Source organism: Gryllotalpicola sp. (assembly GCF_027352875.1).
GTDB lineage: Bacteria > Actinomycetota > Actinomycetes > Actinomycetales > Microbacteriaceae > Gryllotalpicola.
Genome location: NZ_DAIEII010000078.1, coordinates 1 through 57671, shown reverse-complemented (window position 1 = coordinate 57671; position 57671 = coordinate 1). Strand labels below are relative to the sequence as shown.

Genomic DNA, 57671 nt, shown 5'->3' with positions numbered 1-57671 from the left:
CTTCATCATGGGCGTGGCCACCGGCATCGTGCAGGAGTTCCAGTTCGGCCTCGCCTGGAGCGAGTACTCGCGCTTCGTCGGCGACGTGTTCGGCGCGCCGCTCGCGATGGAGGCCCTGCTCGCGTTCTTCCTCGAGTCGACGTTCCTCGGCCTGTGGATCTTCGGCTGGGGCCGCCTGCCCAAGGGGCTGCACCTCACGACGCTCATCCTCGCGATCTTCGGCTCGGTCATCTCGGCCTACTTCATCATCGTGGCGAACTCGTGGATGCAGCATCCCGTCGGCGTCGAGCTCGTGAACGGTCGCCCGATCATGAACGACATCTGGGCGGTGCTCGGCAACAACACCGCGATCTGGGCGTTCCTCCACACCCTTGTCGGCTCCTTCGCCGTCTCGGGTGCCTTCCTCCTCGGGATCTCGTGGTACCAGCTCTGGCGGCGGCGGCGCGACGGCATCGACACGATCGGCCCCGACAACAAGGTCATCGTCGGCGAGAACCCCGCCATCCCCGGCCGCGACAAGGCCGACCACGCGCTGTGGCTGCACTCGCTGCGTCTCGGCGCCGTCATCGCCGTCGTCGCGTTCGGCCTGCTCACCATCACGGGCGACCAGCAGGGCAAGCTCATGTTCCAGCAGCAGCCCATGAAGATGGCAGCCGCCGAGGCGGCGTGCGACACGACGACCGACATCTCGCTGCTCTCGTTCGGGGCGTGGAACACCAAGGACTGCCACACCGTCACGGGCGTCATCGAGGTGCCGGGTGTGCTGTCCTTCCTCGCCAATGGAAACTTCAGCACCCCCGTCCAGGGCCTCAACCAGCTCGTACCCGAGTACCAGCAGAAGTACGGCACGACGGTCCCGAACGACCCGTCGACGTATGGTGCGGCGGCCGGTAAGACCATCAGCTACGTGCCGATCATGCCGGTCACCTACTGGGGGTTCCGCCTGATGATCACCTTCGGTGCGCTCTCGGCGATCGCCTCGCTCGTGGCACTGTGGCTGACGCGCCGGGGCACCGTGCCGCAGGCCAAGTGGCTCATGGTGCTCGCGGTCGTCGGAATCCTCGCGCCCTTCGCCGGCGATTCCGCCGGCTGGGTGTTCACCGAGATGGGCCGCCAGCCGTTCATCGTCGCCCCCAACCCGACCGGCGTCGACGGGGTGTTCATGTTCACCGCGGCCGCGGTCTCGCCGGGGGTGAGCGCGGGCATGCTGCTCTTCTCGCTCATCGCGCTCGGCAGCGTGTACCTCGCCCTGCTCGTCGTCGAGCTGGTACTGCTGTTCCGCTACGTGCGCGGCGGCGTGGCGAGCGCCATCCCCGAGCTCAAGAACCCGCCGGGGCCGGATTCCTCCGGCAAGGCGCCCGACGATGTGTTGGCGTTCGCGTACTGAGAGCCCAGGAGACGGTCATGGCTGAAGCGCTTCCCACCATCTGGTTCGTCCTCATCGCGATCCTCTGGACCGGGTATCTGGTCCTCGAGGGATTCGACCTCGGCGTCGGCATGCACATGCTCGTCAGCGCGCGCAGCGAGCAGGACCGCCGGGTGATGCTCAACACCATCGGCCCGGTCTGGGACGGCAACGAGGTCTGGCTGCTCACCGCGGGCGGCGCGACGTTCGCCGCGTTCCCGTTCTGGTACGCCTCGCTGTTCTCGGGGCTGTACATCCCGCTCGTGCTCGTGCTGCTCGGCCTCATCTTCCGGGCCGTAGCGATCGAGTACCGCGGCAAGGGCCGGACGCCGCGCTGGGCAGCGTTCTGGACGTGGGCGATCGGCCTCGGCTCGTTCGTGTCGGCGTTCGGAATCGGCGCAGCACTCGCGCTGACCACGACCGGGCTGCCGCTCGACGCGAACGGAGACATCGTCGGTGGCGGCTTCGCGTGGTTCACCGGCTACGCCGTCCTCGGCGGGCTCGCCGTCGTGGGCTTCGCGCTGCTCCATGGCGCGAACTTCCTCGCGCTGAAGACCGACGGGCCGGTGCGCAAGCGGATGGCGGGTCTCGCCTGGCCGTGGGGCTGGGTCGCCCTGCTTCCGCTCGCGGTATGGGCGATCCTCGTCGTCGTCCTCGCCGGTCGCTGGTGGACATATCTCACCCTGGTCATCGCGGTCGTCTGCGCACTCGCGTGGCTGCTCGCCTCGCGCGCGAAGCGCGAGGGCTGGGCGTTCGCCTCGCTCGCGGCCTTCCTCGTCTTCGGCTCGGGGTCGATCTTCGCCTCGGTCTACCCGCTCGTGCTGCCCTCGACGCTCGATCACGCCTGGGATCTCACCGTCTCGAACGCCTCGTCGTCGTCCTATACGCTGGGGGTGATATCGGTGGTGGCGTGCGTCGGCCTGCCACTCGTGCTCGCTTACCAGGCGTGGACGTACTGGATCTTCCGCAAGCGGGTCGCGCCGTCGCACATCCCGCCGCACGACGTCGTCGAGCCGGCGGTGGCTCCGACCCGATGAGGCCGGTCCTCGCCGACATCGGCAAGGGCAGGCTGTACCTGCTGGGGCTGCTCGGCGCCCTCAAAGCCCTCGGCCTCATCCTCGTCGCCGGCGCTCTGGCCGGCGCGCTCAGTGCGCTGCTCGCCGGGGCGGATTCCTGGCAGGGCAGCGCCCTCCTCGGGGTTCTCGGCGTACTGGTGCGGGCGGTCGCGACGTGGTTGCTCCAGGGGGCCGCCGCAGGCACCGCGGCGGGGGCGACCGCACGACTGCGTGAGCAGGTGCTGCGCCGCGCCGTCCGCTCGCGCGCCTCGACGGGTCAGACGGCCGTCCTCGCCACGACGGCGCTCGACGAGCTGGACCGCTACTACACGGTCTTCCTGCCGTCGCTGGTGCAGGCGGCGACCGTGCCGCTGCTCGTGGGTGCGCGCATCCTCGTGGCCGACTGGGTGAGCGCGCTCATCATCGTGCTCACCGTGCCGCTCATCCCGGTGTTCATGATCCTCATCGGGGTGCGCACCCGCGAGTCGGTCGCCGCGGCCATGACGACGCTGGGGCGCCTCTCCGACCACCTCGTCGAACTGGCCCGCGGCCTGCCGGTGCTCGTCGGCCTCGGCCGTGCGCGGGCGCAGGAGGCAGCGCTGCGCGAGATCTCCGAGGAGCACCGCCGCACGAGCATGGCGGCGCTGCGCGTCGCCTTCCTCTCGGCGCTCGCTCTCGAGCTCATCGCGACGATCTCCGTCGCCCTGGTCGCGGTGTTCGTCGGCGTGCGCCTGGTGAGCGGGACCATGACGCTCGACGCCGGCCTCATCGCGCTCATCCTCGCCCCCGAGTGCTATGCCCCGCTGCGCGAGATCGGCACGGCGTTCCACGCCTCGCAGAACGGCGTCGAGGCGCGCCGACGCGTCCAGGCCCTGCTCGACGAGCTCGAGCCCGAGGCCGGGATCGTCTGGCGCGAGACGGACGGCGACCTCCGGGTCGACGCCCTCACGGTGCAGCATGCCGACCGGCCCTCGGCGGTCGTCTCCGGCCTGTCGTTCGAAGCCCCGGGGGGCTCGATCGTCAGCATCGAAGGCGCGAGCGGCACCGGCAAGACGACCGTGCTCGAGGTGCTCGCAGGCCGCGGAGCGCTGCTCGCCACGGGAGCGGCGGTCACGGGCACCGTCCGGCGCCCCGCCGGGATCGCCTGGCTGCCACAGCATCCGCACACCTCAGCACCGACCGTGGCCGAGGAGGTCGAGCGCTTCGGAGCGCCCGACCCGGCCGCACCGCTTGCCGCCGTCGGCCTCGCGCACCTCGCCGCCGCCGACCCGGCCCGGCTGTCCCCGGGGGAGCTGCGCCGCCTCGCGATGGCCCGCGTGCTCGCGCGCGTCTCGGCAGGAGCCCGGCTCGCGCTGCTCGACGAGCCGACCGCGCATCTCGACGGGGAATCCGCCGCGCTCGTGCGCGAGGCGATCGCGGGACTGCGCGCGCACACCACCGTCGTGCTCGCCTCGCACGACCCGGCGGTGCGCGCCCTCGCCGACATCAGGGTGCCGGTCGCCGGGGCGTCACCGACTCCCGCAGATCTGTCGCCGGCGGAGCGCTCCGCCGCGATTCCCCGCCGGACTCGACCGGATCTGCCGACATTGCCGACGCCCGCGGGTCTGCCCTGGCGTGCGCTTCGCGAGTATCTGCGGCCGGCCGTCGCCCGCTTCGCGGCAGCGGCGGCCGTCGGCGCGCTCGCGGCGCTCTTCGCCGCAGCGCTGACCGCGGTCTCGGGCTGGCTCATCCTGCGCGCGGCCGAGCATCCGCACATCCTCTACCTCATGGTGGCGATCGTCGGCGTGCGGTTCTTCGGCATCGGGCGCGCCGCCCTGCGTTACAGCGAGCGGCTGCTCACGCACGACGCGGTCTTCCGCGCGCTCACTGCACTGCGGCTGCGGCTCTGGGGCGGGCTCGCCGCGCAGGGGCCGTCGGGGCGGCAGGCCCTCACCGCCGCGAACACCCTCGACCGGCTCGTGGGCGACGCCGACGCCGTGCGCGACCTGGCTCCGCGCGTCCTGCTGCCGCCCGCGACCGCCGTCATCACCATCGCGGCCGCCGGCGTAGCGCTCGGGCTGCTCCTTCCGGCGGCGGGCTGGCTCATCGCCGCGGCCGCCCTGCTCGCCCTGGTGGGCGGCGGGGCTGCGGCGATCGCGGCCGACCGCCGCGCATCGCGGCTGCGCGACCTCGACAGATCCGCGGTGGTGCGCGAGTCGACGGGATTGCTCGCCGCGCGCGATGACCTCGACGGCAACGGCGTCGCCGACGCGGTGATCGACCGCATCGTCGCCCTCGACGCCTCGGCGACCGCGCGCGCGAGACGCGCCGCGTGGTCGCTCGGCGCCGGCGCAGCCGTCGCCGTAGCGGTGCTCGGGCTCGCGGCGTTCGCACTCGTCGCCGTCGGCGCAGGCCCGGTGCTCGCGGGCGGCATCCCCGCCCCGGTCGCCGGAGTCCTGGCGCTGACCGCGCTCGCCCTCATCGATCCGGTGCTCGAGGCCATCCAGGCGGCGCAGCGTTGGGGCGAGCTGCGCCAGGTGCTCGGCCGGGTCGACGCCGTCACCGCGGCGACGAGGCCGGATGCCGGCGGTGCCGAGCTCACCGCCGCCGACCGGCTCGAACTCGCCGAGGTCGCGTACCGCTACCCCGGAGCTGCACGCGACGCCTTCGCCGACGTCTCGGCCGCGGTGGAGCGCGGCGAGTGGCTCGCTGTGACCGGCCCGTCGGGATCGGGCAAGTCGACACTGCTCGGCGTGCTGCTGCGCTACCTGGAACCGACCGCGGGGGAGTACCGCATCGACGGCGAGCCCGCCGCCGGCATCGACGGCGACGCGGTGCGCCGCCGGATCAGCTGGTGCCCGCAGGAGGGCCACCTCTTCACGTCGACCCTGCGCGGCAATCTCGCCCTCGCCCGGGCGCGCGCGGACACCCCCGACGACGCCGAGCTCGCCGCGGCGCTGCGCGAGGTGGGCCTCGCCGGACTGATCGCCGAGCTGCCGCTCGGCCTCGACACGCCGATCGGAGCCGAGGGCTCGTTCCTCTCCGGCGGCCAGCGGCAGCGGGTCGCCGTCGCCCGCACCCTGCTCGCACGGGCCGACGCCGTGCTGCTCGACGAGCCGACGGCGCATCTCGACGAAGAATCCGCCATCGCCCTCATGGCCGATATGCGCGCCGCGCTGTGCGAGAAGACCGTGGTGCTCGTCACGCACGACCGCTCGGTCGTCGGCACCCACGCAGTGCGCCTTTCCGAGAGCCATATCCCCGGTTAGGCGCTTCCCCTGCCGCCCGCGCCCCAGAACGCCGAGGCCGCGCGGAGCGCCGTCGGGTCATTCAGGCGACAGCCTCGGGACCTGCAGTAGTCTGACGCCCGATGCCCGCTCAGCTCCGTCGGTTCGCCGTCCCGGTCGACTGGTCGGCGGCCGCTCTCGCGGTGCTGCTGGGCCTGTTCATCGTCATCGGCGCGTCGTTCGACGCGACGGATTCCCCGGCCTGGTTCGCCTCGTCGGCCGGGGCCGCGCTCGGCAGCGCCCTCGTCGTACTCGGGCTCGGGCTCGTGTTCTACGTCGCGATCAAGCTCGTCTTCGACTGGCTCGCTCGACGCAGCGACGCCCGGCCGGCCGCGAAGATCACCTCGATGCGCACGGCGCTGCGCCGCTCGCTGCTGCCGACCTCCGGCGTGCTCTTCGCCGGATGGATGCCGTGGCTGCTCATCCACTTCCCGGGGAATGTCGACAGCGACACGATCACGCAGCTGTTCCAGTGGCTCGGACTCGCCGTGCGCAGTGACCACCACCCGTGGTTCGACACCATGGTCTTCGGGTGGTTCTGGAACCTCGGCCACGCGTTCGGCGACTACAACATCGGCCTGTTCGTGTTCCTCGTGCTGCAGGAGGCGGCGACCGCGCTCGGCATGGGCCTCGCGCTCGTCTACCTCGGCAGGCTCGGACTGCCGAGGCGCTGGCGCTGGACCCTCACGGTGCTCGCCGCCGTCTTCCCGGTCTTCGCGATCGCCGTGTCGGTGATGAGCAAGGACTCCTTCGCGGGCGTCTTCTGGATGCCGTTCCTCGTGCTCTTCGTCGAGGCGATCCGCACTCGCGGGCAGGTTCTGATGCGACCTTGGATCGGCGCGAGCGCGCTCGCCATCGTCATCCCGCTCGTGCTTGCGAAGCGCACCAACATCTACCTCGTCGTGGTGTGCCTCATCGTCCTGCTGGTGCTCGCAGCCCGGCCCGCCCGGCTGCGCATCCTCGGCGGCGGTGTCGTCGCCGTCCTGGTGACGAGCGTGCTCTGGCCGCTCGCGATCCTTCCCGCGGCGGGGGTGCAGGCCGCCACGAACACCGACATCCTCTCGATCCCGCTCCAGCAGACGGCGCGGACGGTCCTCGAGCACGGCAGCAGCCTGCCCGCCACCGAGAAGCAGGCGATCGATGCGGTGCTGCGCTATGACGGCCTCGCCCAGGCGTATGTGCCACGGCGGTCCGACAGCGTCAAGAGCCGCTGGAACAGCCACGCCACCACGAGCCAGAGACTCGCCTATGCGGTTGTCTGGCTCGACGAGCTGGTGCGCTACCCGAGCACCTACTTCGCCGCCACCGCGGACAATACCTTCCCCTACTTCGCGCCCGTCACGCCGATCGCGTTCCAGGAGAGCCTCACCCTCAACCGGTACATCGACGTCTGGCTCTCGTGGAGCATCCCCGGCACAACGCGCGAGCAGATCGCGCAGGTCGCGCTCTCGCTCCACCAGCCGGCAGCGCTCGCGCCGCTGCGCACCGCGGTCGACCGCGCCGCCGCGGTGTTCAACAAGAACCCGTTCTCGAGCGCCGCCTGGTACTGCTCCTGGATCCCGCTGCTCGCGCTCGCCTACGCGATCCGGCGGCGCAGCGGCCTCCTCGCACTTGCCACGATCCCGCTCTTCCTCAACCTGGGGTTCCTCGTCGCGGGGCCGATCGCGCTGTCGCGCTACATGATCCCGTCGATCTACGGGAGCGTGCTCATCGTGGGGCTGATGACGTTGCGGATTCCGCTGTCGCGGCGCCCGGGCGGAACAGCCAGTGGTAGCCGAGGTAGTTCGTGATCATGCCGACGGCGGTCGCGCACACCTTGGCGCCGGTCGTGAGCACCCCGTGGGGGAATCCCGGCGCTGCGAGCCCGACGACGGCGATGACGGCCCAGATCACCGCGGACTGGACGACGAAGGCCGAGGTGAGCGTCACGGCGACGAACTGCACGATGGTGTGCTGCACCGTGCGGTCGGAGCGGAACACGAACCGCCGGTTGAGCAGATAGCTCACGCAGATCGTGATCGAGGTGGAGCACAGGTTCGCGAGCAGCGGCGGCCAGCCGAGCACGACGGCGAAGACCGTGAACAGCGCGATGTCGAGCAGCGTGTTGATGCCGCCGACGATGAGGTAGCGCAGGAAGGCGCCCCGCATCGAGAGCACCCAGCGCCGCACCCGGCCCCGCTGCGGCTGCTCCGTCGCGGTCACCGCAGGCCTTCGGCCGGTGCCGGCGGCGCCCAGTGCAGGTATTCGAGGCGAGCGACTTCCTTCCGCACGCGCAGGATGCCGTTGAGGATCAGGCCGAGGGTGAGGCTCGCGAAGGCGAGGACGATGAGGGTGGCCGCCAGGAACGCCGTCGGGAAGCGCGCCACGAGGCCGGTGGCGAAGAACTCCACGATGACCGGGATGCCGAGGATGAGGCCGATGACGGCGAAGACGGCCGCGATGACGCCGTAGAAGGCGACCGGCCGCTCGTGCTGCCAGAGCTGCACGATGAGGCGGAGGATGCGGAATCCGTCGCTGTAGGTGTTGAGCTTGCTCTCGCTGCCCTCGGGCCGGTCGCGGAAGCCGACCGGGATCTCGCGCTGCGGCACGCGGAGGTTGGCGGCATGGACGGTGAGCTCGGTCTCGATCTCGAACTCGCGGGCGAGCGCCGGGAACGACTTCACGAAGCGGCGCGAGAACACCCGGTAGCCGGTGAGCATGTCCGTGACCCGCTCGCCGAAGAGGAGGCCGACGAGCCGGTTGAAGAGCCGGTTGCCGGCCTCGTGGCCCGGGCGGTACGCCGAGGCGCCGACGGCCTGGGTGCGCACGCCGACGACTTGGTCGAGCGGACCCTCGCGCAGCGCCGCGATGAGCGTCGGGGCATCCGCCGCCTCGTAGGTGTCGTCGCCGTCGATGAGGAGGTACACCTCGGCGTCGATGTCGGCGAAGGCGCGGCGCACCACGTTGCCCTTGCCCTTGCGGTACTCGGTGCGCACGATCGCCCCGGCCGCTGCAGCGGCACGCGCGGTGCCGTCCGTGCTGTTGTTGTCGTACACGAAGACGGTGATGCCGGGCACGGCCGCCATGAGGTCGCGGACGACCTTGCCGACGGTGGCTTCCTCGTTGTAGCACGGCACGATCGCGACGACATCGGCGGTGTTGGCCACGGCGGCTCCTTCCTCCAGAGAGCGTAGCGATGGTCAGGGCCGCTGCGCCTGAGCATGGGCCGCGGGGCGCATCCTTCCCGGCCGAAGTGTCGTACCCCTTACCTAGACTCGAGAGCATGGAGGCCACGAGGTCGATCCGCCCGTTCGAGGTGGTGAGCGAGTACACGCCTAGCGGCGACCAGCCGCAGGCGATCGAGCAGCTCGCCGCGCGCATCAACGCGGGCGAGACCGACGTCGTGCTGCTCGGCGCGACGGGCACCGGCAAATCGGCGACGACGGCCTGGCTCATCGAGGCGGTGCAGCGCCCGACGCTCGTGCTCGCCCACAACAAGACGCTCGCTGCGCAGCTCGTCAACGAGTTCCGCGAACTGCTGCCCAACAACGCCATCGAGTACTTCGTCTCCTACTACGACTACTACCAGCCCGAGGCGTATGTGCCGCAGACCGACACCTTCATCGAGAAGGACAGCTCGATCAACGCCGAGGTCGAGCGCCTGCGCCACTCGACGACGAACTCGCTGCTGTCCCGCCGCGACGTCATCGTCGTCTCGACCGTGTCGTGCATCTACGGCCTGGGCGCCCCCGACGAGTACTGGTCGGCGATGATCGCACTGCAGGTCGGCGATCAGATCGGCCGCGACCGGCTCATCCGCTCCTTCGTCGACATGCAGTACGACCGCAACGACCTCGTGCTCGAGCGCGGCTCGTTCCGAGTGCGCGGCGACACGATCGAGATCATCCCCGTGTACGAAGAGAACGCGATCCGCATCGAGCTCTTCGGCGACGAGATCGAGGCGATCACCTATTTCAACCCGCTCACCGGCGACGCGATCCAGCGCAAGGACTCGATCTCGGTCGCCCCGGCGACGCAGTACGCCGCCAGCCAGGCGTCAGTGCACCGCGCCATCGGCCGCATCAAGGACGAGCTCGCCGAGCGCCTCGCCGAGTTCGAGAGGCAGGGCAAGCTGCTCGAGGCGCAGCGACTGCGCATGCGCACCACCTTCGACCTCGAGATGCTCGAGCAGATCGGCTTCTGCTCCGGCATCGAGAATTACTCCCGCCACATGGACGGCCGCTCGGCCGGCGAGCCGCCCGCCTGCCTGCTCGACTACTTCCCCGACGACTTCCTCGTCGTCATCGACGAGTCGCACGCCACCATCCCGCAGCTCGGGGCCATGTACGAGGGGGACGCCTCGCGCAAGCGCACCCTTGTCGAGCACGGTTTCCGGTTGCCGAGCGCGCTCGACAACCGCCCGCTGCGCTTCGACGAGTTCAAAGCGCGCGTCGGCCAGACGGTGTACCTGTCCGCGACGCCGGGGTCGTACGAGCTCGGCATCGCCGACGGCATCGTCGAGCAGATCATCCGACCTACCGGCCTCGTCGACCCGCAGATCGTCGTCAAGCCGACGAAGGGCCAGATCGACGACCTGCTGGAAGAGATCCGGGTGCGCGCGGCCAGGAACGAGCGCGTGCTCGTCACCACCCTCACCAAGAAAATGGCGGAAGAGCTCACCGACTTCCTCGGCGAGGCGGGCGTGAGGGTGCGTTACCTGCACTCCGACGTCGACACGCTGCGCCGCGTCGAACTGCTCACCGAGCTCCGCGCCGGCGTTTACGACGTGCTCGTCGGCATCAACCTGCTGCGTGAGGGCCTCGACCTGCCCGAGGTGTCGCTCGTCGCGATCCTCGACGCCGACAAGGAGGGCTTCCTGCGCTCGAGCACGTCGCTCATCCAGACCATCGGCCGCGCCGCCCGCAACGTCTCCGGCGAAGTGCACATGTACGCCGACAACCTCACCGACTCGATGAGGCACGCGATCGACGAGACCGACCGGCGGCGCGACAAGCAGCTGGCGTACAACGCCGAGCACGGCATCGATCCGACGCCGTTGCGCAAGCGCATCGCCGACATCACCGACATCCTCGCCCGCGAGGAAGCCGACACCGCCGAGCTGATGGCGAAGCGCTCCCGCCGCGTCAAAGACGGGGGAGGGCCGCGCGGTCAGCTTCCGAAGCGGCCCGGTATCGCATCGGCCGGCGCCGCCGAGCTCGAGGGGCTCATCGCCGACCTCAACGGCCAGATGCTCGAGGCCGCGGCAGAGCTCAAATTCGAGCTCGCGGCCCGGCTGCGCGACGAGCTCGGCGATCTCAAGCGCGACCTGCGGCAGATGGACAGAGCCGGCCACCTCTGACTAGCGGAGCGCCTCGACCGCGGCCCTCGCCGCCTTCTGCAGCGCCGCGCGGTAGCGCGCCTGCTGGTCGGAGACGCTCACGGCGTCCCCGTCGAGGGCGCGCAGCGCCGGAGCCGAATTCCCCCACGCATGCGCCATTCCGAGGATGAGGAGCAGCACGTCGATGGGCGCATGGCCGGCGGCGGGGGCGATCTGGGCGAGCTTGCGGCGGTAGTGCTCGACCTCCTCCGGGGTGGCGTCGGCACGCTCGAGCCGCTTCCACATCGTCAGCCGCTCGTATTCCGGGTGCGCGCAGAGGTAGTCGAAGAGCGCGACGGCGTAGCCCGGCAGGTCGTACGAGGTGATGGGGATCGTCGCGGTGAGATGCGCGAGGCTGAGATCGAGGACGGCATCGAAGAGCGCCTCCTTCGAACCGAAGTAGGCGTAGATCGCCTGCTTGTTGACCCCGGCCGCCACGGCGATGCGGTCGACACGGGCACCCGAGAGGCCGTGCTCCGTGAACTCCGCGGATGCCGCATCAAGAAGCTTCTCGCGGGTCTTTCCCGAGTCGTACGCCATGGGTCTACTATAAATCCAACCAGTTGGTTGAGAAGGAGCACTCCCATGGCGATCGCCACCGTCAATCCCGCCACCGGCGAGACCATCAAGGAATTCACCCCCGACGACAGCGCGGTCGTCGAGCAGAAGCTCGCCGAGGCGCAGGCCGCGTTCCAGGCCCTCAAGAAGACCACCTTCGCCCAACGCGCCGAGTGGATGCGCGCGGCGGCCGACCTGCTCGATGCCGACGCCGAGGAGCTCGGCCGCATCATCACCATCGAGATGGGCAAGCCGATCGCGCAGTCCGTCGCCGAGGTGCACAAGAGCGCCAAGGGCGCGCGCTACTACGCCGAGAACGCCGCGCGCTTCCTGGCCGACGAGCCCCTCGACGACCCGTCGCTCGTCAACGCCTCGCAGGCCTACGCGCGCTACCAGCCGCTCGGCGTCATCCTGGCCGTCATGCCGTGGAACTACCCGCTGTGGCAGGTGCTGCGCTTCGCCGCACCCGCGCTCATGGCCGGCAACACCGGCGTGCTCAAGCACGCCTCGAACGTGCCGCAGTCGGCGCTCTACCTCGACACGCTCTTCGAGCGGGCGGGCTTCCCGACGGGCGCCTTCCACACCTTGCTCATCGGCTCCGGCGCGGTGGACGCCGTCATCCGCGACCCGCGCATCAAGGCCGTCACCCTCACCGGCTCCGAGCCGGCCGGCCGCTCGGTGGCCTCGATCGCCGCGCGCGAGATCAAGAAGTCGGTGCTTGAGCTCGGCGGCTCCGACCCGTTCATCGTGCTGCCCAGTGCCGACCTCGAGAAGGCCGCGACGACCGGGGTCGCCGCGCGCACGATCAACAACGGCCAGTCCTGCATCGCCGGCAAGCGCTTCATCGTCCACCAGGACGTCTACGACGAGTTCGCCGGCCTCTTCGCTGCGAAGATCAAGGCGCTCACCGTCGGCGACCCGCTCGACGCGTCGGTGCAGGTCGGGCCGATAGCCACTGCGGGCGGCCTCAACGACCTCCAGGAACTCGTCGACGACGCCGTCGCGAAGGGCGCCCAGGTGCTCGCGGGCGGCCACGCGCTCGACCGGCCGGGCTATTTCTTCGAGCCGACGATCCTCGCCGGGCTCACCGACGACATGCGCCTCGTCATGGAGGAGGCCTTCGGCCCGGTCGCCTCGCTCTACCCGGCGAAGGACGACGACGACGCCATCCGCATCGCGAACCAGACGACCTTCGGCCTGTCCTCGTCGGTGTGGACGAGCGATCCCGCTGAAGAGGCGTACTTCGTCGAGAACCTCGACGCGGGCGCCGTCTTCGTCAACGGTATGACGGTGTCGTACCCGGAGCTGCCGTTCGGCGGCATCAAGGCGTCCGGCTTCGGCCGCGAGCTCGCCGCCGCCGGAATCAAGGAGTTCGTCAACCTCAAGACCGTCTGGCGCGGCTGACGCTGCGTAGGGATTGGCGCGCTTCGCAGGGTCCCGGGTCTCCTCCTGGCGTCGCTTCACGTCGAAGCCCGCTGCGCATCCGCCATCACAGGCTCTTCGGCCGTCGGCGGAGGCCCTTCCATGTCGCACCCCGTTCGTAGACTTCTGAGGTGACGCACGTGCATCCGGTCGACTCCCACTCGAAGCTCAGCGTCAAGGGAGCACGCGTCCACAACCTGCGCAACGTCGACCTCGAGATCCCGCGCGATTCGCTGGTGGTCTTCACGGGGCTTTCGGGTTCGGGCAAGTCATCCCTCGCCTTCGACACGATCTTCGCCGAGGGCCAGCGCCGCTATGTCGAGTCGTTGAGCGCGTACGCACGCCAGTTTCTCGGCCAGGTCGACCGGCCCGACGTCGACTTCATCGAGGGCCTCAGTCCCGCGGTCTCCATCGATCAGAAGTCCACCAACCGCAACCCGCGCTCGACGGTCGGCACGATCACCGAGATCTACGACTACCTGCGCCTGCTCTGGGCGCGCATCGGAGTGCCGCACTGCCCCGAGTGCGGCGAGCCGATCCAGCGTCAGACGGTGCAGCAGATCGCCGACCAGCTCATGGCGCTGCCCGAGAAGACCCGCTACCAGGTCATGGCGCCCGTCGTGAAACAGAAGAAGGGCGAGTTCGTCGACCTCTTCAAGGAGCTCGCGGCCAAAGGCTTCGCGCGCGTCCTCGTCGACGGCGAGCAGCATCAGCTCGCCGAGCCGCCGACCCTCCGGAAGTCGTACAAGCACGACATCTCCGTCATCGTCGATCGCCTCGTCGCCTCGCCCGAGATCCTCACGCGGCTCACCGACTCCATCGAGACGGCGATCGGCCTCACCGACGGCCTGGTGGCGGTGCAGTTCGTCGACGAGCCCGCAGATTCCCCCGACGCCGTCCGCACCTTCAGCGAGAAGCTGAGCTGCCCCAACGGCCACCCCATCCAGCTCTCCGAGATCGAGCCGCGCACCTTCTCATTCAACGCCCCGTTCGGCGCCTGCCCCGAGTGCACCGGGCTCGGCACGCGGATGTCGGTCGACGAGGACCTGCTGCTCGGCGATCCGGCGTCGAGCCTCGCCGACGGCGTCATCCTGCCGTGGGCGACGCAGGGCAAGGGACTGTTCCAGTACTACGAGCGCCTGCTGGAAGGCCTCGCCCGCGACCTCGATTTCAGCCTGAAGACGCCGTGGCAGAAACTTCCCGACACCATCCAGCAGGCCATCCTCTACGGCGACAACTACCAGGTGCAGGTGAAGTGGCGCAACCGTTTCGGCCGTGAGATCAGCTACTCGAGCGGCTTCGAGGGCGTCGTGCCGTACATCGAGCGGCAGTACGCGCAGGCCGAGACCGACGCGCAGCGCCAGCGCTGGGCCGAGTACCTCCGCGAGGTGCCCTGCCCGGTCTGCGACGGCAGGCGCCTCAAGCCCGAGGTGCTCGCCGTGCATGTCAACGGGCACTCCATCGCGGATGTCGCGGGGCTCAGCCTCACCGACTCGCGCGCCTTCTTGGGCACCCTCGAGCTCACCGGCCGCGAGGCGCTCATCGCCGCCCAGGTGCTGCGCGAGATCACGCTGCGCCTCGACTTCCTCATCCAGGTCGGTCTCGGCTACCTCGACATGGCGCGCGCGGCCGGCACGCTCTCCGGTGGCGAGGCGCAGCGCATCCGCCTCGCCACCCAGATCGGGTCGGGCCTCACGGGCGTGCTCTACGTGCTCGACGAGCCCAGCATCGGGCTGCACCAGCGTGACAACCGGCGCCTCATCGAGACGCTGCTGGCGCTGCGCGATCTCGGCAACACCCTCATCGTCGTCGAGCATGACGAGGACACCATCCGCACCGCCGACTGGATCGTCGACATCGGCCCCGGCGCCGGCGCCAACGGCGGCACCGTGGTGCACTCCGGCAGCTACGACGAGCTGCTCGCCAACCGCGACTCGCTCACCGGCGACTACCTCTCCGGCCGCAAGTCGATCGACATCCCGGCCACGCGCCGCACGATCGACCGGCAACGCCAGCTCACCGTCGTCGGCGCCTCGGCGAACAACCTCAAGAACATCGACGTCGACTTCCCGCTCGGGGTCTTCATCGCCGTCACCGGGGTCTCGGGCTCCGGGAAGTCGACCCTCGTCAACGACATCCTCTACCGCGTGCTCGCGCAGCGCCTCAACGGCGCCCGCAGCCTCCCCGCCAAGCACACCAGGGTCACCGGCACCGAGCACCTCGACAAGGTCGTCCATGTCGACCAGGGGCCGATCGGCCGCACCCCGCGCTCGAACCCGGCGACGTACACGGGCGTCTTCGACAAGATCCGCACCCTCTTCAGCGAGACCCCCGAGGCCAAGACCCGGGGCTACCAGCCGGGCCGGTTCAGCTTCAACGTCAAGGGCGGGCGCTGCGAGAACTGCCAGGGCGACGGCACCATCAAGATCGAGATGAACTTCCTTCCCGACGTCTACGTCGACTGCGAGGTGTGCCACGGCGCACGCTACAACCGCGACACCCTGCAGGTGCACTACAAGGGCAAGAACATCGCGGAGGTCCTCGCGATGCCCATCGACGAGGCGGCCAGGTTCTTCGAGTCCATTCCGGCGATCCACCGCTACCTGCAGACCCTCGTCGAGGTCGGCCTCGGCTACGTGCGTCTCGGCCAGGCCGCGACGACGCTCTCCGGCGGCGAGGCGCAGCGCGTCAAGCTCGCCACCGAGCTGCAGCGGCGCACCAACGGCCGGTCGATCTACGTGCTCGACGAGCCGACGACGGGCCTCCACTTCGAGGACGTGCGCAAGCTGCTCCTCGTGCTGGGCGGATTGCTCGACAAGGGCAACACCGTCATCGTCATCGAGCACAACCTGGACGTCATCAAGAGCGCCGACTGGGTCATCGACCTCGGCCCGGAGGGCGGCGCTGGCGGCGGCCAGGTCATCGCGACCGGCACGCCGGAGCAGATCGCGAAGAACCCCGCCAGCCACACCGGGGTGTTCCTCGCCGAGATCCTCGAGCGCGAGAGCGTCTCGGCCTGACGATGGCCGACACCGTCTCCTGGCGGCCTCGCACCGGCGAGATCCCGACCCTGCCGGGGGTGTACCGGTTCCGCGACCCGAGCGGGCGGGTGCTCTACGTCGGCAAGGCGAAGAACCTGCGGGCCCGCCTGTCGAACTACTTCCAGCCGCTGCGCAGCCTCCACGAACGCACCCGGCGCATGGTGACGACGGCCGCGAGCGTGGAGTGGACGGTTGTCGCGAGCGAGTTCGAGGCGCTGCAGCTCGAGTTCACCTGGATCAAGGAGTTCGACCCGCCCTTCAACGTCGTCTTCAAGGACGACAAGTCCTACCCCTACCTCGCCGTGACGATGGGGGAGGAGGTGCCGCGCGTCTTCGCGACCCGCAACCGCGGCATCAAGGGCGCCCGCTACTTCGGCCCGTACATGCGCGCCTGGGCGGTACGCGAGACGGTCGACCTCATGCTCAAGGCCATCCCGATGCGCTCCTGCACCGACGGCGTCTACGACCGGGCCGAGCGCACCGGGCGGCCCTGTCTGCTCGCGGACATCGGCAAGTGCGCCGCACCGTGCGTCGGGCGCATCAGCAAGACCGGTCACCGCGAGCTCGCCGACGACTTCGTCTCGTTCCTCTCCGGCAACGACCAGAGCTACCTGCGCGAGCTGACGAAGCGGATGCAGGACGCCTCGGCCGCCCAGAACTACGAGCAGGCCGCCCGCTACCGCGACCAGATCCAGGCACTCAGCAGCGTGCTGGAGCGCTCCTCCGTCGTCTTCGCCGACAACGTCGACGCCGACGTCTTCGGCCTCGCCGAGGACGAGCTCGCCGCCGCCGTCCACCAGTTCATCGTGCGCGGCGGACGCATCCGCGGGGTGCGCAACTGGGTCGTCGACACGGAGCTCGACGTCACACTCGGCGAGCTCGTCGAGTCGGTGCTCGAGAGCGCCTACGACGGCGTGTTCACGCCGCCGCGCGAGATCCTCGTGCCCGAGCTGCCCGACGGGGCGGCGGCGCTCGAGGAGTGGCTGACACTGCGCCGCGCCGCGGGCGACGGGTCGGGCCGGCGGACGGCGCTGACCGGCAGGGTGACGCTGCGTGTGCCGCAGCGCGGCGACAAGGCGAAGCTGGCCGCCACCGCGGCCCTCAACGCCAAGGGCGCGCTCGCCCTCTACAAGACGCGGCGCTCCGCCGACTTCACCGCGCGCTCGCAGGCCCTCGGCGACATCCAGGAAGCACTGGGCATGGCCGTGGCGCCGCTGCGCATCGAGTGCTACGACGTCTCCCACCTCTCGGGCACCAACGTCGTCGCCTCGATGGTTGTCTTCGAGGACGCGCTCCCTCGCAAGGACCGGTACCGCCGCTTCAGCATCCCCGGCACCACCGATGACACGGATTCCCTCTACCAGGTCCTCACCCGCCGACTCTCCTACCTCAAAGACCCCGAGGGCATGGCGAAGGGCCAGAAGTTCGCCTACCCGCCTCAGCTCCTCCTCGTCGACGGCGGCCAGCCGCAGGTCGCTGCGGCGCGGCGCGCGCTCGAGGAATCCGGGGTCGAGGGCATCCAGCTCGCCGGCATCGCCAAGCGCCTCGAAGAGCTCTGGCTGCCCGACTCAGACTTCCCGGTCATCCTGCCGCGCAACTCGGATGCGCTCTTCCTCATCCAACGCGTGCGCGACGAGGCGCACCGGTTCGCAGTCGCGTTCCAGCGCCAGAAGCGGCGCCGCGACATCGGCAGCGTCCTCGCCGAGGTGCCGGGCCTCGGGCCTGCCCGGGTCAAGGAACTGCTCACCCGCTTCGGATCGGTGAAGCGCCTGAAAGAGGCATCCGTCGACGAGATCGCCGCTACTCGGGGCATCGGCGCGACGACCGCGCAGACTGTGTTCGACCGGCTCCATGACGACGCCGAGAGCGGCGAGGCCGCGGACGCTCCCTCCCAGAACTCGGAGGCGGCCCGCTAATCTGGGCCTGTGGCCGACGACACCCCAGGGCGGCAGGAGCTTCTCATCATCTCCGGCATGTCCGGGGCGGGCCGTTCCACGGTCGCGAACGCGCTCGAGGACATCGACTGGTACGTCGTCGACAACCTCCCGCCGCTCATGCTCAAGCCGCTGCTCGACCTCGCCGCGCGCGCCGGCCTCGGCGCCCCGCGCGTCGCCGCGGTCGTCGACGTGCGCGGCCGCGACCTGTTCTTCGAACTGCTCGACCTGCTGCCGCAGCTCCGCGAGAATTTCGACCTCCACCTCGTCTTCCTCGACGCCGACGACGACACGCTGGTGCGCCGCTTCGAGTCGGTGCGCCGCCCGCACCCCCTGCAGGGCAATGGCACGCTCGTCGACGCCATCCAGACCGAGCGCTCGCGCCTCCACCACCTCCGCGAGCGGGCCGACATCATCATCGACACCTCCTCCTGGAATGTCCATGAACTCGCCTCGAACATCGCCGAGCGCTTCGCCGAGGCGAGCCGCCCCGGCGTGCAGGTCACGGTCGAGAGCTTCGGCTTCAAGTACGGCATTCCGGCCGACGCCGACCTCGTCGCCGACGTGCGCTTCCTGCCCAACCCCTACTGGATCCCGGAACTGCGCGCGTTCGACGGCACCGACGAGGCCGTCCACGACTACGTGTTCGCCCAGCCGGGGGCGGCCGAGTTCGTCGCTGCCTACCTGCAGGCGGTGTCCATCGTGCTCCGCGGCTACCAGACCGAGAACAAGCGCAACGCTCTGATCGCGATAGGCTGCACGGGCGGCAAGCACCGCTCCGTCGCCATCGTCGAAGAGCTTGCGAAGCGCATCGCTACGCTTCCCGGTGTGGCCGTCAACGTCAAACATCGAGATCTCGGCCGCGAGTGACCCGGCCGGATTGATTGGATTCCCGAGTGCCTCTGACTGCGGACGTCAAGACCGAGCTCCTCGGGCTCGATGCGGGCAAAACCGCCACGCGCGCAGCTGAGTTGGCGACGATCCTCCGGCTGGCCGGCGGCCTGCACATCATCTCCGGCCGCGTCGCGGTCGAGGCCGAGCTCGACGCGCCCGAGCTCGCCGAGCACGTCCGCAAGGCCCTCTACGAGGTCTACGGGGTGCGCAGCGAGCAGAGTGTCATCCAGGCCTCCGGCATGCGGCGCACCGCGCAGTACCTCGTGCGCGTCATCGACGGCGGCGAGACGCTGGCGCGTCAGACGGGATTGCTCGACGCCAGGCGCCGGCCCATCCGCGGTCTGCCCAACCGCCTCACCACCGGGTCGAAGGCGGAACTCGCCGCCGTGTGGCGCGGGGCCTTCCTCGCCACCGGCTCGCTCACCGAACCCGGCCGCTCGGCCTCGCTCGAGATCACCGCGCCCACCAACGAGGCCGCGATGGCCCTGGTCGGTGCGGCCGGCCGCCTCGGCGTCACGGCGAAGGCCCGCGAGGTGCGCGGGGTGCACCGCGTCGTGGTGCGCGACGGCGAGTCCATCAGCCAGGTCCTGTCGCTCATCGGCGCGCACGACACGGTGACGAGTTGGGAGGAGCTGCGCCAGCGCCGCGAAACCCGCGCGACGGCGAACCGCCTCGTCAACTTCGATGACGCCAACCTGCGCCGCAGCGCGCAGGCGGCCGTCGCGGCATGCGCGCGCGTCGAGCGCGCGCTCGAGATCCTCGGCCCGGGCCTGCCCAAGCACCTCGCCTATGCGGGGGAGCTGCGGCTGCGCTTCCGGGATGCCTCCCTCGACGAACTCGGCCACCATGCCGAGCCGCCCATGACGAAGGACGCCGTCGCCGGACGCATCCGCCGCCTGCTCGCGATGGCCGACAAGAAGGCGATCGATCTCGGCATTCCCGGCACCGACGCGAACCTCCCCGACGACCTCGACTGAACTCATTGCCGCGCCGTACCCGCCGCCACGTCGCCTTTGCCGGGGAGCAAAGCAGGTTTCGGTGGTTTCACCGGGCGCAGTCCTCACTAGGCTGGAAACCGACCCAAAGAAGGAGTGAACCAATGGCCGACTACACGCTTCCGGACCTGCCCTACGACTACTCGGCTCTCGAGCCGCACATCTCGGGCAAGATCATGCAGATCCACCACGACAAGCACCATGCCGCCTACGTCACCGGTGCGAACGCCGCCCTCACCGCCCTCGCCGAGGCCCGCGACTCGGGCAGCCTCGCCAACGTCAACAAGCTCGAGAAGGACCTCGCCTTCAACCTCGGCGGCCACGTCAACCACTCGATCTTCTGGAACAACCTCTCACCGGACGGCGGCGACAAGCCTGTCGGCGAGCTCGCCGCGGCGGTCGACGAGTTCTTCGGCTCGTTCGACAAGTTCGTCGCCCACTTCACCGCGGTCGCTCTCGGCGTCCAGGGCTCCGGCTGGGCGGTACTGAGCTACGAGCCGGTCGGCCAGAAGCTGCTCCTCCAGCAACTCTTCGACCAGCAGGGCAACACCGCGCAGGGCACCATTCCGCTCTTCCAGCTCGACGTCTGGGAGCACGCTTACTACCTCGACTACCTCAATGTCCGCGCCGACTACGTCAAGGCGATCTGGAACATCGTGAACTGGGCCGATGTGGCGAAGCGCTTCGAAGCGGCTCGCTCGTCGAGCGGCCTGCTGCTTCCGTGACACCCTGGGTGCCCTTGCCGATCGGCGGGGGCACCCGCTCTGTCTGCACCGCCACAAACCCCCGAAATCCCGCCGCAAGGCGCCTACCTCAGGAGCATCATCCGTGTCCGTCAAGATCGGCATCAACGGGTTCGGCCGCATCGGCCGCAACTACTTCCGCGCGGCGCTCGCCAAGGGCAGCGAACTCGAGATTGTCGCGGTGAACGACCTCACCGATCCGAAGACCCTCGCCCACCTGCTCAAGTACGACTCCATCGACGGCCGCATCGACGCCGAGGTGTCCGTCGAGGGCGACAGCATCGTCGTCAACGGCAAGCCCATCACGGTGCTCGCCGAGCGGGACCCCGCGAACCTGCCCTGGGGCGACCTCGGCGTCGAGATCGTCATCGAGTCGACCGGATTCTTCACGGATGCCCTCAAGGCCAAGGCGCACATCGACGCCGGCGCCAAGAAGGTGCTCATCTCGGCTCCGGCGAGCAATGAGGACGGCACGTTCGTCCTCGGCGTCAACGAGGGCACCTACGACCCGGCGAACCACCACATCATCTCGAACGCGTCGTGCACGACGAACTCGCTGGCTCCGCTGGCCAAGGTCTTCAACGACGCCTTCGGCATCGAGCGCGGCCTCATGACGACGATCCACGCGTACACCGCCGACCAGCGCCTGCAGGACGCGCCGCACGACGACCTGCGCCGCGCTCGCGCCGCCGCGCTCAGCATCATCCCGACGTCGACCGGCGCCGCCAAGGCAATCGGTCTCGTGCTCCCCGAGCTCAAAGGCAAGCTCGACGGCTACTCGCTGCGCGTGCCCGTTCCGACCGGCTCCATCACCGACCTCACGGTGCAGGCCTCGCGCGTCGTCACGATCGACGAGATCAACGACGCCTACAAGGCCGCCGCAGACGGCCCTCTCAAGGGCATCCTCAAGTACAACGAGGACCCGATCGTCTCGCGCGACATCGTCCACGACCCGCACTCGTCGATCTACGACGCGCCTCTGACCAAGGTCATCGGCGACCAGGTGAAGCTCTACGCCTGGTACGACAACGAGTGGGGCTACTCCAACCGCCTCGTCGACCTCGCCGAGTACGTCGCCGCGCGCCTCTAAGGGCCGTCCCGTGACGCTGCGCACCCTCGAATCGCTGGGGAGTCTGGCGGGCAGGCGGGTCATCGTCCGCTGCGACCTCAACGTTCCGTTGAACGGCTCCGAGATCACCGACGACGGCCGCGTGCGCGCCTCGATCCCGACGCTCAAGGCATTGCTGTCGCAGGGCGCCGGGGTGGTCGTCATCAGCCACCTCGGCCGCCCCGACGGCGCCCCTGACCCGGAATACTCCCTGGCACCGGTCGCGGTCCGTCTCGCCGAGCTGCTCGGCCAGGAGGTGCCCTTCGCGACCGACACCGTCGGAGCGTCCGCGGCCGCGGTCGTGGCGGCGGTGGGTGACGGCGATGTGGCCCTGCTCGAGAACCTCCGCTTCAACCCGGGGGAGACGAGCAAGGATTCCGCGGAGCGCGAGGCGTTCGCAGCGCAGCTCGCGCAGTTCGGCGACGTGTTCGTCAGCGACGGCTTCGGCGTCGTGCACCGCAAGCAGGCCTCGGTGTACGAGCTCGCGATGGCGCTGCCGAGCGCCGCAGGCCTGCTCATCGCCGAGGAGCTCAGCGTGCTCGATCGCCTCACCGAGAAGCCCGAGCGCCCCTACACGGTCGTGCTCGGCGGCTCCAAGGTCAGCGACAAGCTCGGCGTCATCGGGCACCTGCTGCCGCGGGTGGACTCGCTGCTCATCGGCGGCGGCATGGTCTACACCTTCTTCGCCGCCCTCGGCCACCCGGTCGGCTCGAGCCTCCTCGAGGCCGACCAGATCGAGACCGTGACGGGCTACCTCGCCAAGGCCGAGGAGCTGGGCGTCGAGATCGTCCTGCCGACCGACATCGTCGTCGCCGCCGCCTTCGCCGCGGATGCCGCGCACGAGGTCCGCGCCGCCGACGATATCGAGGGCTCGCCATGGGGCGCCACGGGGCTCGGCCTCGATATCGGGCCTGCCACCGCGGCGAAGTACGCCGCGGTCGTGGAATCCAGCACGACCGTGTTCTGGAACGGCCCGATGGGCGTGTTCGAGTTCCCGGCGTTCGCGGCCGGCACGAAAGCCGTCGCCGCAGCGCTGACGAAGGTCGCGGGCCTCGGCGTCGTGGGCGGCGGCGACTCGGCCGCGGCGGTGCGCGCACTCGGCTTCCACGATGACCAGTTCGGTCACATCTCCACCGGCGGCGGGGCGAGCCTCGAGTTCCTCGAGGGCAAGGAGCTGCCGGGGCTCACCGTGCTGGGGTGGAACGCATGACGCGCACGCCCTTCATCGCCGGCAACTGGAAGATGAACCTCGACCACCTCCAGGCGATCGCGCTCGTGCAGAAGCTGGCGTGGACCCTCGCGGACGCCAGGCACGACTTCGCCGCCGTCGAGGTCGCGGTGTTCCCGCCGTTCACCGATCTGCGCAGCGTGCAGACGCTCGTGCAGGCCGACAAGCTGCCGATCAGGTACGGCGCGCAGGATGTCTCGGTGCACGCCTCGGGCGCGTACACGGGTGAGGTCGCGGGCGCGTTCCTCGCGAGGCTCGACTGCGCGTACGTCATCGTCGGGCACTCCGAGCGCCGTCAGTACCACGCCGAGACCGACGAGATCGTCGGTGCCAAGGCGCGGGCGGCGAAGGAGAACGGCATCGTGCCGGTGATCTGCGTCGGCGAGACGCTGGAACAGCGCGAGGCCGGCGAGGCGACCGCGATCCCGACCGCACAGCTGCGCACCGCGCTCGCATCGCTCGCTCCCGGTGATGACTTCGTCATCGCCTACGAACCGGTGTGGGCGATCGGCACAGGACTCGCCGCCACCGCCGACGACGCCCAGGCGATGTCGGCCGCGCTGCGCGCCACGATCGCCGACGCGTTGGGCGAGGAGACGGCCGAGAACACGCGCATCCTCTACGGCGGCAGCGTGAAGACCGAGAACGCGGCCGGCTACCTGAAGATGCCCGATGTCGACGGTGCCCTCGTCGGCGGCGCGAGCCTCGATGTCGACTCCTTCGCGGGCATCGTCCGCTTCCAGAAGCACGTCACGTTCTGAGACTCGACGATTACTGAGCCGTATTCACGCGCTCTATACTGGACGACGACCGCTCTTCCCCCAGTGCGGCCGGTGATGAAAGGCGATTAGTGCAAATCCTCTCCGTCGTGCTCGAGGTCATCCTCGGCATCACGAGCCTGTTGCTCACGCTGCTGATCCTGCTCCACAAGGGGCACGGTGGCGGCCTGTCGGACATGTTCGGCGGCGGGGTCACCTCAGGCCTGGGCGCGTCGGGTGTTGCGGAGCGGAACCTCAACCGCATCACCGTCATCCTCGGTCTCATCTGGTTCGTGTGCATCGTCGTACTCGGCCTCATCACCAAGTTCTCGGCGTAGCAACGGCGCACGCCGCGTTTCATTTCGGAGGCAAGTGATGGTTTCTGGCGGCAGCGCTATCCGCGGTTCGCGCGTCGGCGCGGGTCCGATGGGCGAGCAGGATCACGGCTACCACGCCGAGCGCATCGCGGTGTCGTACTGGGACGCCCTCGGCAACGAGACGGTTCGCTACTTCGCCGCGAACCTCCCCGACGACGAGATCCCCGACCTCATCGACTGCCCGGCATCCGGGTTGCCCGCTGGCCGCGACCGCGAGAACCCGCCCGCCCTCACCAAGGCCGAGCCGTACAAGACCCATCTCGCCTACGTGAAGGAGCGCCGCACGCCCGAGGAGGCCGAGCAGCTCCTCGACGAGGCGATCCAGGCGCTCAGGGCGCGCCGCGGCACCCTCGACCCCGCCCAATAGGTCACCGCCGGTCGTGCGGCGCCACAGGAGCCGCAGCGAAGCCCGCGAGCCCATGCCCCCGCGCAAGGCCGCTAGTAGGAGTCGGCCATGAGGCTCTCCGGAACCTCCGCCGCGGCATCCTGGTCGACGAAGAACACGGTGCGCTTGCGGCCCTTGGCGCCCGCGGCGGGAACTTCGAGATAGCTGGCGCCGGCCAGTGCCAACCCCAGCGCCGATGCCTTATCGGGCCCGGCGAGCACGAGCCAGATGCGCTCGGATGAGTTGAGGACCGGCCGCGTCAGCGAGATGCGCTCGGGCGGCGGCTTGGGGGCGTGGCGGACCGGGATGACGGCGGCATCGGTGACGCGGATGCCGGCCGCGTCCGGGAAGAGCGAGGCGATGTGCCCATCGGGGCCGACGCCGAGGAAGGTGATGTCGAAGTCAGGCCACGGCTGAGCCGGAGTGCCGAACCCGGCGAGCTCCTCCGCGTACGCCTCGGCCGCCTCGTCGAGCGACAAGCCGGCGTCGGAGGCGGCCATCGGGTGTACGTTCGCCTCGGGCACGGGGATGCGCCCGAGCAGAGCCTGACGCGCCTGCAGCTCGTTGCGCTCGGGGTCGGCGACGGGCACGAAGCGCTCATCGCCCCACCAGAAGTGCACCTTCGACCAGTCGATGGTGCCGACGGCAGGGGAATCCGCGATGGCCGCGAGTGTGCCGATCCCGACGGTGCCACCCGTGAGGACGATGTGCGCGCGGCCGAGGTCGGCGATGACATCGGAGACCTTCGTGAGGAAGCGGGCGGCGACAGAGGTCATGAGAGCCTGCTTGTCGGGGTGCACGACCACCCGTCGCTCGACAGCCATGATCTCTATCCCTCCAGCAGGCGCAGCCCGGCGGTGATGACCTCGCCGTAGATCTCGTCGGGGTCGAGGCGGCGCAGCTCCTCGGCGAGGCAGTCGCGCAGACTCCGGCGCGGCAGCGCGAGCGTGTGGGTCGGCTGGCTCGGCTGCTCGAGGGTCGCGACGTCGCGCGCATCGCGCCGCAGGCTGATGTCGCCCGACGGGCGCGACATCGTGACGCCGTGGATGCCGGTCACCTCTGTGCTGGAGTGGTGCGAGGCCGGCACCTGCAGCTTGAGGCCGAGCCAGGCGGCGAGCAGCAGCGTCGAGGGGGAGTCCGACGAGCCGGACACCTCGATGGCCGCGACCGGCTCGAACGGCGGCTGATCGAGGATGGCGGCGAGCTGAGTGCGCCATAGCGTGACGCGGGTCCAGGCGAAGTCCGTGTCGCCGGGCCGGTACGCCGTGGCGGCGTGCTTGAGCGCCTCGAGCGGGTCGGCCTGGGTGGCGGCGTCCGTGATGCGCCGAGTCGCGATGCGGCCGAGCGGCGACTTCGAGGGCACCTCGGGAGCGAGGCCCGGCCACCAGGCGACGACCGGGGCGTCCGGCAGCAAGAGGCCCGTGACGAGGCTCTCCTCGTCGAGGGCGGCGTGGCCGAAGGCGCGCAGCACGACGACCTCGCTCGCGCCGGCGTCGCCGCCGACCCGGATCTGGCCGTCGACCTTGCCGAGGTGCTTCTTCGCGGAGGGGTCGCCGGGGCGCGGCTTCGAGACGACGATGATGCGCATCGGGTGCTCGCGGGAGGCGTCGTTGGCCGCCTCGATGGCCTCCTCCTCGTTGCCGATGTGCGTCGAGATGACGAGGGTGAGGACGCGGCCGAGGGTGACGACGCCGCCCTCCTCGCGGAGCTTGACGAGCTCCTTGGCGACGTCGCTCGTCGTCGTATCGGGCATGTCGACGATCATGGGCGCCTCCAGTGGCGGCCGTCGCGGGCCATCATGGCTTCGGCCGAGGCCGGGCCCCAGGTGCCGGGCCGGTATTGCTCGGGCCTGCCGGTCTGGGCCGCCCAGAACTGCTCGATAGGGTCGAGGATCTTCCAGGAGAGTTCGACCTCCTCGTGGCGGGGAAAGAGCGGCGGGTCGCCGAGGAGCACATCGAGGATGAGCCGCTCGTACGCCTCCGGGCTCGCCTCGGTGAAGGAGTGCCCATAGCCGAAGTCCATCGTCACATCACGCACGCTCATGCCGGCGCCGGGCACCTTCGAGCCGAACCTGATCGTGACGCCCTCATCGGGCTGCACCCTGATGACGAGCGCGTTCTGACCGAGTGCCGAAGTCTGTGATGCCGCGAAGAGCTGCTGCGGCGCGCGCTTGAACACCACGGCGATCTCGGTGACCCGGCGGCCGAGGCGCTTGCCGGTGCGGAGGTAGAACGGCACGCCGGCCCACCGACGGGTCCCGATGAGGAGCTTGATCGCGGCGAAGGTCTCGGTCGTCGACACGGGGCTCATGCCCTCCTCTTCGAGGAATCCGAGGACCTTCTCGCCGCCCTGCCAGCCGCCGGCGTACTGGCCGCGCGCCGTCGAGGCGGCGAGATCGGCCGGCAGCCGGACGGCGGCGAGCACCTTCTCCTTCTCGGCGCGAAGGTCCGCGGCGTCGAAGGAGATGGGCTCCTCCATCGCGGTGAGGGCGAGGAGCTGCAGCAGGTGGTTCTGGATGACGTCGCGCGCGGCCCCGATGCCGTCGTAGTAGCCCGCGCGGCCGGCGACGCCGATGTCCTCGGCCATCGTGATCTGCACGTGGTCGACGTAGTTGGCGTTCCAGATCGGCTCGTAGAGCTCATTGGCGAAGCGCAGCGCGAGGATGTTCTGCACCGTCTCCTTGCCGAGGTAGTGGTCGATGCGGAACACCGAATCGGGCGGGAATACGGACTCGACGACCGCGTTGAGTTCGCGCGCGCTCTGCAGGTCGTGGCCGAAGGGCTTCTCGATGACGACGCGGCGCCACTGACCGTCCTTCTGCTGCGCAAGCCCCGACTTCTTGAGCTGCTGCGTCACCTGCGGGAAGGCTCCCGGCGGGATCGACAGGTAGAAGGCGTGGTTGCCGCCCGTGCCGCGCGTCGTGTCGAGCTCCTCGATCGTCGCCTTGAGCTTCGAGAACGCCGCCGCGTCGTCGAAGGTGCCCGGGACGAAGCGGATGCCCTGCGCGAGCTGCTGCCACACCTCGTCGCGGAACGGAGTGCGCGCGTGCTCCTTGACCGCGTCATGGACGACCTGGCCGAAGTCCTCGTCGGCCCAATCGCGCCGGGCGAAGCCGACGAGGGCGAAGCCCGGCGGCAGCAGTCCGCGGTTCGCGAGGTCGTAGACGGCCGGCATGAGCTTCTTGCGCGACAGGTCCCCGGTGACGCCGAAGATGACGAGGCCGGACGGGCCCGCGATGCGGTTGAGGCGCTGATCAGCCGGGTCGCGGAGCGGGTTGAAGTCCTCGCTGATCTCGACGGGCATGCTGTTCCTAGGAGTCGACCGCGCCGAAGAGCGTGACGACGTCATCCTCGGGGTGGGTGAGAGTGAGCGTCAGCACCGGGCGGCCGTGCTCGCCGAGCACACCGGCGTCGCCGGCGGCTTGAGCTGCGATGAGCCTGCCGAAGGTGAACGGACGGTCGGGCACCTCGAGGTCCTCCGATTCGCGGGAGGTGATCTGGAGGAACACACCGATCTCGGGGCCGCCCTTGTGGAACTGGCCCGTCGAGTGGAGAAAGCGCGGGCCCCAGCCGAAGGTCACCGGGCGTCTCGCCCGCGCCGCGACGAGGTCGCGGATCCCGGCGAGTTGCGGAAGAGCGAGGCGGTCGACGTAGGCATGGATGGCGACGTAGCCGTTCTCGGTCAGCTGTTCCAGCAGGGCGGCGATGGCCTCGCCGAGCGTGGCGGCGGAACCGAGGAATCCGCCGACCTCACGCACCTCGATGCCGCTCGCCGTGAACGCGGGCGCTGTCGGGGCCGGGGTCGAGTCGAGCAGCGCGAGCGCCGCGACTTTCGCCGCCTCGACGTCGGGCTGGTCGAAGGGATTGATGCCGAGCAGGCGGCCGGCGACGGCGGCCGCGAACTCCCAGACCACCAGTTGCGCCCCGAGGCTGCCGGAGACGAGGACTTCGCCCTCGTGGCGGCCGGCGCGGAAGAGGTGGTGGGTGGCCGCGTCCTCGACGAGGCGGATGATCTGAAGGTCGGCGGGCCGGAACTCGAGCTCGGGCGCGACCGGGCTGAGGACGACCGGGAGCAGCCCGGTGCCGAGCTTGCCGGTGGACTCGGCGATGAGCTGCTCGGCCCAGTCGCCGAAGCCGACGAGGTAGCTGCCGTCGGAGACGATGCCGAGCTTGTCCTTGAGCGGCTCGGTGCCGGCGATGGCCGCCCCGAGGATGAGGCCAGGGTTGCTCTCGGAGTCGACCGCAAGCTCCATGAGCTCGGCTTCCGCCTCGGTGAGCAGCTCGTCGAGGTCCACACCGGCGAGGCCGGCCGGCACGAGGCCGAAGGCGGTGAGCGCCGAATAGCGGCCTCCGACCGTCGGGTCGGCGTTGAACACGGTGTAGCCGGCCGCGCGGGCGCTCTGATCGAGCGGCGAGCCGGGGTCGGTGACGACGACGATGCGCTCGGCGGGGTCGATGCCGGCATCCCGGAACGCCTTCTCGTAGGTGCGGCGGTGGCTGTCCGTCTCGACCGTGGAGCCGGACTTCGACGACACCACGAGCACCGTCGATGCGAGGCGGTCGTTGAGGGCGGCGAGCACCTGGCCGGGGTCCGTGGTGTCGAGGATGGTGAGCTCGACGCCTGCCGTGCCGGTGATGACCTCGGGCGCGAGGGAGGAGCCGCCCATGCCGCCGAGGACGAAATGGTCTACGCCCGCGGCGAGGAACTGCTCGCGCAGCGCGGTGATCGGCGCGATGAGCGGGCGCGAGACGGTGACCGCGTTGATCCAGCCGAGGCGGATGCTGGCCTCATGCTCGGCATCCGGCCCCCACAGCGTCGGGTCCTGGGCGAAGATCCGCGAGGCGACGAAGTCGGCGACGAGCGCCGGAAGGTGTTTCTCGACAGCGGTCTCGGCCTCGCCGCTGACGTGGATCTCGAAGCTCACTTCACGGCCTCGAGAGCCGAGTCAAGCGCGGTCTGCACGGTGTCGGTGAGTTCGTTCCACGAGACGAGGAACTTCTCGACGCCCTCGGCCTCGAGCAGGTTCGTGACGTCCTCGTAGGAGATTCCCTCGAGGGCGAGAGCGTCGAGCACCGATGCGGCGTCCGCGTAGGAGCCGGTGATGGTGTCGCCGCGCACCACGCCGTGGTCGAAGAGGGCGTCCAGGGTCTTCTCCGGCATGGTGTTGACGACGCCGGCGGCGACGAGCTCGACGACGTAGAGGGTGTCGGGCAGCGACGGATCCTTGACGCCCGTCGACGCCCAGAGCGGGCGCTGCGCATTGCCGCCGGCCGCGATGAGTCCCTTGGCGCGCTCGGTGGCGAACTCCTGCTCGAAGACCTGGTAGGCGAGCTGCGCGTTGGCGACGCCCGCCTTGCTCTTCAGCGCGAGCGCCTCGGGGGTGCCGATGGCGCCGAGGCGCTTGTCGATCTCGGTGTCGACGCGCGAGACGAAGAACGAGGCGACCGACTGGATGGTCGAGATGTCGATGCCGGCCGCCTTGGCGATCTCAAGGCCGGTGAGGTAGGCGTTGATGACCTCGCGGTAGCGCGCCAGCGAGAAGATCAAGGTCACGTTGACGCTGATGCCGGCGCCGATGACCTGCGCAATCGCGTCGAGCCCTTCCTTCGTCGCCGGGATCTTGATGAGGGCGTTCGGCTTGCCGACCTTGGCCCAGAGCTCCTTCGCCTGGGCTATGGTGCCCTCGGCGTCGCGGGCGAGACCGGGCTCCACCTCGATGGAGACGCGCCCGTCGAGGCCGCCCGTCGCCTCGAAGACGGGCGCGAAGAGGTCGGCGGCGTCCGCGACGTCCCGCGTGGTGATCTCGAAGATCGCTTCGGCCGCGGTCCTGCCGGCCTTCGCCAGTTCGGTGACCTGGTCCTGGTAGCCGTCGCCCTTGGCGAGAGCGGCAGCGAAGATCGTGGGGTTCGTGGTGACGCCGGTGACGTTCTTCTCGGCGATGAACGCCGTGAGCGAGCCCGACGCGATGCGCGAGCGCGACAGGTCGTCGAGCCAGATGCTCACGCCGGCGGCGGCGAGCTCAGCGGTGGGGGTGGTCATTTCCTAGCTCCTTCAAACGGATGCAGTGGATGCCGCGGATGCCGCGGATGCGAGGGACGCCTTGGCGGCCGCGATGACGGCCGCGGTCGTGATGCCGAACTTCTCGTACAGCGTCTGGTAGTCGGCGGAGGCGCCGTAGTGCTCGATGGACACCGAGCGACCGGCGTCGCCGACCCACCTCGCCCAGCTCAGCGCGATGCCCGCCTCGACCGAGACGCGCGCCTTCACCGAGGACGGCAGCACCGACTCGCGGTAGTCCTCGCCCTGCTCGGCGAACCACTCCTGGCTGGGCACCGAGACGACCCGCGCGCCGATGCCGTCCGCGGCGAGAACCGAGCGGGCCTCGATGGCGAACTGCACCTCGGAGCCGGTTCCGATGAGGATGACATCGACGGTTCCCGTGGGGGACTCGGCGAGCACGTACGCGCCCTTGGCGGTGTTCTTCGCGCTGGCGAAGACCTCGCCGGCGGCCTCCCCGTCGCCGCGGGCGAACACGGGCACGTTCTGGCGGGTCAGCGCGATGCCCGCCGGGGCGTGCCTGCGCTTGACGATCTCGAGCCACGCGTACGCGGTCTCGTTGGCGTCGGCGGGACGCACCACGTCGAGACCGGGGATGGCGCGCAGCGCGGCGAGGTGCTCGACGGGCTGATGCGTCGGGCCGTCCTCGCCGAGGGCGACGGAGTCGTGCGTCCACACGAAGATCGACGGGATCCGCATGAGGGCGGCGAGGCGCACGGCGGGGCGCATGTAGTCGGCGAACTGCAGGAAGGTGCCGCCGAAGGCGCGCGTCTTGCCGTGCAGCACGATGCCGTTGAGGATGGCGGCCATCGCGTGCTCGCGGATGCCGAAATGCAGCACTCGGCCGTACGGCGAACCCTGACCCCAGTCGTGCGTCGTCACGCTCGAGGGCAGGAACGAGCGCCCGCCCTCGATGGTGGTGAGGTTGGATTCCGCCAGGTCGGCGCTGCCGCCCCAGAACTCGGGCAGCACGCCGGCGATGGCGTTGATGACCTTGCCGGAGGCGGCGCGGGTCGAGATCTCGGTGCCGCTCTCGAAGACCGGCAGCGCCGCCTCGAGCCCGTCGGGCAGCACGCCCGCCTCGAGGCGGTCGAAGAGGGCCTTGCGCTCGGGGTTCGCTGTGGCCCAGGCCTCGAAGCCGACCTGCCACTCGGCGCGGGCGGCTTTGCCGCGCTCGAGGGCCTTGCGGGTGTGCGCGATGACCGCGGGCTCGACGTCGAACGACTTCTCCGGGTCGAAGCCGAGCACGTTCTTGAGGCCGGCGAGCTCTTCCGCGCCGAGCTTGGAGCCGTGGATCTTGCCGGAGTTCTGCTTGGTCGGGCTCGGCCAGCCGATGATCGTGCGCAGGATGACGAGCGACGGCTTGTCGGCGACCGCCTGTGCCGCCTCGATCGCGGCGAAGAGCTCGGGCAGGTCTTCGTGATACCTGCCGCCCTTCTTCCAGTCGACGACCTGCACGTGCCAGCCGTACGCCTCGTAGCGGGCCTTGACGTCTTCGGAGAGGGCGACGTTGGTGTCGTCCTCGATGGAGATCTGGTTCGAGTCGTAGATGGCGATGAGGTTGCCGAGCTGCTGCCGGCCGGCGAGTGATCCGGCCTCGGAGGAGACGCCCTCCTCGATGTCGCCGTCGCCGGCGATGACGTAGACGAAGTGGTCGAACGGGCTCGTGCCGGGCGCGGCATCCGGGTCGAACAGGCCGCGCTCGTAGCGCTGCGCGTAGGCGAAGCCGACCGCCGAAGCGAGGCCCTGGCCGAGCGGGCCGGTGGTGATCTCGACGCCCTTGGTGTGGCCGTACTCGGGGTGGCCGGGCGTGAGCGAGCCCCAGGTGCGCAGCGCCTCGAGGTCGCTGAGCTCCAGGCCGTAGCCGCCGAAGTAAAGCTGGATGTACTGCGTCAGCGACGAGTGGCCGGCCGAGAGGATGAAGCGGTCGCGCCCGATCCAGGCGTCGTCCGACGGATCACGGCGCATGACCTTCTGCCACAGCAGATAGGCGGCGGGCGCGAGGCTCATCGCCGTGCCGGGGTGGCCGTTTCCGACCTTCTCCACGGCATCCGCCGCGAGCACGCGCGCGGTGTCTACGGCCTTGCTGTCAATGGACTCCCAGACGAGTTCTGCCACAGTTTTCAAGCCTAGCCAGAGGGATACTCCCGGACGGCATATTTCGGTTGCCACCTAACGACAGGAGGGTGAACCCGCAGGCTGGGCCGGTACACTCGCCGTCGTGGGTACGACGCTGCAGACCGAGGCCGCCCTGGCCGAACCTCGGCACATCGGCCTCGGGCGCACGATCCTCGCCTACGTCGAACTGACCAAGCCGCGCGTCATGGAGCTCCTGCTCGTGACGACCATCCCGGTGATGATCCTCGCCCAGGGCGGATTCCCGAACATCTGGCTCATCCTCGCGACCGTGTTCGGCGGCGCGATGTCCGCGGGCAGCGCCGCCGCCTACAACATGTACATCGACCGCGACATCGACGCGCGGATGCATCGCACCGAGAACCGCCCGATCGTCACCGGCGAGGTGAGCCCCCGCGGTGCGCTCGTCTTCGCGACGATCCTCGGGGTGGTCTCGACGGTGTGGTTCGCCGTCACCACGAACCTGCTCACCGCGGGGCTCTCGGTCGCCGCCATCCTCTTCTACGTCTTCGTCTACACGATCTGGCTCAAGCGCCGCACCAGCCAGAACATCATCTGGGGCGGCATCGCCGGCTGCTTCCCGGTCCTCATCGGCTGGGCGGCCGTCACGAACTCGCTCTCCTGGGCGCCGGTCATCCTCTTCGCCGTCGTGTTCCTCTGGACGCCGCCGCACTACTGGCCGCTCTCGATGAAGTACCAGGACGACTACCGCCGCGTCGGCGTGCCCATGCTCGGCGCGGTGCGAGGGCAGGCGGTCGTCGGACTGCAGGTCATCCTCTACGCGTGGGCGACGGTGGTGTGCTCGCTGCTGCTCGTCCCGGTCGCGCACATGGGCATCGTGTACACGGTGGCGGCGGCGTCGTCGGGTGCCTGGTTCATCTACGAGACGCACCGGCTGTACCACCTGGCGATCAAGGGGCAGGACGTCTCGCCGATGCGGGTCTTCCAGGGCTCGATCACCTACCTGACGATCCTGTTCCTCGCGGTCGCCGTCGACCCGCTGCTGCCGTTCTGACCATGGCACCAGCGACGGCGGCGGCGCGCACGGCGCCGGAGCGGGCGCGCCGGGCAGGGACCGGCGCGCAATGAGCTTTGTGACACCGCTCGGCTGGGCGGCCGACCGGTGGGCGCTGGGGCCGCGCAGCCTGCGCTGGGCCTCGACCGCGGCCCTCGTCGTGAGTCTCGTCATCATCCTCAGCGGGGGAGTGGTGCGGGTGACCTCGTCGGGTCTGGGATGCCCGACCTGGCCGGCGTGCGACGCCACCCAGGTCATCGCGCCGATCTCCGCCAACGTCCATCAGGTAATAGAGCAGGCGAACCGCCTGCTCACCGGTCTCATCGTCATCGTCGTAGCGTGGGTCATCGTTGCCGCGCGCCTGCAGCGGCCGCGCGACCGCCGCGTGACGCGCCTGGCGTGGAGCCAGTTCTGGCTCGTCGTCGCCAACGCGGTCGTCGGCGGCATCAGCGTGCTCGCGCTGCTCAACCCGTGGGTGGTCGCCGCGCACTTCATCATGGCGATCGCGTTGCTCACCACGACGACGCTGACCTGGCACGTCGTGCACGCCGACCCTCAGCGCGTCATCGTCACCACGCCACTCTCGAAGCGCCTCGCCTGGGTGCTCATGGCGCTGACCTTCGTGCTGGTCTGCGTCGGCACGATGGTGTCGGGCTCCGGCCCGCACTCGGGCGACTCCAGTGACGTCGCGCGCATCCCCTTCGACTGGGCGGCGATCACCGCGATCCACGGCTCACTCGGCGGGGCGACCATCGTCGTGGCCGCGGTGCTGTGGCTCACGCTGCGCGGGGCGGATGCCCGCACCCCGCGCCTGCGCGTCTCTGTGTTCTTCGTCGTCTGCGTGCTGCAGGCGGTGCTCGGCCTCGTGCAGGCCCTCACCCACCTGCCCGAGACCGAGGTCGCCTTCCACTTGCTCGGGGCGGGCCTGGTCTGGGCCGGCGCGCTGCGGGTCCTCTTGGACACGAACGGCCTCGGACTTCGGCGCAGCGCCGTTACCGCGCCGGCATCGAGCAGCGTCGCCGCTTAGGCCGTATCCCGTGCGCCGCCGACTGTCGCGGCCTCACGGTTCCGAGAGCCGGTAGAGGACGTGGCGTCGAAGCGGATTCCCCGGGGCGACCGCCGGATGATCGAAGTCATCCTCGTCGTCACGGCGTGGATGGGAAGGCGCTGCCGGGCTTTGTCGAGTGCACACGGCCGCTCGGTGACTGCCAGGTGAGCGTGCCGTCGGGGTGTTGTTCGACATGCCAGCGGGTTTGGTGCTTGAGGGCGTGGTGGCCGCGGCAGAGGTGGGCGAGGTTGTGTGCGGCGGTCGCGCCGCCGTATTGCCAGTCGACGGTGTGGTCGATGTCGCAGCCCTTCGCGAGATGACCGCAGCCGGGGAAGCGGCAGGTCTGATCGCGCAGGCGCAGCCAGAGCCGCAGCTCGGGCGTCAGGCGATAGCGGGTGCGGCTCAGGTCGAGCGCTGCCCCGCTATGAGGGTCGACGAGCAGGCGGTGCAGGCTCGGCGCGTTGGCCGTGAGCTGGCGAGCGGTGGCGGGGTCGATGGGCACGACCCCGTCGAGCATCGCCGGCGGGCTTTGACCGCCGGCGCCGCCGCCGCCGGCGTCGAGCAGCGTCTGCACTGGCACTGTCACGACGACGGTGGGGCGGATGCCGGCGAACCGGCCGAGGTCGCGGCCCTCGCCGACGCGCCGCTCGAAGGCGTCCTGCGCCGAGAGGCCGCCCCGGTCCGCCACCCGGATGTGATCGCCGGCGATGAAGTCGACCAGGAGGTCGGCTCGCCGCTGCGCGAGGGTGCGCGGATCGTCGATGCCTTCTTCGCCGTCCACACGCTGAAGCGCGCGGGCGACGTCAGTGAGGCGGTGGTAGACCGCATGCGCCTCGACCGAGGGAAGCAGAGTGTGCAGCCAGGACATGCCGTCGGTGACATCCTCGAGGATGACGTGACGCTGCTCGGCAGCGGCCTGATGGCGCTCGACGGCAGGCGCCCGGAGGAACCGCTCGAGAAGAGCAGCCAGGCGCGAGCGGAGCCGGGACGGCGCCGCCGCAGCCGCAATCCGAAGCCCGGCAGCCTCGAACGCGGCAACCCGCTCGCCGAGATCGGTGCCGTCGCGCTGAGCGCACTCGGCGATGAGCGTCGCGGCCCGCCAGGTGATCGCACCGGATTCCACCGCGTCGAGCGTCGCGGTCAGCACTGTCGTCAAAGACTCGGCCGTCGCCAACTCGCGCTCGGCGACATGCTCCGACGTGCGAAGCGCCAGCGCGAGCTCGGCCCGGGTCGAGCGGTGCACGAACTCGGCCGAGCGCGACGTGGGCGTACCCGAGACAATCTCCAGCCTTTCGGCCGCAACGACCACCGCGGTGATCTCCCGTGCGCGCCGTGCCAGGAGCGCGTCGATCTCCCGCTGCGTCGCAGCGACACGCTCGAGCGCCGCCGCGAAAACGGCATCAGCGGAATCGAGCGCGGCACCCACCGCGGACGCCGCCTCACCAGCCGCATCGACCTCTCGGAACCTCGGGAACATGCGTCAAGTCAACAGGTGGCCACTGACATTCCATGCTCGAAAACCGCCCCTGGCTGGCCAAAGCCTCAACCGCAGGTTGAAGCGAATTCCGATTCGGGGACCCCGACCCCGCTTCCCCGACGCATCGACCCGCGACGCACCTCGTCCGGCTCGGTCCTGCCATGACGCGAGACCGGGCTGTCGCGGCGGTTCAGAGCACCTTCGAGAGGAAGTCCCGGGTGCGGGCGTTCTCCGCGCCCTCGACGGTGAGCCGCCGCGACAACCCGGTCTCGACGACTCGCCCGTTCTCCATGAAGACGAAGCGGTCGCTGACCTCACGGGCGAACCCGATCTCGTGCGTGACGACGAGCATCGTGATGCCCGTCACGGCAAGGTGTTTGATGGCGTCGAGCACCTCGCTGACGAGCTCGGGGTCGAGCGCGCTGGTCGGCTCGTCGAAGAGCATGAGCTTGGGGTGCATGGCGAGCGAGCGCGCGATGGCGACGCGCTGCTGCTGGCCGCCGGAGAGCTGCGCCGGGTAGGCATCGGCCTTGTGGTCGAGCCCGACCTGCTTGAGCAGCTCGTGGGCCTCCTCGATCACCTCGCGCTTGGGTCGCCGCAGCACGCCGACCGGGGCCTCGACCACGTTCTGCAGCACCGTCATATGGGCGAAGAGGTTGAAACTCTGGAAGACCATGCCGATCTCCTGCCGCTGCCGGGCTTCGGCTCTGCCGGAGAGCTCACGCATCACGCCGTTGCTCTCGCGCCACCCCAGCTCTTCGCCGTCGAGGACGATGCGGCCCCCGTCGATGCGCTCGAGCATGTTGACACACCGCAGCAGCGTCGACTTGCCGGCACCGGAGGGGCCGAGCAGCACGACGGTCTCGCCCTTGTCGACGGTGAGGTTCACGTCATCGAGCACCGTCGTTCCATTGAACCGCTTGCCGACCTCGGTGATCTCGAGAAACGCGCTCATGCCGATGCCCCCTGCCGCGTGCGCGACGGAGCGTTCCGCAGCTTGCGCTCGACGACGTACTGGCCCGCCGAGAGCACGGAGACCACGATCATGTACCAGAGTGTCGCCACGATGAGGAGCGGCACGACGCGGAAGTTCGACGAGTAGATCTGCTGCACCGAGTACATGAGGTCAGGCACCGCGATGAAGGCGACGAGCGAGGTCGATTTGAGCAGGTTGATCGCGTCGTTGGCGATCGGTGGCAAGGCCACCCGGAATGCCTGCGGGAAGACGACGCGCATCATCGTCCGCGCCCGAGTCATGCCGAGGGCGTATGCCGCCTCGCGCTGCCCGAGCGGCACGGAGAGGATCGAGGCGCGCAGCACCTCCGAGGTGTAGGCGGCCTGCTGCAGCGAGAAGGTGACGATGGCGGCCGCGAGCGGATCGATGAGCTTCTGGGTGGGGATGGAGAAGAACGTGGGACCGCCGAACGGAATGCCGAGTGAGACATGCGGCCACAGCAGCGACAGGTTGAAGGTCAGTACGAGCAGCACGAGCAGGGGCACCGAGCGGAAGAACCACACATAGACCCAGGAGAGCGCGTTGAGCACCCTGCTCTCGGCGAGGCGCATCGTGGCGAGCAGTCCCCCCACGACGACCGCGACGACGATGGAGATCGCGGTGATCAGCACGGTGCGGCCGAGGCCAGCCAGCACGTCGTAGTCGAGGAAGTACTTCCACACCGTGGTCCAGTCCAGGGCCTGGTTGAACGCCAGGCCCTGGACGAACCACAGCAGTGCGAGCAGGAGGACGACGGCGATCACGCCGCGCCAGACGTGCCGGGTAGGAATGTGGCGCGCCGTTGCGGGGTCGAGGATCGCGTGCTCTGTCATTGCTCTCTTACTCAGGGTGTCGCGATGGCTGCTACTGCCCGACGCTGTTGGGGTCGGGGTTGACCGTCGCCGAGGTGATCGCGTCCGATTCCACGCCGTAGGTCTTGAGGATCGTGGCGTAGCCGCCGTCGGCGATGAGGGCATTGATTCCGTCGGCGATGGCCTGCGCCATCCCGTTGCCCTTCTTGATGGCGATGCCGATGAGCACGTACTGATACTTCGGCCCGCCGATCTGGAACTGTCCGGCCGCCTGGCTTGAAATGTACGCCAGGTTGGTGACGGTCGCCGTCGTGGCGTCGGTCTGCTTGCTCGTCACGGCGAGTGTCGCAGCGCCCTGATCGGCGAAGGTCTGCACGGTGATGGCCGACTTGCCTTCTGAGGTGCACGTCGCGGACTGCTTCTTCAACACCGGGATGGCGCTGTCCGCTGCCACGACGGAGATCTTGAGGCCGCAGAGTGCGTCCATCGTCGTGCCGAGCGGGCTCGATCCGGCCAGCGACATGAACTCGTAGTGGTCGGCCAGGAAGGGCACCTGGTCGTAGGTGGCCTCTCGGTCGGCGGTCACGTCAGCACCGAAGACGCCGAAGTACTGACCGGTGTCGATGCCGAGCATGGCGTTCTCGAAGGAGTCCTGCTTGAGGGTGACCGTCTTGCCCCACGGGCCGCCGAGGGCGACGGCGAGGTCGGTGCTGATGCCCTTGATCTTGCCGTCTTCGAGCCACGCGTACGGGGGGTAACCCGTCACGGCCGGGGCCACGAGGTCGGCGCCGGCGAAGGCCGGGGGCAGGGTGACCGCCGCCGTGCTCGACGTCGAAGGCGCGCCGCTCGGCGTGCTGGACGAGCTCGAGCAGGCGGTGAGGGCGGTCGCGGCGGCCGCGACCAGGCTGATGCCGGCGATGAGGCGCGCACGAGTGCTTTGTATCATTCGATTCTCCCAATGGTGAGGGTCTTGAGACCGATGGTCCTGGTCTCCTGGCAGGCAGCGGCGAACTCGGCGAGGCCGCTGGTGATGCTTGCCCAGATGGTGCAGGGCGAGAAGCCGAGAGGGCCGAAGACTCGGCCACCCCGACCGTAGAAGATCCCGAGCTCCCAGAGCTCGAAGTCGAGGCCGCCCATGAGTTCCTTGGGCTGGAAGAACCAGATGAGATCACCGGGGGCAGGAATCACCTGCTGGTTCTCGGCGGGCAGTGCAGCGGGATCGAAGGTCTGCGCCTGAGGGGGCAGCCCGAACATGATCTCGGGTCCCGCGTACATGGCGTGCATGACCGACTCGGTGACCGGCTCCTTCAGGGCCTCCCAGATCGCAGTCGCGGTCCGGGGTGCCTCATCGACGAGCAGGGTCGCCTCCGCTCGCGGCCCTCCCTCGAATTCGAGGTAGATGCGCTTCGGGGACGTGCTCACACGTACTCCTTTCTCTGTTGTGGTGCTGTTGTCCGGCCAGCCGCGTACGCGGAGGCCGCGGTGAGGAAGTCGGCCAGGAGGCGGTCCGAATGCGCGCGCCCCGAGACACCGGGGAGCTTCTCGGGATGCCACTGCACTGCACGGAGAAACCAGTTCGATTCCGGCGCCTCGAACGCCTCCAGCACGCCATCGGGGGCGATGGCAGCGATGGCGAGCCCGGGGCCGAGCCGATCGACGGCCTGGTGATGGATGGAGTTGACGATGCCGTTCTCGGGCAGTGCGGCGGCGAGCCAGCCCGCAGTCGCCGTCACGGAGTGACGCACTTCGAGTTGCGCGGCACCCTCGGCGTGCGGGTGTTCAGGCGTCTCCGGCAGTTCGGCGATGAGCGTGCCCGCGAAGAACATGTTGATGATCTGCAGGCCGCGGCAGATTCCGAAGACGGGGATGCCGCGGCTGCGCGCGCCGGCGAGGAGTGCGAACTCGGTGGCATCGCGCGCCGCGTCTGCGGGGGCAGGGTCGCCGAGGTCCTGACCACCGGTAAGGAGCACGCCATCGACGCCATCCAGCACCGCGCCCACGCTGTCGACGGGCAGATTGGGGAGGATGACGGGTATGCCGCCCGCGCGCCCCAGCGCGTCGGCATACTCGCCGCCGAGGGTGTAAAGATCGGTGTCGGAGCCGAGGTAGGTGGTCACTCGACGCCGCCAGCTCGAGACCGCGATGATGGGCGCTGTCATGAGTCCAGCTCGATCCAGGTGCTCTTGACGTCGACGTATTTGTCGACGGCGCGCGCGCCCTTGTCGCGGCCGAAACCGCTCGCGCCAACGCCGCCGAACGGCATCGACATGTCGCCCTCCTCCCAGCAGTTCACCCAGACGGTGCCGGCGCGCAGCCGGCGGGCGAGCTGATGGACTGCGGAGAGGTCACGGCCCCACACCCCTGCACCGAGGCCGAACGGCGTGCCGTTGGCGACCGCGACGGCCTCGTCGACGGAATCGACCGCGATGACGGAAAGCACCGGGCCGAAGACCTCCTGCTGGGCGATCTCCATGTCGGGGCGCACGCCCGTGAGCACGATGGGAGCGAGGTAGCTGCCTCGGCCCGTGCCGATGTCGAACCGCTCGCCGGTGCCGGCGGCGATGGCGGCGCCATCGGCGACCGCCCGCTCGACGAAGCCGAGGATCTTGGCGAGCTGCGCCTCGCTGACGACGGCGCCGAGTGCGGCGTCACCCGAAAGCGGGTCGGCCGGACGCATGTCATCCGCCTGGGCTATGGCCGCCGCGACGGCCGCGTCGTGCGCCTCACCGAGGACGACCATGCGCGAGGAGGCGCTGCACATCTGGCCCTGGTTGTAGAAGGAGCCCCAGGCGGTCGTGCGACCGGCCTTATCGAGATCCGCGTCGGGCAGTACGACCGAGGCGGACTTGCCGCCGAGTTCGGGCCAGACGCGCTTGCCATTCGACTCGGCGGCGTAGGCGAGGAACCTGCGCCCGACCCCGACCGAGCCGGTGAACGCCACGACATCGACCCCGGGATGGCGTCCGATAGCCTCGCCGACGATGTCGCCGCGGCCCGGCACGATGTTGAGAACCCCGGCGGGGATGCCCGCCTCGAGGGCGAGCTCGCCGAGCACAAGCGCCGACATGCTCGTCTGCTCGGCCGGCTTGAGCACGACGCTGTTGCCCGCGGCGAGCGCCGGGCCGAGCTTCCAGCCCGTCATGGTCAAGGGGAAGTTCCACGGCACGACGGCGCCGACGACACCGGCGGGCTCGCGGGTGACGAGAGCGAGGGCGCCGGGAGTACCGACGTGCGCCTCGTCGCCGAGCTTGTCGGCGAGCTGGCCGTACCAGCGGAGAGTCTGCGCGATGGCGCGCAACTCGACGGCGAGCGCGTCCTGGGCGGGCTTGCCCATCTCGAGCGAGATGCGAAGGGCGAGCTCGCGGGCACGGCTCTCCACGGCGTCGCCGAAGCGCACGAGCGCGCGGCCGCGCTCGGTCGCGGCACGGCGCGACCAGCGGCCGTCGTCGAAGGCGGCGCGGGCCGATGAGACCGCGGCGTCGACGTCGAGCGCGGAGCCCACGGCGACCTCGGCGAGCGCGGCGCCGTCGCGAGGACTGACGACACTGAAGCCCTCATCGGAGCGCGAGGGCTGCAGCTTGCCGTCGACGAACACGCCCGAGCGCCAGGCGAGCTCGGCGGCGGCAAGCTCCCATTCACTCGCGGTTGCGACGGCGTTCAACTGCATGCTCGGCAGCGTACGTGCCAATCGGCCACATAAACAATTTGAATTGATGCTTTTGGCCACCAATGGAACAAGAAATTTACAACTCGGCCATATCCGTCACGAGCATGGGGCCCCGTCGCACAGGGCTGAGTACCACCGCCGTCTGGGTGGTTTCGACCCCGAGGGCGGCCACATCCTCGGTGAGGAATCTGTACAGCGCGCCCTCATCGGCGACCACACAATCGACGAGCATCTGCGCCGCACCGGTGCACGAGGCGCAGAACCGCACGGCAGGATGCCTGGCGAGCGCCGTCCCGACCTGCTCGATGCGGTCGGGACGGACCTGCAGCCAGTTCAGCGCCTCCACCCGGAGACCATGCAGCGCGGGCGCGATCTCGGTGCGCACATGAAGGGCCCCCTGCTCGAAGAGCGCGTCGATGCGCCGCTTGGCAGTCGGGGGGCTCACGCCGATGCGGTCCGCGACGTCACTCGCGGAGGCGCGACCATCAGCAGCGAGATCGGCGACGATCTGCTCTTCTTCGGGCGAGAGCGTGATCGGTTCGCGCGGGCGGGTGCGCGCCGGCTGCCGCCCGCGTAGCTGGGCCAGCACTTCCTCATCGAGCGGCACGACCGTCCAATCATAGCCGGAGCGGAAGAACTTGAGCACCGAGCCGACCTTGACGCTCGTCAGCCCTCCGATAGCGGGCAGGTCCTCAAGAACGAGACGGGCACTGTCTTCCTGCGTACGCGGCATGAGCTGGCAGATGGCATCAGAGCCGCTCTCGATGACCGAGACGCTCGAGGCGTCGCCGCGCTCGGCGATCACGCGGGCGACATCCATCGCTTTGCCTGGCAGGGTGCCGATCTGGATGACGAGTGGCCGCGCTGTGCCGACGATCGTCGTGTCCAGGTAGGTCGACACGCGTACGGCGCCGTCGTCGAGCAGGTGCTGCCCACGCCGGGTGATGGTGCGCACGGGCACGTCAAGGACCTTGGCGATAAGACCCCAGGTTGCCCGACCGTTGGCCTGGAGAGCCACGGCAATGCGCAGATCGAGTTCGTCGAACTCGGAGGCTGATGGCACGCCTTTACGCTAGCGGCCACGTTGAGATATGACCGCGCGCAGTGAACGATCTCATCCCCTAAGCAGCCGATGCGCGCGCAGCGACGGTAGACTGGGCTGTCATGCGGCACCGCGATATCGCCTCCGCTGCGCTCGACTCGTGAGGGCAGGCCACACACCGCAGGCGAGCCGGTCTGATAACCGGTACGGCGGCCAGAAACGAGGAAGCAATGTCTGACGTTCTCATCGACCGTCCCGAGCTCGAAGGCCTCGGCCAGTACGAGTTCGGCTGGTCGGATTCCGACGTGGCAGGCGCCACCGCGCGCCGCGGCCTGAGCGACGACGTCGTCAAGGGCATCTCCGGCATCAAGAACGAACCCGAGTGGATGCTGAAGAACCGCCTCAAGGCGCTCTCCATCTTCGAGAAGAAACCGATGCCCACCTGGGGCGCCGACATCTCCGGCATCGACTTCGACAACATCAAGTACTTCGTGCGCTCGACCGAGAAGCAGGCGCAGAGCTGGGAAGACCTCCCCGAGGACATCCGCAACACCTATGAGAAGCTCGGCATCCCCGAGGCCGAGCGCCAGCGCCTCGTCGCCGGTGTGGCCGCGCAGTACGAATCCGAGGTCGTCTACCACCAGATCCGCGAGGACCTCGAGGCGCAGGGCGTCATCTTCATGGACACCGACACGGCGCTCAAGCAGCACCCCGAATTCTTCGAGGAGTACTTCGGCACCGTCATCCCCGCCGGCGACAACAAGTTCGCCGCGCTCAACACCGCGGTGTGGTCGGGCGGTTCCTTCGTCTACGTGCCCAAGGGCGTCCGCGTCGAGATCCCGCTGCAGGCCTACTTCCGCATCAACACCGAGAACATGGGCCAGTTCGAGCGCACGCTCATCATCGCCGACGAGGGCTCGTACGTGCACTACATCGAGGGCTGCACGGCCCCGATCTACAAGAGCGACTCGCTGCACTCGGCCGTCGTCGAGATCATCGTGAAGAAGAACGCCCGCGTGCGCTACACGACGATCCAGAACTGGTCCAACAACGTCTACAACCTCGTCACCAAGCGGGCCATCGCCCACGAGGGGGCGACGATGGAGTGGATCGACGGCAACATCGGCTCCAAGGTGACGATGAAGTACCCGTCCATCTACCTCGTCGGCGAGAGGGCCAAGGGCGAGACGCTGTCGGTGGCCTTCGCCGGCCCCGGCCAGCACCAGGACGCCGGAGCCAAGATGATCCACATGGCGCCGTACACGCAGTCGTCGATCGTCTCCAAGTCGATCGCCCGCGGCGGCGGGCGCGCCGGCTACCGCGGCGAGGTGCGGGTCGACGCCAACGCCCACCACTCGTCCAACAACGTGCGCTGCGACGCCCTACTCGTCGACACCATCTCGCGCTCCGACACCTACCCGTCGATCGACATCCGGGTCGACGACGTGCAGCTCGGTCACGAGGCGACCGTGTCGCGCGTCAGCGAGGAGCAGCTGTTCTACCTCATGAGCCGCGGCCTGCCCGAGTCCGAGGCGATGGCGATGATCGTGCGCGGCTTCATCGAGCCGATCGCGCGCGAGCTGCCCATGGAGTACGCCCTCGAACTCAACAAGCTCATCGAGATGGGCATGGAAGGATCGGTCGGCTAGCCGATGACCGTGATCGAGACCGAACCCTCCTTCATCCCCGTCCAGACTCGTTCCGAGCGACCCAAATCCACCATCCGGGACGACTTCGCTGCGCTGACGGGCCGCGAAGCCGCGTTCAAGTACACGCCGGTCGCCGAGCTGTCCGCGCTGTCGGACGGCCCGCTCGACGGCGCTCCGCTGCCCATCCGGGTCAGCGGCGATGCGGTCGGCTTCGCGGCATCCCTCATCGAGCGCACCGACGAGCGCATCGGGGGAGCGGGCCTGCCGGAAGACCGCCTCTCCGCCGCCGCCTGGCAGGCTTTCGACAAGGCGCAGCTTCTCTCCATCACCGGCGAGGACGCGCAGACCGTCACGGTGGTGCGCGACAGCGCCGGCGCCGCGCCCCGCGCCGCGCACACCGTGATCGAGGTCGCCCCCAACGCGCGCGCCACCCTCGTCATCGAGAACTCCGGCGACGCCCAGCTCACCGAGAACGTCGAGGTCCTCGTCGGCGACGGCGCGCACCTCACCCTCGTCACGGTGCAGCAGTGGGCGGATTCCGCGAGGCACGTGGCATCCCACTTCGTCAGGGCCGGCCGCGACGCCACCATCACGCACATCGTCGTCACCCTCGGCGGCGCGCTGGTGCGCCTCAACCCGTCGGCGCACCTCGTCGGCGACGGATCGAGCGCCCAGCTGCTCGGCGCGTACTTCGCCGACGCCGGGCAGCACCTCGAGCACCAGGTCTACGTCTTCCACGAGGGCCCGCACACGACGAGCCGCGTGACCTACAAGGGTGCGCTGCAGGGCAAAGACGCGCACACCGTCTGGATCGGCGACGTGCTCATCGGCCCGAAGGCCGTCGGCACCGACTCGTACGAGCAGAACCGCAATCTCGTGCTCACCGAGGGGGCCCGCGCCGACTCCGTACCGAACCTCGAGATCGAAACGGGCGACATCATCGGCGCCGGCCACGCCAGCGCGACGGGCCGCTTCGACGACGAGCAGCTCTTCTACCTGGAGTCGCGCGGCATCCCCGAGGAGGAGGCGCGCCGTCTCGTGGTACGCGGATTCCTCGCCGAGATCGTGCAGCAGATCGGCGTGCCCGAGCTCGAAGAGCGCCTGACATCGGCCATCGAAGCAGAACTCTCGGAAGCTTCGGTCGCATGACCCGGAACAAGGTCGCCGCTGTCGAGGAGATCGCGGTCAACGAGCCCAAGCGCGTCGTCGTCGACGGCGTCGCCATCGCCCTCGTCAAGGACTCGGCAGGCGACATCCACGCCATCGGCGACGCGTGCACGCACGGCGACATCTCGCTCGCCGACGGCTTCGTCGAAGGCGACTCGCTGGAGTGCTGGGCCCACGGTTCGCGCTTCTCGCTCCTCACCGGCAAGCCCCTCAACTTACCGGCCTTCGAGCCGGTTCCCGTCTTCGAGGTCGTTGTCGAGGATGGCGACATCCTCATCGACCCGTCCGTCAAGAAAGCGCTGTAGACCATGTCAGTCCTCGAGATCAGAGATCTTAAGACCACCGTCAAGACCGAGCAGGACGTCAAGGAGATCCTCCGCGGCGTCGACCTCACCGTGAAGTCGGGCGAGGTGCACGCCATCATGGGCCCCAACGGCTCGGGCAAGTCGACCCTCGCGTACACGATCGCCGGCCACCCCAAGTACACCGTCACCGGCGGCACCATCACCCTCGACGGCGAGAACGTCCTCGCGATGACCGCCGACCAGCGCGCCCGCGCGGGCCTCTTCCTCGCCATGCAGTACCCCGTCGAAATCCCCGGCGTGACGAACACCAACTTCCTGCGCACCGCCAAGACGGCGATCGACGGCACGGCGCCCTCGATCCGCACCTGGGGCAAGGACGTCACAGCGGCCATGGACCGGCTCCGCATGGACTCGTCCTTCGCCTCGCGCAACGTCAACGAAGGCTTCTCCGGCGGCGAGAAGAAGCGCAACGAGATCCTGCAGCTCGAGCTCCTCAGGCCGAAGTTCGCCGTCCTCGACGAGACGGATTCCGGCCTCGACGTCGATGCGCTGAAGATCGTGTCCGAGGGCGTCAACCGCGCGCACGAGGCCACCGGCCTCGGCATCCTGCTCATCACCCACTACACGCGCATCCTGCGCTACATCCACCCCGACTTTGTCCACGTCTTCGTCGCCGGCCGTGTCGCCGAGGAGGGCGGCCCCGAGCTCGCCGATCGCCTCGAGGACGAGGGCTACGACCGCTACGTCGCGGCCGCGAGCGCCAACTGAGACGTAGGCTGGAACCATGGCGAGTTCGTTGACGGCGGAGCGCTTCGATCAGGTGACCGAAGCGCTGAAAGACGTCGTCGACCCGGAGCTCGGCGTCAACATCGTCGACCTCGGTCTCATCTACGACCTGGCGTGGGATGACGACGCCGACGCCCTCGTCATCTCCATGACGCTCACCAGCGCGGGCTGCCCGCTCACCGACGACATCGAGGACCAGACGGCCAACGCCCTCGACGGCATCGCGGACCGGTTCCGCATGAACTGGGTGTGGATGCCGCCGTGGGGCCCCGAGCGCATCACCGACGACGGGCGCGACATGATGCGCGCGCTCGGCTTCGCCATGTGACCCAATCCGCTCACCGAACTGCCTGCGCGGCGGGCGGCCCCTGCCGCGTCCGCGAGAATTGACCCATGCTTGCCGTTTCCAACCTCGAGATCCGAGTCGGGGCGCGCACCCTCATGTCCGGCGTCGACTTCCGGGTGCAGCGCGGTGACAAGATCGGTCTCGTCGGGCGCAACGGCGCCGGCAAGACGACGCTGACGAAGGTGCTCGCCGGCGACCTGGCACCGACCGAGGGCACGGTCGAGCGAACCGGCGAGCTCGGCTACCTGCCGCAGGACCCGCGCGCCGCCGACCCGGCGGTGCTCGCCCGCACCCGCATCCTCGACGCCCGCGGGCTGGGCTCGCTGCTCGTCGGCATGAACGAGCAGACGCTCCTCATGGGCGATCCGGACGCGGATGTCGCGGCCAAAGCCATGCGCCGCTACGCGAACCTCGAAGAGCGCTTCCAGACCCTCGGCGGCTACTCCGCCGAGGCGGAGGCCGCCGCGATCGCCTCGAACCTCAGCCTGCCGGATCGCATCCTCGATCAGCCGCTCGGAACGCTCTCCGGTGGCCAGCGCCGGCGCATCGAGCTCGCCCGCATCCTCTTCTCGGATGCCGAGACGATGATCCTCGACGAGCCGACGAACCACCTCGACGCCGACTCCGTGGTCTGGCTGCGCGACTTCCTCAAGGGCTACCAGGGCGGTTTCATCGTCATCTCGCACGATGTCGCGCTCGTCGAGGAGGCGGTGAACAAGGTCTTCTACCTCGATGCGAACCGCCAGGTCATCGACATCTACAACATGGGGTGGAAGAGGTACCTGCAGCAGCGCGCTGCCGACGAGGAGCGGCGCAAGAAGGAGCGCGTCAACGTCGAGAAGAAGGCGACCGCGCTGCAGCTGCAGGCGGCCCGCTTCGGCGCGAAGGCGACAAAGGCCGCCGCCGCGCACCAGATGGTCGCCCGCGCCGAGCGGATGCTTTCGGGCCTCGAGGACGTCCGGCAGGCCGACCGGGTCGCGAAGCTGCGCTTCCCCGAGCCCGCGCCGGTGGGCAAGACCCCGCTCATGGGCTCGGATCTGTCGAAATCGTACGGTTCGCTCGAGATCTTCACGGCGGTCGACCTCGCCATCGACCGCGGCTCCAAGGTCGTCATCCTCGGCCTCAACGGCGCCGGCAAGACCACGCTGCTGCGCATCCTCGCCGGGGTGGACGCCCCTGATACCGGCGAGATCATCGCCGGCCACGGGCTCAAGATCGGCTACTACGCCCAGGAGCACGAGACGATCGACGTGGCGCGCTCGGTGCTCCAGAACATGGTGAGTGCGTCACCGCAGCTCACCGAGACCGAGGCCCGGCGCGTGCTCGGCTCGTTCCTCTTCACCGGCGACGACGTGCTGAAACCCGCCGGGGTCCTCTCCGGCGGCGAGAAGACGCGCCTGGCCCTCGCGATGCTCGTCGTCTCGGCGGCCAACCTGCTGCTGCTCGACGAGCCGACGAACAACCTCGACCCGGCATCCCGCGACGAGATCCTCGACGCGCTCGCGCACTACTCCGGTGCCGTCGTGCTCGTCTCGCACGACCACGGTGCCGTCGAAGCCTTGAACCCCGAACGCGTCCTCGTCATGCCCGAGGGCACCGAGGACATCTTCACGAGGGAGTACCTCGAGCTCGTGGAGCTCTCGTAGGAGACGGCGCGATTCGCTACGCGAATCGCTCGCACGTCCGAAGCCACGCCCGGGTCAGGTTCCCCGCCGACCTGTCGAAGAGTCGACGATGCTGTCTTCCACAGCGGCATCGGAGGCCGCATAGCGAATCCGCTGGCGAGCGGCGCGCGCCGCATCCTGCGCAACGATCTCGGGGTCGCCCTCGCGGCGCCTCCGATACTCGAGGCGGATCGCGTAGCCGAGACCGAAGAACCCGATGACGGCGAAGATCAGCCACTGGATCATGTACGACCAGTGCATGCCGGTGTCGGCATAGGGCGGATCGGCGACGACGGGCGTGAGATGCTCGGCCGAGGCCGACGGCCGGGGTGCCGGATCCTCGGAGACGAGCAGCCCGTATGCGCCCGTGTAGGCGCTCGAGACGCCGGCGCCCTGCAGGAGGCCCGCGAGCTGCGGCAGGTTGATCGTTCCGATGCTCCGGCCCTGAGCGGATTGCCCGGGCAGCGTCGGCTCGCTCTGACGCAGCCGCACCGTCACGGTGACGCTCCCGCCCGGAGCGGCGTCGACCGACGCGGGGAAGCCGCCGTGATTGGGCGAAGGCACCCAGCCGCGGTCGACGACGAAGACGCCGGAATCCGTCTGCAGCGGTACGAGCACCTCGAGTCCGGGGCCGTTGTCGGTCGCCCGGTTGCGGACGAAGTACTGCTCGGCGGCGAGGTACCTGCCGGTCACGGTGACCTGCTCCCACTCCGTCTGCGGGTTCCACGCGCCGAGCGACGGCACCGCGTCGGCGAGCGGGACCGGAGCCGCGGTCCAGTTGCGACCGACGAGGTCGTTCTCGGCCTGTGCCTCGCGGCCGCGGGCCTGCTGCCAGTTCGAGAGCAGCACGCAGGCGAAGGCGAACACGATCGCGCAGGCGATGTAGACGAGCCACCGCCGCTGGAAGACGAACCGCCACTCACCCCGGCGCGGAACACCGGGCGCGCCGCCGGGCAGGCTCACTTCTGGTCGTCCTCCGGTGCGGGGCCGGCCGCGTCGTCCGACGGGCCGTGCGGCAGCTCGCGCAGGTTCGCCGGGTGCAGCGGCTCGGTGCCGCCGCCGGAGCGCGCGGCGTTGCCGACGACCACGGCGAAGTACGGCAGGAACACCGCACCCACGGCGGGGATGAGAATCCACCACCCGCCCAAGCCGACCAGGGCCATCCCGAAGCACACGAACACGCAGAGCACACGGATGCCCATCATGATCGAGTACTCGATCATGCGCTTCTTGCGCTCCTCGTCGGGAGAGAGCGGCAGCGAGGTGATGCTCGCGCGCGACTGCTTCATGAGGCCTTCAGCCTAAGCCTGCGCACCCGCGAGTGGCCCCTCAACAGCGACCGTCCCGCGGACCGTCGCGCGGCGGGCCCACCGCCGAGAGGCGGGGTCGCTACGCTGTGACGCGTGCCTGAACCCATCCGCACCGTTCTCATCACCGGCGGCAACCGAGGCATCGGCTTCGCGATCGCCGCTGAGTTCGCCGCGCGCGGCCACCGCGTCGCCGTCACAGCCCGCTCGGGGGAGGGGCCGGAGGGAACGCTCACCGTCCGCGCCGACGTGACGGACTACGCGAGCATCGATGCCGCGTTCTCGCAAGTCGAGGAGAAACTCGGGCCCGTCGAGGTCGTCGTCGCCAACGCCGGCATCACCCGCGACCAGCTGCTGCTGCGCATGAGCGAGGAGGACTTCGACGTCGTCGTCGACACCAACCTCGGCGGCGCCTTCCGCGTACTCAAGCGCGCAGCGAAGGGATTCCTCAAGGCGCGCTTCGGCCGCGTCATCCTCATCTCTTCCGTCGTCGGCCTCTACGGCGGCCCGGGCCAGATCAACTACTCCGCCTCGAAGGCCGGCCTCGTCGGCATGGCCCGCTCGCTCACCCGCGAGCTCGGCGGCCGCGGCATCACCGCGAACGTCGTCGCACCGGGCTTCATCGAGACCGACATGACCGCGGAACTGCCGGAGGATCAGAAGGCCGAGTACCGGAAGGCGATTCCCGCCGGCCGCTACGGCACGGCGGCCGAGGTTGCGAAGACCGTCGCCTGGCTCGCCTCGGACGACGCAGCGTACATCTCCGGCGCCGTCATCCCCGTCGATGGCGGCTTGGGGATGGGGCACTAGCCGCTGTGCTTATCGCCGCGCCGGTCCCTGCCCGGCGCGCGGATCGCTACGGCCGGGGAAGCGAGCACGTCACCCGCGCAATCCGAGCAGGGGCAGCACCTGGGAGAGGTCGCGGCGGTTGACGGCGACATCGGCGCGCTCGCGCACCACGGGCTTGGCGTTGAACGCGACCGAGAGCGCCGCCTCCTGCATCATCTGCAGGTCATTGGCGCCGTCGCCGACCGCGACGGTGCGCGAGAGCGGGATTCCGCTGCGCTCGGACCACTCGACGAGCGAGGCGGCCTTCGCCACAGCATCCACGATCGGCCCGTCGACCTCGCCGGTGAGGCGGCCATCGGCCACACCGAGGCGGTTGGCGCGCAGGAAGTCGAGGCCGAGCGCGGCGGCGATGGGATCCAGGATCTCGTGGAAGCCGCCGGAGACGACGCCGACGGCGCCGCCGGCGGCCTGCACGGCAGTCACCAGCTCGGACGCGCCCTTCGTCACCGTGACGCGCGCGCGCACCCGGACGAGCGCCGACTCGGGCAATCCGGCAAACGTGCCGACCCGCTCGCGCAGCGACTGGACGAAGTCGAGCTCGCCGTGCATCGCCCGCGCCGTGATCGAGGCCACGAGGGGCTCGGTGCCCGCCTCCGCCGCGATGAGCTCGATGACCTCGTCGTGCAGCAGTGTCGAATCAGCGTCCAGGACGACGAGAAAAGCGCTCATGGAACGACGCGAACTCCCTTTCCGACGACGGTGATGCCGGTCTCGGTCACGGTGAACCCGCGGGCCCGGTCGCGGGCCGGGTCGACCCCGATCTTCGCTCCCGCCTCGACGACGACATCCTTGTCGAGGATAGCGCGGCGCACCTCGGCCCCCGGTTCGACGACGACCCGGTCGAAGGCGACGGTATCGGCCACGTGCGCCGACTCGATGACCGTCCACGGGCCGAGGACGCTGCGCTCGACGTGGGCGCCCGAGATGACGGTGCCGAGCGAGAACAGCGAGTCGATCGCCTGGCTCAGCGAGCCCCGGGCGTCCCGCACGATCTTCGCCGGGGGCGAGTTGAGCTCCTGCGAGAAGATCGGCCACTCGCGGTTGTAGAGGTTGAAGATCGGCAGCGGCAGGATGAGGTCCCGATGCGCGTCGAAGAACGACTCGATCGTGCCGACATCGCGCCAGTAGTCGCGGTCGCGGTCAGTCGAGCCGGGAACGTCGTTGTCGCGGAAGTCGTACACGGCCGCCTCGCCCGCTGCGACGAACGCCGGAATGATGTCACCGCCCATGTCGTGGTTGGACTCGGGCCGCGCTCCATCGCGGAGGACCGCGTCGAGCAGCGCCTCCGCCGTGAACACGTAGTTGCCCATCGAGGCAAGCACCTCGCCCGGGTCGTCGGCGAGCCCGACCGGGTGGGACGGCTTCTCGAGAAAGGCGGCGATCCGCTCAGGATGCTCCACGTCAGGCTCGATGACGCCGAACTGGCCTGCCAGAGCGATGGGCTGGCGGATCGCTGCGACGGTGACGGATGCCCCCAGGGCGATATGCGCCTCGACCATCTGGGTGAAATCCATGCGGTACACGTGGTCGGCACCGACGACGACGATGTAGTCGGGCCGGGCGTCGTGGATGAGGTTGAGGTTCTGCAGGATGGCGTCCGCACTGCCGGAGAACCAGCGCTTCCCGAGCCGCTGCTGAGCGGGCACCGACGACACATACGATCCCAGCATCGCGTTGAGGCGCCAGGTCGTCGCGATGTGGCGATCCATCGAGTGCGACTTGTACTGGGTCAGCACGACGATCTGCCGCAGGTCGGAGTTGACGAGGTTCGAGAGTGCGAAGTCGATGAGACGGTACTGGCCTCCGAATGGCACGGCCGGCTTGGCCCGGTCGGCAGTGAGGGGCATCAGCCGCTTGCCTTCGCCGCCGGCGAGGACAATGCCGAAGATCCTTCTTCCGCCCGCCATAGCACCAACACTATGGCCGGGGGATGGCCTGTACTAGCGTTCGGAACGTGCGCGTCGATCTGTTAACCCGCGAGTATCCGCCGGAGGTCTACGGGGGCGCTGGCGTTCATGTCGCCGAGCTCGTCAAGGCCCTTCGGCCGAGCGTCGACGTCGTCGTCCACGCTTTCGGAATCGAGCGCCACGAACCCGGGGTCGAGTCGTATCCGGTGCCGCGCGAGTACGCGCACGCCAACCAGGCGGTGGCGACGCTCGGCATCGACGTACTCATGGCCAATGACTGCCAGAGCGCCGACGTCATCCATTCGCACACCTGGTACACGAACGGCGCCGGCCAGATCGGCAAGCTCATGTGGGATGCGCCGCACGTGCTCACCGCCCACTCGCTCGAGCCCTTGCGGCCATGGAAGGCGGAGCAGCTCGGCGGCGGCTACCGGGTCTCGTCGTGGCTCGAGCGCAACGCGTATGAGAGCGCCGACGCCATCATCGCCGTCTCCGAGGGGATGCGCCGCGACATCCTGCGCGCCTACCCGTTCGTCGATGCGACGAGAACCCATGTCATCTACAACGGCATCAACCTCGCCGAGTGGGGGCCGGCGTCGGATGACACGGTGCTGGCGTCGCTCGGCATCGACGCGTCGCGGCCAACCGTGATCTTCGTCGGCCGCATCACCAGGCAGAAGGGCCTGCCCTATCTGCTGCGCGCCGCGGCGGCTCTGCCTCCCGAAGTGCAGCTCGTGCTCTGCGCCGGCCAGCCGGACACCCCGGACATCCTTTCCGAGGTGTCGGGCCTCGTGGCGGAGCTCTCGTCCGCGCGCTCCGGCGTCGTCTGGATCGATCGCACGCTGTCCCGCCGCGAACTCACCATCGCGCTCACGGCGGCGACCGTCTTCGTATGCCCCTCTGTGTATGAACCTCTGGGCATCGTGAATCTCGAGGCGATGGCATGCGGCCTGCCCGTCGTCGGGACGGCGACCGGCGGCATCCCCGAGGTCGTCGTCGACGGCGTCACGGGTCGTCTGGTTCCGATCGAGCAGTTGCAGGATGGCACTGGGACGCCGATCGACCCCGACAGGTTCGTCGCCGACCTGGCTGCGACGCTGCGCGACGTGCTCGCCGACGTGGATGCCGCGCACCGCATGGGTCTCGCCGGCCGGGCCCGCGCCGGGGCGGACTTCTCGTGGTCAAGGATCGCCGACCAGACTCGCGCCGTCTACGAATCCGTCCGGTAAGACGGTCGGCCGGCGGCCCGCCGCGGCGGGCGAGGGCGACCTCGGCGACGACTAATCTTGACTGCATGTCGAACGTCGTCGTCAGCCTCGAATCGGTGTCGATCGTGCGCGACGGGGTGACGATCCTCGATGGCATCGACTGGCAGGTCACGAGTGACCAGCGCTGGGTGGTGCTCGGCCCCAACGGCGCCGGGAAGACGACGCTGCTCCAGCTCGCCGCTGCGCAGCTGCTGCCCACTTCGGGCACGGTGCGTCTGCTCGATGAGACCGTGGGCCAGACCGACCTCGCCGAGCTCAAGCCGCACATCGGCTTCGCATCATCGGCCCTCGCTCGCCGGCTGCCGGTGGGCGAGTCCGTGCTCAACGTGGTGCTCACAGCCGCCTACGGCTTCACCGGACGGTGGAAGGAGACCTACGAGGACATCGACATCCGCCGGGCACGCCGGGTCCTCGCCGAGTGGGGTCTGGCGGCGTTCGAGGAGCGCAAGTTCGGCGACCTCTCCGATGGCGAGCAGAAGCGCGCTCAGATCGCGCGCTCGGTCATGGCCGACCCCGAGCTGCTGCTGCTGGACGAGCCGGCCGCTTCGCTGGATCTCGGCGCACGGGAGGAGCTCGTGACGCTGCTGGGCGGGTACGCCGCCGAAGCCACGAGCCCCGCGATCATCATGGTCACCCACCACGTCGAGGAGATCCCGACCGGGTTCACCCATGTGCTGCTGCTCTCGGGCGGCCGGGTCACCGCGGCCGGGCCGATCGCGTCGGTGCTCACCTCTGAGGCGCTGTCCGGGGCGTTCGGGATTCCGGTGACGGTGTCGAGCGACCGCGGGCGCTATGCGGCCCGGTCCGCCGGCTGAGAGCGGCGGTCCGGGGATCGTTGCGCCGGGCCACGCCCCGGTGACAGCCGGATTGCTCTGCTAGACTCGGTCCTCGGCCCATCGGCCGACGATCTCCTCCCTTTGTCTGCAAGGAAAAGCCATGAAGTCTGACACCCACCCCGCGTACGGTCCGGTCGTCTTCCACGACCTCGCCTCGGGCGAGTCGTTCCTCACCCGTTCGACCATCACCTCCGGCGAGCGCACGGTGGTGTGGGAGGACGGCAACGAGTACCCCGTCGTCGACGTCGAGATCTCCAGCGCCTCGCACCCGTTCTACACGGGCAAGCAGCGCATCATGGACTCGGCCGGCCGCGTCGAGAAGTTCAACCAGCGCTTCAAGAACTTCGGCGCCGCCAAGAAGTAGTTCTTCCCCGCAGCGCACAGCGTGCGCGCGGTACGGTCTGCACCGTCGAAAGGGCTCCTTCGGGGGCCCTTTCTCGTTGCCCAGCGGACAAGAGGGAGTGAGCATGGTCCAGAAGCGGTACCCGACGCGCGGCGCCGCGACGCCGTTCGTCGTGTGGGGAATCGCCATGGGGGTGGTCGCCGGCTTCCTCGCTGTGCCGACCGCGTTCGCCGGCGAGATGAGCGGCGGTCCCGCCGACTGGGTGATCTTGGTGTCCGCGGTCGCCGCGCCGGGAACGATCCCGGGGATGCTCGCCGGGGGAGCAGCCGGCGCGCTCATCGGCGGCCTGGCACTCACCATGTTCCGCGCGACGCAGGAGACGCGGCCTCTCGGCCGCCGGGCCGCGGCGATCGGATTCGGCGCCGGGCTCATGACGGGCGTGCTCTTCGCCGCGGCCGACTTCGGCATCCTCGGCGGGATGTTCGACGTGCCCATCGACCACTGGCCGATCCACGTCCTCGAGGTTCTCGCGGCGCTCGGCGCCGGCTTCGGCTACACCTGGCTCACGCGGCACACCGTGCGTCGGGAATCCGCCACTACCGCAGCGGCCACGCCCCCGACGTGACGAAGGCGGTCTCGCCGCGGCTGCGGCGGTATTCCTGGTAGCTCGCCGCCTGGTCCGCGGACCAGGCGATCTGCCTGGCGTGCAGTTCCGCGGCCGAGAGATCGAGGTCTGCCCCATACTTCGCGGCGAGCGCCTGAGCGACGCGGCCGGCCGCGATGGCGTCGGCGCCGGCATCATGCGCATCGTCCAGCCGAACGCCATAGGTTGCCGCCGTGAACTCGAGCGTGCGCTTGCCCCTGCGGTACCGGTCGAGCGCCTTGTCGATGACGAGCGGATCGACGACGAGCGTCGGCTCGAGCGGCGGGATGCCGTAGCGAAGCGCCTCGCGATCGAGCACGGTGAAGTCGTACGCAGCGTTGTAGGCGACCACCGGTACCCCGCCCGCCAGGATGCCGCGCAACGCGGCGATGATCTGGGCCACGCCGGCCTGGGCGGCCATGCCCTCTTCCTGCACGCGCTCGGTCGTGTAACCGTGGACGGCCGCGGCCGCCTCGGGGATCTCGACCATCGGGTCGATGACCCAGTCATTGCGCGAGAGGACCTCACCCGCACCGCCGAGCTCGCCGACGAAGGCCGTGACGATGCGGGCGGTGCCGGTGTCGACCCCTGTCGTCTCGAGGTCGAACACGCCGAGTCGCTCAGCCCAGGAGGTCATGCCATGACTCTATTGGGCGGCTACGACACCGGCCCCGCTCGTGGAATTGGTCTGCCGCCTTTCGCCGGCCGGCGCTGTTGACCCATCGATCAACCGCCTGAGCCGACCGCGCGTTCACCGCACCGCGAGCCAGTAGAACGTCTGCGTGCCGAGGGTGAGCGTCAGGCGGCCGTCATCGGGCACCGCCGGGAACGCCGCCCCGCCGAACACGTCGACGAGCGGACGCCCCGCCCACTCGCCGAGCGACAGCGTCACCGCGAGCGGATTCTGCGCGAAGTTGAACACGCAGAGGATGGCATCCGTGGTCTCCACCGCCGGCGCAGCCGCCGGCGGACCGGCGGATTGCCGCACGAACGCGAGCACCGACGGCGACGAGGTCGGCACGACCGCCAGGCCGCCCAGCCCGAGCACCGGGTGCGCCTTGCGCACGTAGACGACATTGCGCACCCAGTGGAGCAGTGAGCGCGACTGGGCGAGCTGCGACTCGACGTTCACGTTGCGGTAGTCGAAGACGAGCGACTGCACCACCGGCAGGTGCAGCTTGCCCGGGTCGGCGGTGGAGAACCCGGCGTTGCGGTCCGGCGTCCACTGCATCGGCGTGCGCGAGGAATCCCGATCGTCGAGCCAGATGTTGTCGCCCATGCCGATCTCGTCGCCGTAGTACACGAACGGCGCCCCGGGCAGCGAGAAGAGCAGCGCGTGGGCGAGCTCGAGCTCGGCACGGGCGTTGTCGAGCAGCGGGGCGAGGCGGCGCCGGATGCCGACGTTGATGCGCATCCGATCGTCGTAGGCGTACCAGCCGTACATGGCCTGGCGCACTTCCTCGTTCACCATCTCGAGGCTGAGCTCGTCGTGGTTGCGCAGGAACACGCCCCAGCCGGCGCCCGGGGGCACATCGGTCGTCTCGGACAGCACGTCGACGAGGTCGTCGACCCGCTGCGAGCGCAGCGCGTAGAAGATGCGCGGCATGACGGGGAAGTCGAAGGCCATGTGGCATTCCGGCTCCTCCTCCGAGCCGAAGAAGGCAGCGACCTCGCGCGGCCACTGGTTCGCCTCGGCGAGCATGACGCGCCCCGGATAGTCGCGGTCGACCATGCGCCTCAACTGCCGCAGGAACTCGTGCGTCTGCGGCTCGCCCTCGCCGTTGCCCTCGTCGGACTCGTAGAGGTACGGGATGGCGTCCAGCCGGAA

General features: G+C 69.5%; 52 protein-coding genes (1 of these 52 running past the window's edge). 29 read left to right on the top strand and 23 right to left on the bottom strand.

From position 1 onward, the window contains the following. From M7D61_RS09485 to M7D61_RS09470, 4 genes are all read left to right on the top strand, one after another. Positions 1-1387, top strand: the 3' portion of a protein-coding gene (locus tag M7D61_RS09485; protein ID WP_298229864.1) for a cytochrome ubiquinol oxidase subunit I. It extends 203 nt beyond the left edge of the window; the window shows 1387 of its 1590 coding nt (coding positions 204-1590); its start codon lies off the left edge, out of view; it ends in the stop codon at positions 1385-1387. 17 nt (positions 1388-1404) lie between these two features. Further along, positions 1405-2442, top strand: coding sequence for a cytochrome d ubiquinol oxidase subunit II (cydB, locus tag M7D61_RS09480; protein ID WP_298229862.1), 1038 nt, complete (start codon positions 1405-1407; stop codon positions 2440-2442). Continuing rightward, positions 2439-5708 carry a thiol reductant ABC exporter subunit CydC gene (gene cydC / locus M7D61_RS09475; RefSeq protein ID WP_298229860.1) on the top strand — a complete coding sequence of 1090 codons (3270 nt, stop codon included), beginning with the start codon at positions 2439-2441 and terminating at the stop codon, positions 5706-5708. Before cydB ends, cydC begins: the two co-directional genes overlap by 4 nt. Positions 5709-5809: 101 nt before the next feature. Further along, complete coding sequence (locus M7D61_RS09470; RefSeq protein WP_298229858.1) at positions 5810-7516, top strand: DUF6020 family protein; 1707 nt, start codon at positions 5810-5812, stop codon at positions 7514-7516. Here the strand turns inward: M7D61_RS09470 and M7D61_RS09465 are convergent. Together M7D61_RS09465 and M7D61_RS09460 are read right to left on the bottom strand one after the other, a co-directional pair. Beyond that, positions 7434-7928: a GtrA family protein gene (locus M7D61_RS09465; RefSeq protein ID WP_298229856.1), complete on the bottom strand. Its 495-nt coding sequence runs from the start codon at positions 7926-7928 to the stop codon at positions 7434-7436. The two genes, M7D61_RS09470 and M7D61_RS09465, sit on opposite strands and share 83 nt — an antisense overlap. Then, the gene (locus M7D61_RS09460) at positions 7925-8872 is read right to left on the bottom strand and encodes a glycosyltransferase family 2 protein (protein WP_298229854.1); all 948 of its coding nucleotides are present in this window, start codon (positions 8870-8872) and stop codon (positions 7925-7927) included. The genes M7D61_RS09465 and M7D61_RS09460 overlap by 4 nt, the downstream gene beginning before the upstream one ends. Positions 8873-8988: 116 nt before the next feature. Here M7D61_RS09460 and uvrB point away from each other — a divergent pair, with 116 nt between their 5' ends. Continuing rightward, positions 8989-11064, top strand: coding sequence for an excinuclease ABC subunit UvrB (gene uvrB / locus M7D61_RS09455; protein ID WP_298229852.1), 2076 nt, complete (start codon positions 8989-8991; stop codon positions 11062-11064). Here uvrB and M7D61_RS09450 read toward each other — a convergent pair whose 3' ends face one another. After that, entirely contained in the window at positions 11065-11622 is a 558-nt protein-coding gene (locus tag M7D61_RS09450; RefSeq protein WP_298229850.1) for a TetR family transcriptional regulator, read from the bottom strand. Between M7D61_RS09450 and M7D61_RS09445 the strand changes: the two genes are divergently transcribed. The 11 genes from M7D61_RS09445 (at position 11554) to M7D61_RS09395 (ending at position 24507) form a co-directional block, all read left to right on the top strand. Then, positions 11554-13044, top strand: coding sequence for an NADP-dependent succinic semialdehyde dehydrogenase (locus M7D61_RS09445; protein ID WP_298229848.1), 1491 nt, complete (start codon positions 11554-11556; stop codon positions 13042-13044). The genes M7D61_RS09450 and M7D61_RS09445 overlap by 69 nt on opposite strands. Before the next feature lie 149 nt (positions 13045-13193). Then, positions 13194-16082, top strand: a complete 2889-nt coding sequence (gene uvrA, locus M7D61_RS09440; protein WP_298229846.1) for an excinuclease ABC subunit UvrA — start codon at positions 13194-13196, stop codon at positions 16080-16082. A 2-nt stretch (positions 16083-16084) separates the two neighbouring features. Continuing rightward, entirely contained in the window at positions 16085-18019 is a 1935-nt protein-coding gene (uvrC, locus tag M7D61_RS09435) for an excinuclease ABC subunit UvrC (RefSeq protein WP_298229844.1), read from the top strand. Positions 18020-18028: 9 nt separating this feature from the next. After that, positions 18029-18907 (top strand): RNase adapter RapZ, encoded by an 879-nt coding sequence (rapZ, locus tag M7D61_RS09430; protein ID WP_298229842.1) that lies wholly within the window; start codon positions 18029-18031, stop codon positions 18905-18907. A 26-nt stretch (positions 18908-18933) separates the two neighbouring features. After that, positions 18934-19908, top strand: coding sequence for a DNA-binding protein WhiA (gene whiA, locus M7D61_RS09425; RefSeq protein ID WP_298229840.1), 975 nt, complete (start codon positions 18934-18936; stop codon positions 19906-19908). Positions 19909-20030: 122 nt separating this feature from the next. Further along, the gene (locus M7D61_RS09420; RefSeq protein ID WP_298229838.1) at positions 20031-20651 is read left to right on the top strand and encodes a superoxide dismutase; all 621 of its coding nucleotides are present in this window, start codon (positions 20031-20033) and stop codon (positions 20649-20651) included. A 103-nt stretch (positions 20652-20754) separates the two neighbouring features. Continuing rightward, entirely contained in the window at positions 20755-21759 is a 1005-nt protein-coding gene (gap, locus tag M7D61_RS09415; RefSeq protein ID WP_298229836.1) for a type I glyceraldehyde-3-phosphate dehydrogenase, read from the top strand. Between the two features lie 10 nt (positions 21760-21769). Beyond that, a complete protein-coding gene (locus tag M7D61_RS09410; RefSeq protein ID WP_298229834.1) occupies positions 21770-22987 on the top strand; it encodes a phosphoglycerate kinase in 1218 nt (405 codons plus the stop codon). Continuing rightward, positions 22984-23766 (top strand): triose-phosphate isomerase, encoded by a 783-nt coding sequence (gene tpiA, locus M7D61_RS09405; RefSeq protein WP_298229832.1) that lies wholly within the window; start codon positions 22984-22986, stop codon positions 23764-23766. Before M7D61_RS09410 ends, tpiA begins: the two co-directional genes overlap by 4 nt. An 89-nt stretch (positions 23767-23855) precedes the next feature. Further along, a complete protein-coding gene (secG, locus tag M7D61_RS09400) occupies positions 23856-24101 on the top strand; it encodes a preprotein translocase subunit SecG (protein ID WP_298229830.1) in 246 nt (81 codons plus the stop codon). A gap of 37 nt (positions 24102-24138) precedes the next feature. Continuing rightward, complete coding sequence (locus M7D61_RS09395; RefSeq protein WP_298229828.1) at positions 24139-24507, top strand: RNA polymerase-binding protein RbpA; 369 nt, start codon at positions 24139-24141, stop codon at positions 24505-24507. A 71-nt stretch (positions 24508-24578) separates the two neighbouring features. Here the strand turns inward: M7D61_RS09395 and pgl are convergent, their stop codons facing one another. Genes pgl through tkt form a run of 6 tightly spaced genes read right to left on the bottom strand, consistent with a single transcriptional unit; the run spans position 24579 to position 32700 of the window. Beyond that, positions 24579-25349, bottom strand: coding sequence for a 6-phosphogluconolactonase (gene pgl / locus M7D61_RS09390; protein WP_298229826.1), 771 nt, complete (start codon positions 25347-25349; stop codon positions 24579-24581). A gap of 5 nt (positions 25350-25354) precedes the next feature. Next, positions 25355-26290: a glucose-6-phosphate dehydrogenase assembly protein OpcA gene (locus M7D61_RS09385; protein ID WP_298229824.1), complete on the bottom strand. Its 936-nt coding sequence runs from the start codon at positions 26288-26290 to the stop codon at positions 25355-25357. Next, entirely contained in the window at positions 26287-27828 is a 1542-nt protein-coding gene (gene zwf / locus M7D61_RS09380) for a glucose-6-phosphate dehydrogenase (RefSeq protein WP_298229822.1), read from the bottom strand. Before zwf ends, M7D61_RS09385 begins: the two co-directional genes overlap by 4 nt. A gap of 7 nt (positions 27829-27835) precedes the next feature. Continuing rightward, the gene (locus M7D61_RS09375; protein WP_298229820.1) at positions 27836-29449 is read right to left on the bottom strand and encodes a glucose-6-phosphate isomerase; all 1614 of its coding nucleotides are present in this window, start codon (positions 29447-29449) and stop codon (positions 27836-27838) included. Further along, positions 29446-30564, bottom strand: coding sequence for a transaldolase (gene tal / locus M7D61_RS09370; protein WP_298229818.1), 1119 nt, complete (start codon positions 30562-30564; stop codon positions 29446-29448). The genes M7D61_RS09375 and tal overlap by 4 nt, the downstream gene beginning before the upstream one ends. 12 nt (positions 30565-30576) lie before the next feature. After that, on the bottom strand, positions 30577-32700 hold the full coding sequence (gene tkt, locus M7D61_RS09365; RefSeq protein WP_298229817.1) for a transketolase: 2124 nt from the start codon (positions 32698-32700) through the stop codon (positions 30577-30579). Positions 32701-32815: 115 nt separating this feature from the next. On the opposite strand from tkt, the gene M7D61_RS09360 reads away from it, so the two are divergent. Both M7D61_RS09360 and M7D61_RS09355 read left to right on the top strand, forming a co-directional pair. Further along, positions 32816-33733 (top strand): heme o synthase, encoded by a 918-nt coding sequence (locus tag M7D61_RS09360; RefSeq protein WP_298229870.1) that lies wholly within the window; start codon positions 32816-32818, stop codon positions 33731-33733. 70 nt (positions 33734-33803) lie between these two features. Next, complete coding sequence (locus M7D61_RS09355; RefSeq protein ID WP_298229815.1) at positions 33804-34760, top strand: COX15/CtaA family protein; 957 nt, start codon at positions 33804-33806, stop codon at positions 34758-34760. 118 nt (positions 34761-34878) lie between these two features. Here the strand turns inward: M7D61_RS09355 and M7D61_RS09350 are convergent, their stop codons facing one another. From M7D61_RS09350 to M7D61_RS09315, 8 genes are all read right to left on the bottom strand, one after another. Next, on the bottom strand, positions 34879-36258 hold the full coding sequence (locus M7D61_RS09350; protein ID WP_298229813.1) for an HNH endonuclease signature motif containing protein: 1380 nt from the start codon (positions 36256-36258) through the stop codon (positions 34879-34881). 190 nt (positions 36259-36448) lie between these two features. After that, the gene (locus M7D61_RS09345; RefSeq protein ID WP_298229811.1) at positions 36449-37213 is read right to left on the bottom strand and encodes an amino acid ABC transporter ATP-binding protein; all 765 of its coding nucleotides are present in this window, start codon (positions 37211-37213) and stop codon (positions 36449-36451) included. Next, on the bottom strand, positions 37210-38085 hold the full coding sequence (locus tag M7D61_RS09340; RefSeq protein ID WP_298229809.1) for an amino acid ABC transporter permease: 876 nt from the start codon (positions 38083-38085) through the stop codon (positions 37210-37212). Before M7D61_RS09340 ends, M7D61_RS09345 begins: the two co-directional genes overlap by 4 nt. A 31-nt stretch (positions 38086-38116) precedes the next feature. Next, positions 38117-39010, bottom strand: coding sequence for a transporter substrate-binding domain-containing protein (locus M7D61_RS09335; protein ID WP_298229807.1), 894 nt, complete (start codon positions 39008-39010; stop codon positions 38117-38119). Then, positions 39007-39486 carry a DUF3830 family protein gene (locus M7D61_RS09330; RefSeq protein WP_298229805.1) on the bottom strand — a complete coding sequence of 160 codons (480 nt, stop codon included), beginning with the start codon at positions 39484-39486 and terminating at the stop codon, positions 39007-39009. Before M7D61_RS09330 ends, M7D61_RS09335 begins: the two co-directional genes overlap by 4 nt. Further along, positions 39483-40223, bottom strand: coding sequence for a gamma-glutamyl-gamma-aminobutyrate hydrolase family protein (locus tag M7D61_RS09325; RefSeq protein WP_298229803.1), 741 nt, complete (start codon positions 40221-40223; stop codon positions 39483-39485). The genes M7D61_RS09330 and M7D61_RS09325 overlap by 4 nt, the downstream gene beginning before the upstream one ends. After that, positions 40220-41731, bottom strand: coding sequence for an aldehyde dehydrogenase family protein (locus M7D61_RS09320; protein ID WP_298229802.1), 1512 nt, complete (start codon positions 41729-41731; stop codon positions 40220-40222). Before M7D61_RS09320 ends, M7D61_RS09325 begins: the two co-directional genes overlap by 4 nt. Before the next feature lie 76 nt (positions 41732-41807). Beyond that, the gene (locus M7D61_RS09315; RefSeq protein WP_298229800.1) at positions 41808-42794 is read right to left on the bottom strand and encodes an AsnC family transcriptional regulator; all 987 of its coding nucleotides are present in this window, start codon (positions 42792-42794) and stop codon (positions 41808-41810) included. A gap of 209 nt (positions 42795-43003) precedes the next feature. Here M7D61_RS09315 and sufB point away from each other — a divergent pair, with 209 nt between their 5' ends. The 6 genes from sufB (at position 43004) to M7D61_RS09285 (ending at position 48672) form a co-directional block, all read left to right on the top strand. Next, entirely contained in the window at positions 43004-44422 is a 1419-nt protein-coding gene (gene sufB / locus M7D61_RS09310; RefSeq protein ID WP_298229798.1) for a Fe-S cluster assembly protein SufB, read from the top strand. 9 nt (positions 44423-44431) lie between these two features. Further along, positions 44432-45571 carry a Fe-S cluster assembly protein SufD gene (sufD, locus tag M7D61_RS09305; RefSeq protein ID WP_298229796.1) on the top strand — a complete coding sequence of 380 codons (1140 nt, stop codon included), beginning with the start codon at positions 44432-44434 and terminating at the stop codon, positions 45569-45571. Further along, the gene (locus M7D61_RS09300) at positions 45568-45894 is read left to right on the top strand and encodes a non-heme iron oxygenase ferredoxin subunit (RefSeq protein WP_298229794.1); all 327 of its coding nucleotides are present in this window, start codon (positions 45568-45570) and stop codon (positions 45892-45894) included. The genes sufD and M7D61_RS09300 overlap by 4 nt, the downstream gene beginning before the upstream one ends. 3 nt (positions 45895-45897) lie before the next feature. Further along, on the top strand, positions 45898-46662 hold the full coding sequence (sufC, locus tag M7D61_RS09295; protein ID WP_298229791.1) for a Fe-S cluster assembly ATPase SufC: 765 nt from the start codon (positions 45898-45900) through the stop codon (positions 46660-46662). A 16-nt stretch (positions 46663-46678) separates the two neighbouring features. Further along, complete coding sequence (locus tag M7D61_RS09290; RefSeq protein ID WP_298229789.1) at positions 46679-47008, top strand: metal-sulfur cluster assembly factor; 330 nt, start codon at positions 46679-46681, stop codon at positions 47006-47008. Between the two features lie 65 nt (positions 47009-47073). Further along, positions 47074-48672 (top strand): ABC-F family ATP-binding cassette domain-containing protein, encoded by a 1599-nt coding sequence (locus M7D61_RS09285; protein WP_298229787.1) that lies wholly within the window; start codon positions 47074-47076, stop codon positions 48670-48672. A gap of 54 nt (positions 48673-48726) precedes the next feature. On the opposite strand, the gene M7D61_RS09280 is transcribed toward M7D61_RS09285, so the two are convergent. Then, positions 48727-49653, bottom strand: coding sequence for an SURF1 family protein (locus M7D61_RS09280; protein WP_298229785.1), 927 nt, complete (start codon positions 49651-49653; stop codon positions 48727-48729). Further along, complete coding sequence (locus tag M7D61_RS09275; RefSeq protein WP_298229783.1) at positions 49650-49979, bottom strand: DUF3099 domain-containing protein; 330 nt, start codon at positions 49977-49979, stop codon at positions 49650-49652. The genes M7D61_RS09280 and M7D61_RS09275 overlap by 4 nt, the downstream gene beginning before the upstream one ends. A gap of 114 nt (positions 49980-50093) precedes the next feature. Here M7D61_RS09275 and M7D61_RS09270 point away from each other — a divergent pair, with 114 nt between their 5' ends. Continuing rightward, a complete protein-coding gene (locus M7D61_RS09270; RefSeq protein WP_298229781.1) occupies positions 50094-50807 on the top strand; it encodes a beta-ketoacyl-ACP reductase in 714 nt (237 codons plus the stop codon). A gap of 69 nt (positions 50808-50876) precedes the next feature. Here M7D61_RS09270 and serB read toward each other — a convergent pair whose 3' ends face one another. Continuing rightward, a complete protein-coding gene (serB, locus tag M7D61_RS09265) occupies positions 50877-51515 on the bottom strand; it encodes a phosphoserine phosphatase SerB (RefSeq protein ID WP_298229779.1) in 639 nt (212 codons plus the stop codon). Continuing rightward, the gene (locus tag M7D61_RS09260) at positions 51512-52753 is read right to left on the bottom strand and encodes a glucose-1-phosphate adenylyltransferase (protein ID WP_298229777.1); all 1242 of its coding nucleotides are present in this window, start codon (positions 52751-52753) and stop codon (positions 51512-51514) included. Before M7D61_RS09260 ends, serB begins: the two co-directional genes overlap by 4 nt. 47 nt (positions 52754-52800) lie before the next feature. Between M7D61_RS09260 and glgA the strand changes: the two genes are divergently transcribed. From glgA to M7D61_RS09240, 4 genes are all read left to right on the top strand, one after another. After that, positions 52801-53982 (top strand): glycogen synthase, encoded by a 1182-nt coding sequence (gene glgA, locus M7D61_RS09255; protein WP_298229775.1) that lies wholly within the window; start codon positions 52801-52803, stop codon positions 53980-53982. Between the two features lie 65 nt (positions 53983-54047). After that, positions 54048-54836: an ATP-binding cassette domain-containing protein gene (locus M7D61_RS09250; RefSeq protein ID WP_298229773.1), complete on the top strand. Its 789-nt coding sequence runs from the start codon at positions 54048-54050 to the stop codon at positions 54834-54836. Positions 54837-54957: 121 nt separating this feature from the next. Continuing rightward, complete coding sequence (locus M7D61_RS09245) at positions 54958-55221, top strand: type B 50S ribosomal protein L31 (protein ID WP_298229771.1); 264 nt, start codon at positions 54958-54960, stop codon at positions 55219-55221. 103 nt (positions 55222-55324) lie between these two features. Next, complete coding sequence (locus M7D61_RS09240) at positions 55325-55825, top strand: hypothetical protein (protein WP_298229769.1); 501 nt, start codon at positions 55325-55327, stop codon at positions 55823-55825. On the opposite strand, the gene M7D61_RS09235 is transcribed toward M7D61_RS09240, so the two are convergent. Then, positions 55797-56480 (bottom strand): exonuclease domain-containing protein, encoded by a 684-nt coding sequence (locus M7D61_RS09235; protein WP_298229767.1) that lies wholly within the window; start codon positions 56478-56480, stop codon positions 55797-55799. The genes M7D61_RS09240 and M7D61_RS09235 overlap by 29 nt on opposite strands. 114 nt (positions 56481-56594) lie before the next feature. Then, on the bottom strand, positions 56595-57671 hold a 1077-nt coding region (locus M7D61_RS09230), incomplete at its 5' end, for an alpha-glucosidase C-terminal domain-containing protein (protein ID WP_298229765.1).

Bases quoted from the DNA above. Each gene is read 5' to 3' on its own strand.
- cydB (WP_298229862.1), top strand. From the start codon at position 1,405: ATGGCTGAAGCGCTTCCCACCATCTGGTTCGTCCTCATCGCGATCCTC.
- cydC (WP_298229860.1), top strand. From the start codon at position 2,439: ATGAGGCCGGTCCTCGCCGACATCGGCAAGGGCAGGCTGTACCTGCTG.
- M7D61_RS09470 (WP_298229858.1), top strand. From the start codon at position 5,810: ATGCCCGCTCAGCTCCGTCGGTTCGCCGTCCCGGTCGACTGGTCGGCG.
- uvrB (WP_298229852.1), top strand. From the start codon at position 8,989: ATGGAGGCCACGAGGTCGATCCGCCCGTTCGAGGTGGTGAGCGAGTAC.
- M7D61_RS09450 (WP_298229850.1), bottom strand. From the start codon at position 11,622: ATGGCGTACGACTCGGGAAAGACCCGCGAGAAGCTTCTTGATGCGGCA.
- uvrC (WP_298229844.1), top strand. From the start codon at position 16,085: ATGGCCGACACCGTCTCCTGGCGGCCTCGCACCGGCGAGATCCCGACC.
- M7D61_RS09420 (WP_298229838.1), top strand. From the start codon at position 20,031: ATGGCCGACTACACGCTTCCGGACCTGCCCTACGACTACTCGGCTCTC.
- tpiA (WP_298229832.1), top strand. From the start codon at position 22,984: ATGACGCGCACGCCCTTCATCGCCGGCAACTGGAAGATGAACCTCGAC.
- M7D61_RS09395 (WP_298229828.1), top strand. From the start codon at position 24,139: ATGGTTTCTGGCGGCAGCGCTATCCGCGGTTCGCGCGTCGGCGCGGGT.
- pgl (WP_298229826.1), bottom strand. From the start codon at position 25,349: ATGGCTGTCGAGCGACGGGTGGTCGTGCACCCCGACAAGCAGGCTCTC.
- M7D61_RS09385 (WP_298229824.1), bottom strand. From the start codon at position 26,290: ATGATCGTCGACATGCCCGATACGACGACGAGCGACGTCGCCAAGGAG.
- zwf (WP_298229822.1), bottom strand. From the start codon at position 27,828: ATGCCCGTCGAGATCAGCGAGGACTTCAACCCGCTCCGCGACCCGGCT.
- tal (WP_298229818.1), bottom strand. From the start codon at position 30,564: ATGACCACCCCCACCGCTGAGCTCGCCGCCGCCGGCGTGAGCATCTGG.
- M7D61_RS09355 (WP_298229815.1), top strand. From the start codon at position 33,804: ATGAGCTTTGTGACACCGCTCGGCTGGGCGGCCGACCGGTGGGCGCTG.
- M7D61_RS09350 (WP_298229813.1), bottom strand. From the start codon at position 36,258: ATGTTCCCGAGGTTCCGAGAGGTCGATGCGGCTGGTGAGGCGGCGTCC.
- M7D61_RS09345 (WP_298229811.1), bottom strand. From the start codon at position 37,213: ATGAGCGCGTTTCTCGAGATCACCGAGGTCGGCAAGCGGTTCAATGGA.
- M7D61_RS09340 (WP_298229809.1), bottom strand. From the start codon at position 38,085: ATGACAGAGCACGCGATCCTCGACCCCGCAACGGCGCGCCACATTCCT.
- M7D61_RS09335 (WP_298229807.1), bottom strand. From the start codon at position 39,010: ATGATACAAAGCACTCGTGCGCGCCTCATCGCCGGCATCAGCCTGGTC.
- M7D61_RS09325 (WP_298229803.1), bottom strand. From the start codon at position 40,223: ATGACAGCGCCCATCATCGCGGTCTCGAGCTGGCGGCGTCGAGTGACC.
- M7D61_RS09320 (WP_298229802.1), bottom strand. From the start codon at position 41,731: ATGCAGTTGAACGCCGTCGCAACCGCGAGTGAATGGGAGCTTGCCGCC.
- sufB (WP_298229798.1), top strand. From the start codon at position 43,004: ATGTCTGACGTTCTCATCGACCGTCCCGAGCTCGAAGGCCTCGGCCAG.
- M7D61_RS09300 (WP_298229794.1), top strand. From the start codon at position 45,568: ATGACCCGGAACAAGGTCGCCGCTGTCGAGGAGATCGCGGTCAACGAG.
- sufC (WP_298229791.1), top strand. From the start codon at position 45,898: ATGTCAGTCCTCGAGATCAGAGATCTTAAGACCACCGTCAAGACCGAG.
- M7D61_RS09290 (WP_298229789.1), top strand. From the start codon at position 46,679: ATGGCGAGTTCGTTGACGGCGGAGCGCTTCGATCAGGTGACCGAAGCG.
- M7D61_RS09285 (WP_298229787.1), top strand. From the start codon at position 47,074: ATGCTTGCCGTTTCCAACCTCGAGATCCGAGTCGGGGCGCGCACCCTC.
- M7D61_RS09275 (WP_298229783.1), bottom strand. From the start codon at position 49,979: ATGAAGCAGTCGCGCGCGAGCATCACCTCGCTGCCGCTCTCTCCCGAC.
- serB (WP_298229779.1), bottom strand. From the start codon at position 51,515: ATGAGCGCTTTTCTCGTCGTCCTGGACGCTGATTCGACACTGCTGCAC.
- M7D61_RS09260 (WP_298229777.1), bottom strand. From the start codon at position 52,753: ATGGCGGGCGGAAGAAGGATCTTCGGCATTGTCCTCGCCGGCGGCGAA.
- M7D61_RS09250 (WP_298229773.1), top strand. From the start codon at position 54,048: ATGTCGAACGTCGTCGTCAGCCTCGAATCGGTGTCGATCGTGCGCGAC.
- M7D61_RS09245 (WP_298229771.1), top strand. From the start codon at position 54,958: ATGAAGTCTGACACCCACCCCGCGTACGGTCCGGTCGTCTTCCACGAC.
- M7D61_RS09240 (WP_298229769.1), top strand. From the start codon at position 55,325: ATGGTCCAGAAGCGGTACCCGACGCGCGGCGCCGCGACGCCGTTCGTC.
- M7D61_RS09235 (WP_298229767.1), bottom strand. From the start codon at position 56,480: ATGACCTCCTGGGCTGAGCGACTCGGCGTGTTCGACCTCGAGACGACA.